The sequence below is a fragment of the Actinomycetes bacterium genome (assembly GCA_024222295.1).
Classification (GTDB): Bacteria; Actinomycetota; Acidimicrobiia; order Acidimicrobiales; family Microtrichaceae; genus JAAEPF01.
This window is the reverse complement of record JAAEPF010000091.1, coordinates 1-57421: the sequence shown is the minus strand read 5'-3', so window position 1 is coordinate 57421 and position 57421 is coordinate 1. Positions and strand designations below refer to the sequence as shown.

Annotated in this window: 52 protein-coding genes, 4 tRNA genes and 2 rRNA genes (1 of these 58 cut by a window edge); 13 read left to right on the top strand and 45 right to left on the bottom strand. The window is 68.5% G+C overall.

The window, feature by feature from the left end; translation table 11 throughout:
* Positions 1–1407 carry the 3' portion of an aconitate hydratase gene (locus GY812_17265; protein ID MCP4437230.1) on the top strand. Its footprint begins 867 nt before the window's first position, so 1407 of the gene's 2274 nt are visible here — the last part of the coding sequence; the start codon falls outside the window, past its left edge; it ends in the stop codon at positions 1405–1407.
* A 77-nt stretch (positions 1408–1484) separates the two neighbouring features.
* Here GY812_17265 and GY812_17260 read toward each other — a convergent pair whose 3' ends face one another.
* Entirely contained in the window at positions 1485–2972 is a 1488-nt protein-coding gene (locus GY812_17260) for an HAD-IB family hydrolase (GenBank protein MCP4437229.1), read from the bottom strand.
* A gap of 243 nt (positions 2973–3215) precedes the next feature.
* Between GY812_17260 and GY812_17255 the strand changes: the two genes are divergently transcribed.
* From GY812_17255 to GY812_17245, 3 genes are all read left to right on the top strand, one after another.
* The gene (locus GY812_17255; GenBank protein MCP4437228.1) at positions 3216–4142 is read left to right on the top strand and encodes a LysR family transcriptional regulator; all 927 of its coding nucleotides are present in this window, start codon (positions 3216–3218) and stop codon (positions 4140–4142) included.
* Positions 4143–4268: 126 nt separating this feature from the next.
* The gene (locus tag GY812_17250) at positions 4269–5567 is read left to right on the top strand and encodes a citrate synthase (GenBank protein ID MCP4437227.1); all 1299 of its coding nucleotides are present in this window, start codon (positions 4269–4271) and stop codon (positions 5565–5567) included.
* 83 nt (positions 5568–5650) lie between these two features.
* A complete protein-coding gene (locus GY812_17245) occupies positions 5651–5863 on the top strand; it encodes an antibiotic biosynthesis monooxygenase (GenBank protein MCP4437226.1) in 213 nt (70 codons plus the stop codon).
* A 15-nt stretch (positions 5864–5878) separates the two neighbouring features.
* Here the strand turns inward: GY812_17245 and GY812_17240 are convergent, their stop codons facing one another.
* Positions 5879–6853: an NAD(P)H-quinone oxidoreductase gene (locus GY812_17240; GenBank protein MCP4437225.1), complete on the bottom strand. Its 975-nt coding sequence runs from the start codon at positions 6851–6853 to the stop codon at positions 5879–5881.
* A 35-nt stretch (positions 6854–6888) separates the two neighbouring features.
* Between GY812_17240 and GY812_17235 the strand changes: the two genes are divergently transcribed.
* Entirely contained in the window at positions 6889–8025 is a 1137-nt protein-coding gene (locus GY812_17235; protein ID MCP4437224.1) for an acyl-CoA dehydrogenase, read from the top strand.
* Positions 8026–8084: 59 nt separating this feature from the next.
* On the opposite strand, the gene GY812_17230 is transcribed toward GY812_17235, so the two are convergent.
* Both GY812_17230 and GY812_17225 read right to left on the bottom strand, forming a co-directional pair.
* Positions 8085–10763: a GNAT family N-acetyltransferase gene (locus GY812_17230; protein MCP4437223.1), complete on the bottom strand. Its 2679-nt coding sequence runs from the start codon at positions 10761–10763 to the stop codon at positions 8085–8087.
* Between the two features lie 9 nt (positions 10764–10772).
* On the bottom strand, positions 10773–11735 hold the full coding sequence (locus GY812_17225) for an alpha/beta hydrolase (protein MCP4437222.1): 963 nt from the start codon (positions 11733–11735) through the stop codon (positions 10773–10775).
* A 149-nt stretch (positions 11736–11884) separates the two neighbouring features.
* Between GY812_17225 and GY812_17220 the strand changes: the two genes are divergently transcribed.
* Entirely contained in the window at positions 11885–14236 is a 2352-nt protein-coding gene (locus tag GY812_17220) for a CocE/NonD family hydrolase (protein MCP4437221.1), read from the top strand.
* Here the strand turns inward: GY812_17220 and GY812_17215 are convergent.
* Positions 14212–15672 (bottom strand): hypothetical protein, encoded by a 1461-nt coding sequence (locus tag GY812_17215; protein MCP4437220.1) that lies wholly within the window; start codon positions 15670–15672, stop codon positions 14212–14214. The genes GY812_17220 and GY812_17215 overlap by 25 nt on opposite strands.
* 154 nt (positions 15673–15826) lie before the next feature.
* Between GY812_17215 and GY812_17210 the strand changes: the two genes are divergently transcribed.
* Positions 15827–16249, top strand: coding sequence for a PPOX class F420-dependent oxidoreductase (locus tag GY812_17210; GenBank protein ID MCP4437219.1), 423 nt, complete (start codon positions 15827–15829; stop codon positions 16247–16249).
* Here GY812_17210 and GY812_17205 read toward each other — a convergent pair whose 3' ends face one another.
* The 10 genes from GY812_17205 to GY812_17160 form a co-directional block, all read right to left on the bottom strand.
* Positions 16250–16852, bottom strand: a complete 603-nt coding sequence (locus tag GY812_17205) for a hypothetical protein (GenBank protein ID MCP4437218.1) — start codon at positions 16850–16852, stop codon at positions 16250–16252.
* Between the two features lie 31 nt (positions 16853–16883).
* Positions 16884–16960 (bottom strand) — tRNA-Val (locus tag GY812_17200).
* A gap of 59 nt (positions 16961–17019) precedes the next feature.
* Positions 17020–17568, bottom strand: a complete 549-nt coding sequence (locus GY812_17195) for a hypothetical protein (GenBank protein ID MCP4437217.1) — start codon at positions 17566–17568, stop codon at positions 17020–17022.
* A 120-nt stretch (positions 17569–17688) separates the two neighbouring features.
* Positions 17689–17759, bottom strand: a tRNA-Cys gene (locus GY812_17190).
* A 96-nt stretch (positions 17760–17855) separates the two neighbouring features.
* Positions 17856–17931, bottom strand: a tRNA-Gly gene (locus GY812_17185).
* 57 nt (positions 17932–17988) lie between these two features.
* Positions 17989–19071: a hypothetical protein gene (locus GY812_17180; GenBank protein MCP4437216.1), complete on the bottom strand. Its 1083-nt coding sequence runs from the start codon at positions 19069–19071 to the stop codon at positions 17989–17991.
* A gap of 31 nt (positions 19072–19102) precedes the next feature.
* Positions 19103–19747 (bottom strand): DUF4202 domain-containing protein, encoded by a 645-nt coding sequence (locus GY812_17175; GenBank protein MCP4437215.1) that lies wholly within the window; start codon positions 19745–19747, stop codon positions 19103–19105.
* Positions 19740–19970 (bottom strand): hypothetical protein, encoded by a 231-nt coding sequence (locus GY812_17170; GenBank protein MCP4437214.1) that lies wholly within the window; start codon positions 19968–19970, stop codon positions 19740–19742. Before GY812_17170 ends, GY812_17175 begins: the two co-directional genes overlap by 8 nt.
* Before the next feature lie 54 nt (positions 19971–20024).
* Positions 20025–21017 (bottom strand): hypothetical protein, encoded by a 993-nt coding sequence (locus GY812_17165; GenBank protein MCP4437213.1) that lies wholly within the window; start codon positions 21015–21017, stop codon positions 20025–20027.
* A 155-nt stretch (positions 21018–21172) separates the two neighbouring features.
* Positions 21173–21247: transfer RNA gene (locus GY812_17160), tRNA-Pro, on the bottom strand.
* A gap of 93 nt (positions 21248–21340) precedes the next feature.
* Here GY812_17160 and GY812_17155 point away from each other — a divergent pair.
* Positions 21341–22198, top strand: a complete 858-nt coding sequence (locus tag GY812_17155) for a class I SAM-dependent methyltransferase (protein ID MCP4437212.1) — start codon at positions 21341–21343, stop codon at positions 22196–22198.
* 36 nt (positions 22199–22234) lie between these two features.
* Here the strand turns inward: GY812_17155 and GY812_17150 are convergent, their stop codons facing one another.
* The 5 genes from GY812_17150 to GY812_17130 form a co-directional block, all read right to left on the bottom strand.
* Complete coding sequence (locus GY812_17150; protein ID MCP4437211.1) at positions 22235–22486, bottom strand: hypothetical protein; 252 nt, start codon at positions 22484–22486, stop codon at positions 22235–22237.
* 11 nt (positions 22487–22497) lie between these two features.
* Positions 22498–24024, bottom strand: a complete 1527-nt coding sequence (locus GY812_17145) for an acyl-CoA carboxylase subunit beta (protein MCP4437210.1) — start codon at positions 24022–24024, stop codon at positions 22498–22500.
* 14 nt (positions 24025–24038) lie between these two features.
* Positions 24039–25031: a hypothetical protein gene (locus GY812_17140; protein MCP4437209.1), complete on the bottom strand. Its 993-nt coding sequence runs from the start codon at positions 25029–25031 to the stop codon at positions 24039–24041.
* Positions 25032–25102: 71 nt separating this feature from the next.
* Positions 25103–26536: a ribosome biogenesis GTPase Der gene (gene der, locus GY812_17135; protein ID MCP4437208.1), complete on the bottom strand. Its 1434-nt coding sequence runs from the start codon at positions 26534–26536 to the stop codon at positions 25103–25105.
* Positions 26460–27869 carry a DUF512 domain-containing protein gene (locus GY812_17130; protein MCP4437207.1) on the bottom strand — a complete coding sequence of 470 codons (1410 nt, stop codon included), beginning with the start codon at positions 27867–27869 and terminating at the stop codon, positions 26460–26462. The genes der and GY812_17130 overlap by 77 nt, the downstream gene beginning before the upstream one ends.
* 35 nt (positions 27870–27904) lie before the next feature.
* Here GY812_17130 and GY812_17125 point away from each other — a divergent pair, with 35 nt between their 5' ends.
* The 3 genes from GY812_17125 (at position 27905) to GY812_17115 (ending at position 30673) form a co-directional block, all read left to right on the top strand.
* Positions 27905–29074 carry a hypothetical protein gene (locus GY812_17125; protein MCP4437206.1) on the top strand — a complete coding sequence of 390 codons (1170 nt, stop codon included), beginning with the start codon at positions 27905–27907 and terminating at the stop codon, positions 29072–29074.
* Positions 29075–29272: 198 nt separating this feature from the next.
* On the top strand, positions 29273–30244 hold the full coding sequence (gene ispH / locus GY812_17120; protein ID MCP4437205.1) for a 4-hydroxy-3-methylbut-2-enyl diphosphate reductase: 972 nt from the start codon (positions 29273–29275) through the stop codon (positions 30242–30244).
* Between the two features lie 30 nt (positions 30245–30274).
* Complete coding sequence (locus tag GY812_17115; GenBank protein MCP4437204.1) at positions 30275–30673, top strand: hypothetical protein; 399 nt, start codon at positions 30275–30277, stop codon at positions 30671–30673.
* A gap of 45 nt (positions 30674–30718) precedes the next feature.
* Here GY812_17115 and GY812_17110 read toward each other — a convergent pair whose 3' ends face one another.
* From GY812_17110 to GY812_17075, 8 genes are all read right to left on the bottom strand, one after another.
* The gene (locus GY812_17110) at positions 30719–31405 is read right to left on the bottom strand and encodes a 1-acyl-sn-glycerol-3-phosphate acyltransferase (protein ID MCP4437203.1); all 687 of its coding nucleotides are present in this window, start codon (positions 31403–31405) and stop codon (positions 30719–30721) included.
* Positions 31398–32066: a (d)CMP kinase gene (locus GY812_17105; GenBank protein MCP4437202.1), complete on the bottom strand. Its 669-nt coding sequence runs from the start codon at positions 32064–32066 to the stop codon at positions 31398–31400. Before GY812_17105 ends, GY812_17110 begins: the two co-directional genes overlap by 8 nt.
* Before the next feature lie 52 nt (positions 32067–32118).
* Positions 32119–33360 (bottom strand): 3-phosphoshikimate 1-carboxyvinyltransferase, encoded by a 1242-nt coding sequence (gene aroA, locus GY812_17100; protein MCP4437201.1) that lies wholly within the window; start codon positions 33358–33360, stop codon positions 32119–32121.
* A 77-nt stretch (positions 33361–33437) separates the two neighbouring features.
* Positions 33438–34529, bottom strand: a complete 1092-nt coding sequence (locus tag GY812_17095; protein MCP4437200.1) for a prephenate dehydrogenase/arogenate dehydrogenase family protein — start codon at positions 34527–34529, stop codon at positions 33438–33440.
* Positions 34530–34533: 4 nt separating this feature from the next.
* On the bottom strand, positions 34534–34902 hold the full coding sequence (gene aroH, locus GY812_17090; GenBank protein ID MCP4437199.1) for a chorismate mutase: 369 nt from the start codon (positions 34900–34902) through the stop codon (positions 34534–34536).
* Between the two features lie 10 nt (positions 34903–34912).
* Positions 34913–35734 (bottom strand): rRNA pseudouridine synthase, encoded by an 822-nt coding sequence (locus GY812_17085; GenBank protein ID MCP4437198.1) that lies wholly within the window; start codon positions 35732–35734, stop codon positions 34913–34915.
* Positions 35685–36362 carry an SMC-Scp complex subunit ScpB gene (gene scpB / locus GY812_17080; protein ID MCP4437197.1) on the bottom strand — a complete coding sequence of 226 codons (678 nt, stop codon included), beginning with the start codon at positions 36360–36362 and terminating at the stop codon, positions 35685–35687. The genes GY812_17085 and scpB overlap by 50 nt, the downstream gene beginning before the upstream one ends.
* Positions 36346–37125, bottom strand: coding sequence for a segregation/condensation protein A (locus GY812_17075; GenBank protein ID MCP4437196.1), 780 nt, complete (start codon positions 37123–37125; stop codon positions 36346–36348). Before GY812_17075 ends, scpB begins: the two co-directional genes overlap by 17 nt.
* A gap of 96 nt (positions 37126–37221) precedes the next feature.
* Here GY812_17075 and trpS point away from each other — a divergent pair, with 96 nt between their 5' ends.
* The gene (trpS, locus tag GY812_17070) at positions 37222–38199 is read left to right on the top strand and encodes a tryptophan--tRNA ligase (protein MCP4437195.1); all 978 of its coding nucleotides are present in this window, start codon (positions 37222–37224) and stop codon (positions 38197–38199) included.
* Positions 38200–38230: 31 nt separating this feature from the next.
* Here trpS and GY812_17065 read toward each other — a convergent pair whose 3' ends face one another.
* The 14 genes from GY812_17065 to GY812_17000 all read right to left on the bottom strand — a co-directional run bounded on the left by GY812_17065 (position 38231) and on the right by GY812_17000 (position 54275).
* Positions 38231–38770: an HD domain-containing protein gene (locus tag GY812_17065; protein MCP4437194.1), complete on the bottom strand. Its 540-nt coding sequence runs from the start codon at positions 38768–38770 to the stop codon at positions 38231–38233.
* A complete protein-coding gene (locus tag GY812_17060; protein MCP4437193.1) occupies positions 38767–39735 on the bottom strand; it encodes a tyrosine recombinase in 969 nt (322 codons plus the stop codon). The genes GY812_17065 and GY812_17060 overlap by 4 nt, the downstream gene beginning before the upstream one ends.
* Entirely contained in the window at positions 39735–40280 is a 546-nt protein-coding gene (locus tag GY812_17055; protein ID MCP4437192.1) for an NUDIX hydrolase, read from the bottom strand. The genes GY812_17060 and GY812_17055 overlap by 1 nt, the downstream gene beginning before the upstream one ends.
* Positions 40281–40283: 3 nt before the next feature.
* Positions 40284–41957 (bottom strand): CTP synthase, encoded by a 1674-nt coding sequence (locus GY812_17050; GenBank protein ID MCP4437191.1) that lies wholly within the window; start codon positions 41955–41957, stop codon positions 40284–40286.
* Positions 41958–42038: 81 nt separating this feature from the next.
* On the bottom strand, positions 42039–42887 hold the full coding sequence (locus GY812_17045; protein ID MCP4437190.1) for a hypothetical protein: 849 nt from the start codon (positions 42885–42887) through the stop codon (positions 42039–42041).
* Positions 42884–45130 (bottom strand): hypothetical protein, encoded by a 2247-nt coding sequence (locus tag GY812_17040; protein ID MCP4437189.1) that lies wholly within the window; start codon positions 45128–45130, stop codon positions 42884–42886. Before GY812_17040 ends, GY812_17045 begins: the two co-directional genes overlap by 4 nt.
* The gene (locus GY812_17035) at positions 45127–46221 is read right to left on the bottom strand and encodes a glycosyltransferase family 4 protein (protein ID MCP4437188.1); all 1095 of its coding nucleotides are present in this window, start codon (positions 46219–46221) and stop codon (positions 45127–45129) included. The genes GY812_17040 and GY812_17035 overlap by 4 nt, the downstream gene beginning before the upstream one ends.
* A complete protein-coding gene (gene murJ / locus GY812_17030) occupies positions 46218–47870 on the bottom strand; it encodes a murein biosynthesis integral membrane protein MurJ (protein MCP4437187.1) in 1653 nt (550 codons plus the stop codon). The genes GY812_17035 and murJ overlap by 4 nt, the downstream gene beginning before the upstream one ends.
* The gene (locus GY812_17025; GenBank protein ID MCP4437186.1) at positions 47867–48886 is read right to left on the bottom strand and encodes a copper transporter; all 1020 of its coding nucleotides are present in this window, start codon (positions 48884–48886) and stop codon (positions 47867–47869) included. Before GY812_17025 ends, murJ begins: the two co-directional genes overlap by 4 nt.
* Positions 48886–50076 (bottom strand): hypothetical protein, encoded by a 1191-nt coding sequence (locus GY812_17020; protein MCP4437185.1) that lies wholly within the window; start codon positions 50074–50076, stop codon positions 48886–48888. Before GY812_17020 ends, GY812_17025 begins: the two co-directional genes overlap by 1 nt.
* Complete coding sequence (recN, locus tag GY812_17015; GenBank protein MCP4437184.1) at positions 50076–51662, bottom strand: DNA repair protein RecN; 1587 nt, start codon at positions 51660–51662, stop codon at positions 50076–50078. Before recN ends, GY812_17020 begins: the two co-directional genes overlap by 1 nt.
* 40 nt (positions 51663–51702) lie before the next feature.
* Positions 51703–52551, bottom strand: coding sequence for an NAD(+)/NADH kinase (locus tag GY812_17010; GenBank protein MCP4437183.1), 849 nt, complete (start codon positions 52549–52551; stop codon positions 51703–51705).
* Positions 52548–53420: a TlyA family RNA methyltransferase gene (locus tag GY812_17005; GenBank protein ID MCP4437182.1), complete on the bottom strand. Its 873-nt coding sequence runs from the start codon at positions 53418–53420 to the stop codon at positions 52548–52550. The genes GY812_17010 and GY812_17005 overlap by 4 nt, the downstream gene beginning before the upstream one ends.
* Positions 53421–54275 carry an HAD-IIA family hydrolase gene (locus GY812_17000; GenBank protein MCP4437181.1) on the bottom strand — a complete coding sequence of 285 codons (855 nt, stop codon included), beginning with the start codon at positions 54273–54275 and terminating at the stop codon, positions 53421–53423.
* A gap of 107 nt (positions 54276–54382) precedes the next feature.
* Here GY812_17000 and GY812_16995 point away from each other — a divergent pair, with 107 nt between their 5' ends.
* Positions 54383–55270, top strand: a complete 888-nt coding sequence (locus tag GY812_16995) for a fructose bisphosphate aldolase (GenBank protein MCP4437180.1) — start codon at positions 54383–54385, stop codon at positions 55268–55270.
* A 94-nt stretch (positions 55271–55364) separates the two neighbouring features.
* Here the strand turns inward: GY812_16995 and GY812_16990 are convergent, their stop codons facing one another.
* From GY812_16990 to GY812_16980, 3 genes are all read right to left on the bottom strand, one after another.
* Positions 55365–55967, bottom strand: a complete 603-nt coding sequence (locus GY812_16990) for a type I 3-dehydroquinate dehydratase (GenBank protein MCP4437179.1) — start codon at positions 55965–55967, stop codon at positions 55365–55367.
* 657 nt (positions 55968–56624) lie between these two features.
* Positions 56625–56741: ribosomal RNA gene (gene rrf, locus GY812_16985) — 5S ribosomal RNA — on the bottom strand.
* A 77-nt stretch (positions 56742–56818) separates the two neighbouring features.
* Positions 56819–57421 (bottom strand): 23S ribosomal RNA (locus GY812_16980); the annotation flags it as partial.

The following is a 57421-nucleotide window of genomic DNA, read 5'->3' as shown; positions in this document are numbered from 1 at the left end:
GACGCCGTGGCGCACCACCTGCGCTCCGACGACGCCGTGATGGAGGCACCCGAGAAGCACTACGACCAGGTCATCACGATCGACCTCTCCACACTCGAGCCGCACATCAACGGCCCGGCAACGCCCGACCTGGCCCGCCCGGTGGGCGCTCTCGGCGCAGAGGCCGCCGAGAACGGCTGGCCGATGGAGCCGTCGGCCGCGTTGGTCGGCTCGTGTACCAACTCGTCATACGAGGACATCTCCCGTGCGGCGTCGATCCTGCGCAACGCGGCCGACGCCGGACTGAAGGTGAAGACTCCCCTGCTCATCACCCCGGGCTCCGAGCAGGTGCGCGCCACCATCGCGCGCGACGGCCTGCTCGAGGTGTTCGAGGCGGCCGGCGCCACGGTGCTGGCCAACGCTTGCGGGCCTTGCATCGGCCAGTGGTCGCGCCCCGAGTCGGTCACGTCCGAGCCAAACACGATCGTCACCTCCTACAACCGCAACTTCCCGAAGCGCAACGACGGATCCGCCAACACGCTCGCTTTCGTCACCTCACCGGAGACGGTCGTGGCGCTGGCGCTCGCCGGCACGCTCGACTTCAATCCGCTCACCGACACGCTGACCAACGATGCAGGCAACGAGGTCAGCCTCGTGGTGCCCGTGGGTGACGAACTGCCCTCCGCCGGATTCACCCCCGGCGAGTCGGGCTTCATCGCTCCCCCGGCCGATGGCTCCGGCGTGGACGTCGTGGTCAGCCCCACCTCGGAGCGACTCCAGCTGCTGACGCCCTTCGAGGCCTGGGACGGCCAGGACTACCTGGACCTCCCGATCCTGCTGAAGGCCAAGGGCAAGTGCACCACCGACCACATCTCGATGGCCGGACCCTGGCTCAAGTACCGAGGCCACCTCGAGAACATCTCGGGCAACCTGTTCCTCGGTGCTGTCAACGCGTTCACCGATGCGGTCGGTGAGGGCAAGGACCAACTGGACGGCGAGACGAAGTCGTTCCCCGACATCGCGCGCCACTACCACGAGGCCGGCCAGCCCTGGGTCGCCGTGGGTGACGAGAACTGGGGCGAGGGCTCGAGCCGCGAGCACGCCGCCATGGAGCCACGCTTCCGTGACGCCAAGGCCATCATCGTGCGCTCGTTCGCCCGCATCCACGAGACCAACCTCAAGAAGCAGGGAGTACTCGGACTCACCTTCGCCGAGCCGGGCACCCACGACGCGATCGACCAGGACGACCGGATCAGCATCACCGGCCTGACCGAGCTGGCCCCGGGCAAGCCGGTGCGCTGCGAGCTGACCAAGCCCGACGGTTCGACGCTCGAGTTCCACTGCAACCACACGATGAGCCAGGAGCACATCGACTGGTTCCGCGCCGGCAGCGCCCTCAACATCATCCGCCAGCGCACCCAGTCCTGACCCGCCGGCGCCACACGACTGTTCGATCAACTCCAGCAACGCAGCTGCCCCGGACGCGCCACGCGACCGGGTGCGGTTCAGTCGGTGCCGGGGCGCCGGTCGGACTCGTGGCCGGCGGCTTCGTCGACGTCGGCGGGCACCTTGCCGTCTGGGTAGGTGGCCGCGAGTTCCTCCTCGGTGGGCTCGCGCTGCTCGCGGGCTTCTGCGGGCAACAGATCGACGATTGCCGCCATCATCGCGGCCGTGTCCTCGTCGAGGTCATCACCCTTGATGTCCACCGGCTCGCCCACCCGGATGCGCACCGTGGGCGGAGCCAGCACGTTGGCCACGTTGGGAACCTTCGAGCTGCGCGGCCACACACGCTCGGTACCCCAGATACCCACCGGGACGATCGGCGCACCCGTGGCGTGCGCGAGCTTCACTGCACCCCACCGCCCCTTCAGCTCGGGGTCGAAGAAGGCGGGCCCGCGCGGGATGGTCCCCTGAGGCATCACGGCCACCATCTCCCCCGCGGCCAGAGCCTCCTCGGCGGCGTGCAGCGGCTCGTCGGAGCCGGTTCCGCGGTCCACCCGGATGCCGCCCATTGCCGCAGCGATGTCGCCCACCACCGGCGCGTCGAACACTTCCTTCTTGCCCAGGAAGCGGACCGTACGCCCACGGCGGGCGAGCGTGAAGCCAACCGCCAGCGGGTCGAAGTAGCTGCGGTGATTGGCCACGAGGATGGACTTACCGTGCAGCGGAATGCGCTCGAGTCCCTCGATGTCGAAGCGCACGTACGGGAAGGCCTGCGGTTGGGCGAGGTACTGCATTGCCTGCTGGGGCTCGACCCCGAGGAACTTGGGCACTCCGTCGGGCACGTCGAGGTGCATCACCGGCCAGCGCCGCAGGGTGGCCATCGCCAACATGCGCGGGTCGGGGTTGACCGCCGTGGGGTGCCCGACCACCGAGAGCAGCGGCACGTCGTAGAAGGAATCGGAATAGGCGTAGCTCGCGTCGAGGTCGATCCCGTTGGCCTCGGCGTACTCGGCGACTGCCTTCGCCTTGTCTCGGCCCCAGATGAACATGCCGTCGATGGTGCCGTCGTAGCGCCCTTCCTGTTGGCCGTAGCGGGTGGCGATCACGTCATCGAAGCCGAGGGCGTCGGCCAGCGGCTTCACGAGGTCGACCGGCGTGGTGGTGGCGATCACGAGTCTGCGACCCGCCGCCCGGTGCTCCTCGAAGATCGGCTTGGCATAGGGAACCACGGCCTCGGCGAGTGGCTCGGCGGCCATGTCCGCCGCGGCACGGACCAGATCGAGGCTCCAGCCCTTGGCCAGCCGGGCACCCTGGCGGGTGATCAGCATGGCCGGCCTGGTCTCGCCGATCGTGTTGAAGACCTTGAACACGAGTGATTCAAGCGGGTTGGACCCGCCGGACAAGAGGCCCACGTGGCGCAGTGCCTCGCTGATGTATGGCCCGGAGGCGCCGATCAACAGCGTGCGGTCAAGGTCGAAGAACGCCGCCCCCTGCGGCGCGCCGGACGTGGGCTCGGCAGAAGGATCTGAATCGGTGCGGTCGTCGGTCATCGCATTGGACGCTACAGGCAGCCCCGGACGATGTCCGCCCTAAAACGGGCTGAAGGACTGGCGGGGGGGCACCAGTCCTTCAGCAATGCGTCCCGGTTGGGGGGAAACCAGGGACGCTGCGCCAAGGGGGTCGGTTGGGGGGAACCGTCCGCGCCCTCAGGCGTTTTGTTGTGATCATCAAGTTAGCCAGTAGCAAGCAATCGGTCAACGCAATATGGTCGATATCTGTTATCGTTCTCAGCGATGGATCGTAAGCAGCTCCGAGCCCTGCTCGCCGTGTCCGAGCACAAGTCCTTCTCTGCTGCCGCCAAGGCGCTCGGAACCGTGCAATCCAACGTGTCCGCCCACATCAGCCGCCTCGAGTCCGATCTCGGCGTGACACTCATCGACCGGGCGACGACCGAGCCCACACCGGAGGGCCTCGCTGCACTCGAACGGGCCCGGCGGATCGAAGGCGAGTTCAACGCGCTCGACTCCGACCTCGCCTACCTGCGCGACGTGGTGGTCGGTGCTGTGAGCCTGGGTGTGATCGGCACCACCGCCCGCTGGCTGGTCGCCCCCCTGCTGCAACGACTGTGGGACAAGTACCCCGAGGTCCGCGTGGTCGTGCTGGATGCGCCTTCGAGTGCGCTCCTGCTCGGCACCACGAGCGGCACCGTGGACCTAGCCGTGATCAACCTCCCGGTCGAACACCCCGATGTGGACGTGCAGCCGCTGTTCACCGAGGACCGCGTGGTCATAGCCCCCGAGGGCCATCCACTGCACGACCGCGAGGAGGTCACGCTCACCGACCTCGCCGAGCACGAGCTGCTGCTCGAAGCTCCCGGCACCGCATTCCGCGATGTGCTCGACAGGGCGGCCACCGAGGCCGGCGTGGAGCTCCGGGCCCGTGCCGAGTTCGACGGCATGCGGCTGTTGGCCTCGCTCGCCTTCGGAGGCTTCGGCGCGGGGGTGGTGCCGGCATCCGCCACGAGCATGGGCCTCGCCAACGTAGGCCTGCAGGGACCGTGGCGCGCAATCCCGATCACAGGCGTGCCCCGCCGGTCGGTAGGCATGATCCGCCGACGCAGGGGCCTGCCATCGGCCGCAGCGAGGGTTGTGGCGGAGACGATCGGCGAGGTGATCCTCGAGGAACACGCAAAGGTGCCGGGCATCGATCCCGACGAGTGAGGTCGTCCACGCTGCGGCCCGAATGGAAACACTGTTCCGTTGTGCGCGCAGCCAGACGCTGTTGCGCCACAGCACTGATGTGCAGTGCATCCGCGGCGATTAGGGAATCCCCTGGGAGCGCCTAGGATGGGTGGGTACGCCCCTCAGGAGAATCCAGTGCCCGAAACCATCACGATCACCGACAACCGCACTGGCGACAGCATCGAGGTTCCCATCGACCAGGGTGGTGCGGCTGCCACGGAATGGAGCAAGCTGCTTCCCGGTGTGTGGTTCCATGACCCGTCCTTCGGAGCCACGTCGGCCGCTGCATCCGCCGTCACCGAGCTCGACGGCGCCGAAGGCATCCTCCGCTACCGCGGCTACCCCATCGAGCAGCTCGCTGAGCACTCCAGCTACCTCGAGGTCGCCTACCTGCTGATCTTCGGGGACCTCCCCAGCGCCGAGGAGTTCGAGGCCTGGCGCTACGAGATCACACACCACACGTTCATCCACGAGAACGTGCGCAAGCGGTTCATGGAGGGCTTCCACCACGACGCCCACCCGATGGGGATCCTCGTGTCCACCGTCGCGGCGCTGTCGACCTTCTACCCCGAGGCAAAGGACATCGAGAACCGCGAAGTGCTCATGAAGCAGGTCGTTCGGCTGATCGCCAAGATGCCCACCCTCGCAGCCGGCGCCTACCGCCACAGCGTCGGCATGCCGTTCGTCTATCCCGACAACAGCCTCGACTTCGCGGCCAACTTCCTGTCGATGATGTGGAAGACCGCCGAACCCCGCTACGACGCCAACCCGGTGTTGGCCAGGGCACTCGACGTGCTGTTCATCCTGCACGCGGACCACGAGCAGAATTGCTCCACCACCGCCATGCGCACGGTCGGCTCCGCACACGCGGATCCCTACATCTCCACCGCGGCTGCTGCCTCGGCCCTGTACGGCCCCCGCCACGGTGGCGCCAACGAGGCCGTGATCCGCATGCTCAACGAGATCGGCAGCGCCGACAACGTCGCCCGTTACGTCGAAGAGGTGAAGCGGGGCGAGAAGCTGCTGCAGGGATTCGGGCACCGCGTCTACAAGAACTACGACCCCCGCGCCACGATCATCAAGCGCACCGCTGATGAGGTGTTCGAGGTCACGGGCAAGAACCCGCTGCTCGACATCGCGCTGGCGCTCGAAGAGGTCGCCCTGAGCGATGACTACTTCATCAGTCGCAAGCTGTACCCCAACGTCGACTTCTACTCCGGGTTGATCTACCAGGCCATGGGCTTCCCGATGGACATGTTCACGGTTCTCTTCGCGATCCCGCGCACAGCGGGCTGGCTGTCGCACTACATCGAGTTGCTCGACCAGAACAGCCGCATCTACCGCCCGCGGCAGGTCTACACGGGTTCCGAGCAACGCGACTACGTGAACATCGTCGACCGCTGAGCGGACACCCCTAGTTGTACGCGGTCATCTTCACCTCCAAGCTGCGCGATCCTGCGCCCGGCTACGACGAGACCTCGGCCCGCATGGAGGAACTCTGCCGCGAGCAGCCCGGGTTCGTGTCGATCGAATCGGTGCGCGGCGCCGACGGGGTGGGCATCACTGTGTGCAGGTGGGAGTCACTCGACGCGATCGCTGCTTGGAGTGCGAACCCCGAGCACGCCGAGGCACAACGCCGCGGCGCACAGGAGTGGTACGAGACCTACGAGACCACCGTGTGCGAAGTGGCCGTGCGCTGAGCCGGAGCGGACCACTCAGGGCTGCAGGACCACCTTGCCGACCGTGGCGTTCGCTGCGACCAGTTCATGTGCCTCTGCCACCTCCCACAGCGACATGCGGCGGTCGATGACCGGGCGGAGCGTTCCCGCGTCGAAAAGCGGCAGGAGGTCGTGCTCACAGCGCCGGGAGACCGCGATCTTCTCCTCGACCGGGCGGCCCCGCAGCACCGTGCCTGTGAGTGACAGGCGCTTCGGCAACAGGTCTCCGACGTTGACCTCGGCCTTTCCGCCGCCCATCACGCCGACCTGGATGATGTGACCGCCAACCGCGGACACCCTCACGTTGCGCTGCACGTAGTCGCCGCCGATCACATCGAGCACCACGTCGACCCCGTGGCCATAGGTGGCCTGGCCGACCTCTGCCACGAAGTCCTGCGACGTGTAGTCGACCACGAGGTCTGCACCCAGCTCGCGGCAGGCCTCGACCTTGCCCGCCGAGCACGTCACCGCCACCCGGGCGCCGACTGCCCTGCAGATCTGTATGGCGGCCGTTCCCACACCCGATGCTCCGGCGTGAACCAGCGCCCAACCACCGGCGCCGAGTCCGCCCTGCAGCACGAGCGCGTCGTACGCCGTGATGAAGACCTCAGGGATGGCACCGGCGTCGGGCAGGCCGACAACGGTTGGAACCGGCATCAGCTGGCGCTCGTGCACAGCCACCTTCTCCGCATAGGCACCGCCGCCGACGATGGCCATGACCTCATCGCCCTCTGACCACCTGGTCACGCGCTCACCGACTGCGGCCACCCGGCCCGCGAGTTCCATGCCGGGGATCTCGTGTTCCATCGGCGGCCCCGGGTAGAGGCCCATGCGCTGCAGGAGGTCGGCACGGTTGACCGCCGTGGCGGCGATGTCGACCAGCACCTCGTCGGCAGCGGGTGTGGGGTCGGGCACCTCCATCGGGGTGAGGACTTCGGGGCCGCCATATGACTCGAGAACAATCGCTCGCATGGCCCGGAACAGTAGCGGCGCGCAAGGATTGGCAGATGGGCACCCCAGACAGCCTCGACTTCCACCTACCTGCGGAGCTCGTGGAACTCGCCGCACAAGCCCGTGAGGTGGGCGCCGCCGCCACAGCAGACCTGGAAGTGACCGAGGACTCCTGGCTCATCGGAACGTCGCGCGAGTTCTCCCTCCAACTCGCAGAGCTGGGCTGGTTGGGCATGACATGGCCCGTCGAGTGGGGCGGCCATGGTCGTAGTGCCCTGGAACGCTTCGTGGTGTTCGAAGAGCTGATCTCAGCAGGCGCACCGATCGCCACCTCGTGGTTCGCGGACCGCCAGATCGGCCCGACGCTGCTGCAGTTCGGCAACGACGACCAACGGCGTCGTTGGCTCGGGGACATCGTGGCGGGCACCTCGGCCTGGTGCATCGGCATGAGCGAGCCCGACGCCGGCTCCGACGTGGCCTCCATCCGCACCCGAGCGGTGCACCGCCACGGCCCCGCCGGCGGCGAGTGGGAGGTCGACGGGGCGAAGGTCTGGACCTCGGGTGCCGCAGAGGCCGACTGGTGCTACCTCATCGCCCGCACCGACCCCGACGCCCCACCCCACGCCGGGCTGTCGGAGTTCGTGGTGGACATGTCGTCGCCCGGCATCGAGGTGCGGCGCATCACCGACGCCACGGGCAACGAGCACTTCTGCGAGGTGCTGCTCGACTCCGTGGCCGTACCTGACGCCAACCTCGTCGGGGAGCCCAATGGAAGCTTCCGCCAGGTGATGCGCCAGATGGAACATGAGCGCGGCGGCATCGACCGGCTGGTGTCCAACCGGCGGCTCTACCTGGACGCGCTGGAAGCTGCCGACCGGACGGATCCCCGGGTACGACAGAGGATCGCTGCCCTGGAGTCGGGCTACCTGATCGGGCGCAACATGGTGCTTCGCGAGGTGATGGGACAGGCCCCCGTGGGTTGGTCGTCGGTGACCAAGACCATGTGCACCGAGTTCGAGCAGCGCGTGGCCGAGTTCTGCGTGGACGTGGCGGGCCCCGCAGCCATGGGTTGGAACCGGGTCTCGAGGGGCGTCTGCTACTCCCCCGCCTACACCCTCATGGGCGGCACCACGCAGATACTGCGCAACATCGTCGGCGAACGGATGCTGGGGCTGGCCCGCGAACCTCGCTGACCCCGCGCGACCCCACCACTTCTGAAGTGGCTGCGGGCACGTTCACGTCCAGTCGGCCGCTAGTCGAGCTTGCGCACGGGGAGGGACTTCTCGGGCGGACACACCTCGACGGTCACGTCGGCCACCCATGCGCCATCAACCGATGCGATCACGGGATCGGCCTCGATGAAACAGATCTCCTCCACCTGCTCCATCAGCTCGGCCAGTCGTTGCACCACACCGACGAGCGCCACCCGGTCGAGCGGGTCGGACAGGGCCCTGCCCACCGAGCTGGACGACACGAGCGACTGAGCGTCGTGGAGACTGAGCGGCAGCAGACCGAACTGGCGGTCGTCGAGCGCCGCCACGGGTCCGCCCAGGCCGACCTCGATCGTGCCACCGCCCGGAGTGCGACGCAGCACCACAGAGGCGTCGACGCCGCGTTCGATGTAGCGCTGCACGGCGGCTGGGTGCATGTCGGCGCCCAGCACGCTTTCCATCCGTTCCCATGTGGCCCGAAGGTCGGCTTCATCGGCAAGGTCGACGGCCACGCCGCTGGCCGCTGTGCGGGTACGCCGGTCACGCCGGTGCGCCTTGATCGCGACCGGCCAGCCGATCCGCTCCACGGCCGCCATGGCCGCGTCGGCATCCGCCACCACGTCGCGCGCTGCGATCGGCACTGCGAACGCCGAGAGCAGCCTCTCCTGCTCCTCGAGGGTGAGCTGCACCGACTCGTCGCGATCCTGTCGCGCCAGCGCAACGGCGGTGACCTCCCTCGCAGCGTCGATGTCGCACCCGAGCGGCGTCCCGGTCGGGACCTCGCGGTTGGATTCGCTCCACTGCCGATATCGGGCCAGGCGGCCGAGCGCCAGGGCTGCGTGCTCGGGAAACGAGTACACCGGCACCGAGTTGCCGTCGTCGCCGATCCTGGGGGTGCCGGCAGCGCCGAGCATCGTGGCAGCAAAGGTCACATCCGGGTGTCGCTGCGAGACCGCAACGACGGCATCGGCGATCTCCTGTGAGCGCTTCATCCGGGGCGGCGTGTGCACCAGCAGCACGCTGTGCACTTCAGGGTGCTGCGCAACCGCATCGAGGGCAGCGACGAAGTCACTTGTTCGAGCCTTGAAGGTGAGGTTCACGGGGTTCTGGTAGTCCGCGGCATTTCCCGGTCCCCCGCCGTTGCTGCCGTCAGCAGCAAGGTCGACCAGCTGCAGTCCGCTGCCTGCACATGCGTCAGCGGCCATGGCCACGGCGCCGTCGGAGTTGCCGACCACGGCCACCCCGGCACCGGCAGGTACCGGCTGATCGGCCATGAGGCGGCCCAGGTCGAACAACTGCTCGAGCGATCCGACGCTGATCACCCCGGTCTGGCGGGTCAGGGCCTCGACGCGCCGGAGGGCCTGTTGGGAATCGGACGCGCCGAGGAACACACTGCCGAGGGTTGCGACCGGCTTGCGCAACGCTGCCGCCCGGGCGGCGCGCACCAGCCGGGCGGGCAGTCCCGACGACCGCATGTAGAGCAGCACGGCATCGCTCGCCGCGTCGTCGGTCCAGTAGCTGAGCATGTCGGCAACACCAACGTCGGCCGGGTTCCCGGCCGCGACGAAGGTCGACACGCCCAGTTCCCGCCGCTGGGCCTCATCGAGGATCGCCGCGGCGAGCGTTCCCGACTCGGCGAACACTGCGACGTGCCCGCTCGGGGGCCAGCCGGTCGCCACGGTGGCGTGCAGACTCACGTCCGGGTCGGTGTTGACCAGCCCCAAACAGTTGGGGCCGAGCACCCGCACACCATTGCGACGGGCCACCTCGACCACACGATCCTGCAACGCAGCGCCCTGAGGGCCGGACTCCGCGAAGCCGGCCGAGTGGATCAGGATCGCACCCACCCCCGCATCGGCACAGCGCTCCACGATGGCGGGGACCCGTTCCGCCTCAACGGCCACGATCGCCAGGTCGGTGCCCCGTGGGATCTCGTCGAGTGCCGCAACGCCCTGCGGAGGATCACTCTCGGCCTGCCCGGTCGCTGCGGCGCCGGTGCGAACCATGCAGAGTTCGCCGCGATATCCGCCCCACACGATCGCCTCCACTGCTGCTGCCCCGAGACCTCCGGGGGCCCAACTGCCCAGTACGGCGACCGACTCGGGACGGAGCAGCCGCTGGACAGTGGCGGCCTCGGCCTGTCGTTCCCTGCGGTCAGCCGCCGCGGTCGACTCGTCAGTCGGGTCGATCGCGAACGACAGGGCCACGACTCCGTCCTCGATGCGTGATGACACATCGAAACCGGCCCTCGCGAACACGCTGAGCATCTTGCGGTTGTTGGGCAGCGTGGAGGCGCTGAACCTGTGCAGCCCGTTGTGGCGCGCTGCCGCCGCCAGGTACTCGAGCATCACCGTTGCGAGGCCGCGGCCGTTGTGGTCGTCGTCGACCAGGAACGCGACTTCTGCGGTGTCGGTTCCGTCATACCGTTCGTAGCGGGCGACCGCGATGATCTTGTCGCCGAGCACCCCCACGAACGCCATCCGGTCCTCGTAGTCGAGCTGCGTGAAGCGGGCCAGCTCCTTGTCCGAGAGGGTGGGGCGCGGCGACAGGAACCGGAAGTAGATGGACTCCGCCGACTGCCGTTGGTGGAACGCTCCGAGTTCCTCGGCGTCGGTGGGATGGATCGGCCGCACCCTCACGGTGTGGCCGTCGCGGAGTGCCACGTCGGCCTCCCACGAAGCTGGGTACTCGGGGGCGCCGGAGGCAGCTGCTTCGGCCACGGGGCGCGCTCAGGCGTCCAGTTCCGCAGACAGCATCCCGGCCAGCACGACCGGCTGGTCGCCCTGGATGCTGTGGCCTGCGGCCTCGACCATCTCGACACGCGCCGCAGGGCGCTGGCGCCTCAACTCCGCCACATCGTCGTCGTCGACAACGGGGCTGTCCGCTCCGCGGGTGAGCAGATAGGGCATCTTCGTGGCCGCGACGTCGGCCCAGAGATCGTCGCGCTCGGGGAACGGGGTGCCGCCGTCGGGCTGCGCCCGGTCGTAGTTCCACTCCCAGGATCCGTCATCCAGGCGGTGCGCGTTGTGCAGGATGCCACGGCGAAGCGAGGTCTTCGATCGAGTCGGGTTGAACTCCACCGTGCGCTCGAAGATCTCGCTGAAGCTGGCGAAGGTCTGCGGCCCAGCGATGAAGTCGTGGATCTCCTTGGCCTTGTCGCGCGTGACGCCCGGGGTGATGTCCACCACGACCTGGCGGGTCACGAGGTCCGAGTTCAGCTTGGAGACGCGGTTCGCGGTGAGTCCACCGAGCGACATCCCGACGAGCAACACCGGCTGTTCGAGCACCGACTCGAGCGCCGCCAGCACGGTGTCGGCGTTGCTGTGCGGGTCATAGCGGCCGTCCTTTCGCCACAGCGAGCGGCCGTGACCCGGCAGGTCCACGGCCAGCGCGGGAGGCTGGCCCATCGCCAGCGCGACCGTGTCCCAGGTGTGCGCGTTCTGTGCGCTGCCGTGCAGGAACACGACCTCCGGGTGACCGCTGCCCCAGCGCAGCATCGACAAATCTCCCAGGTCGCCCGCGGGCACTTGCACGCGTTCCACTTCCGCCTGACCGTCCCACGCCAGGTCGTACTCGGCGCAGTTCTCGGAAAACCACGCGAACTCGTCGTACAGGAAGTCCTCGGCATCGGGATCGATCCCGTCACCCAGGTCGGCCGCGTTGGCGCCCGGTGGGGCGTCGTTGTCACTCATGGCCAACATCATTCCATGGGCGGGCACACCGATCCGGGGGCGCTGCTCGGTGATTTGCCATGACCCGGTGAACCCGATTCACTTTGGATCGGTACACGCACCTGTAACGGGGCGGGATCCGAGGGTTCCAAGGGCACCGAGGGGAAACGATGTCACGATCGATCACAAAGCTTGGGCTGTGCGCACTGGCAACCACCGCGTTGTTGGCATCCGCCTGCACCACCTCCGACGAGGCGGCAGAGCCATCGGTGCTCGGGGCCGATACCGCCCGGGCGACATTCTCCACCAATGCGAGCGTTGGCCAGTTGACGGTCACGGGGGCCGAACCAGGTGTGGAGCTCACCCTCTACTCCGACGCAGAGGAAGTCGTCTCCGGCAATGCCGACGACGAGGGCGCCCTTATCTTCCGCGAGCTTGATGCAGGCGAGTACCGCGTCGCAGCCGAAGCCACCGACGACAACGAGGAGCAGGTCACCGGGACCGTCGAGTTGCCGACCCTCGAGGAGTCACTCCCCGAGCGTGACTTCTACGCGGGCCAGACCCTGGAACCCGGCTACACCTACATCGAGACCCGCGACGGCACCCAGCTGTCGGCCTCGGTTTACCTGCCAGGGCCGGCCGAGGACGGCCCCTACCCCACCGTGGTCGAGTACTCCGGGTACGACCCGGCCAAGCCCGGGGGCAACCTGCTCGAGTCCAACGCGGAGAAGCTGGAGGAGCTCGGCATCGACGCGGAGTCGCTGTGCGAGACCGTCGAGTTCCTCTGCAACGCGCCGGCACAGCCCAGCTCGATCATCGCGCTGGGGATGGGTTACGCAGTTGTGGCGGTCAACGTGCGCGGCACCGGCTGCTCCGGCGGCGCCTACGACTACAACGAACCGCTGCAGACCCTCGACGGCTACGACGTGATCGAGACCGTCGCCTCCCAGGACTGGGTCTACGACAACAAGGTCGGCATGGTGGGGCTGTCCTACCCGGGCATCACGCAACTGTTCGTGGCCCGCGCCCAGCCTCCGAGCCTCGCGGCGATCACGCCCCTGTCGGTGATGGACGACACGGTTCGTGGCCTCCTCGCCCCCGGCGGCATCCACAACGAGGGCTTCGCCCTCTCATGGGCCGAGCAGGTGCTGGAGAAGGCCGAGCCACTGGGCCAGGGCTGGGAGGAGGAGCTCATCGAGGACGGCGATGCCCAGTGCGCAGAGAACCAGAAGCTCCGCGGCCAGAACGTCGACGTCACCGAGGTGGCGCTTTCCTACGACCACTACCCGCCGGAGCTGGGCGACTGGTACAACCCGAGCGTCTTCGGTGAGGACATCGAGGTGCCGATCTTCCTGTCGGGCTCCTTCCAGGACGAGCAGACCGGTGGCCGGTTCCCGCTCCTGTGGGACAAGTTCCCCAACTCGCCGCTGGTGCGCTTCAGCATGTGGAACGGCGCCCACGCCGACGGCTTCGCGCCGATGAACCTGTCGGAGTGGAAGGCATTCCTCGATCTCTACGTGGCCGACCAGGTGCCCACGATCCCACCGATCATGAACCTGCTTGCCCCGATCCTCATGGAGGACGTGTTCGGCGCCACCCTCGAGCTCGAGGCGGTGCCCTACTCGGAGTTCGACACCGTCGAGGAGGCACGAGCGGCCTACGAGGCCGAGAAGCCCGTGAGGCTCATCCTCGAGAACGGCGCCTCGGACCCCGAGCAACCGGGCGCACCCGGCGGCACTGCCGAGTACCGCTTCGACCAGTGGCCGCCCGCCGATGTGTCGGCCCTCCCGTTCTACCTCAACGCGGATGGCACGCTCACCGAGGCCGAACCGCTCGATGACGGCGGCGCGTCGCGCTACGACGTCGACGGCGAGCTCGCCGAGACAGTCACCCTGCCGGGTGGCAGCGGCGACGCCTTCAAGGCATTGCCGGACTACGAGTGGGCCCAGGAGCCTGCTGGCAGCGCCGCTGTGTTCGTGTCCGAGCCGCTGACCGAGGACCTCGCCCTCGCCGGGTCGGCCTCTGCCGACCTGTTCATCCGCTCGTCGGCTCCCGAAGCCGACATCGGGGTGACCCTGTCCGAGGTCCGCCCCGATGGCCAGGAGGTCTACATCCAGTCCGGCGTGCTGCGCGGCTCGATGCGGGCCACCGAGGACAACTCGACAGAGCTCTGGCCCAACCACAGCGGCTACGAGGAAGACGCCTCCCCGATGCCGGTCGACGAATTCACAGAGGCGCGGGTCGAGATCTTCCCGTTCGCACACGTTGTGCGTGCCGGATCGAGGATCCGCCTGTCCGTGCACACACCTGGCGGAGACCGTGTGCGCTGGGCCTACATCCTCGCCGACGGGCAAGAGGGCGCCAGCTTCGATGTGGCGCACAACGCCGAGATGGCGTCACGGCTCGTGCTGCCCGTCACGTCGTCGATCACCGGCTACCCGGCGGAACTGCCACCGTGCCCCGGCTTGCGTGCCCAGCCGTGCCGGGAGTTCGCCGACTACCTGAACACGCCTGCCAGCTGACGCAACCCCGAGCGCACCGTTCGCTGCGTGCGCTCGGTCACATCCCAGGCCGCTTCGACCACTGCGCCGACTGCCGCGCCCACAGCATTGCCGACTGGCTCGGCGGTCGCTTCGACAGCCCCGGCGACACCTTCGGGCTCGCGGTCCTCAAGCAGCTCGTCCTTGAGCAGCGTGAAGTTGTCCCAGTCCTTGAACACGGTGAGCTTGTAGTCGCACCCGGGTGGGAACACGTTGCCCTCGAGGTACACCGGGCCATGCTCGGTGAGCAGCACGTCCCAGCTGATCTCCACGTGTGCGGGCAGCTCGTTGTGCATGGCGATGCAAGCCTCGATCACCTCGTCGAGTTCCGGCACCGCGATTCCTTCCCACCTGCCGTCGCTGTCGGCCCGGATCGGACGGCCGACGCTGCTGGTCTCGTAGTCGACGAGGTGCGTGTCGAGGTCGAAGTAGGCGGTCGAGTTGGACCCATCGGGTGCAGGCAGGAACACCGCTGCGATCAGTTCGGCCTCCTTGTCGACGTTGAGGGTCATCACGCGGAACGACCCCGTAGGGAATGGCTCGCGCATGCGCTCGAAACGCTCGATCACTGCTTCGCCGTAGGTGTCTTCCAGCCACGCGACCATCTCGTCGCGGGTCCACTGGTCGGGTTCCTCGTCCGACTTCTCCGGATCGTCGCAGCGGTAGAGCTGGTCGTCCGCGTCCCACATGATCGTGCGCAGCATCTGGCCGGCACCGCCCTTGGTGGGCTTCACCACGAAGTCACCGAAGGGCACCTCGCCCTTGATGACACCGTTGGCGATCACTCCGTGCTGCAGCGTCGACTGGTGGCCCTCGGGCAGGTTGCGCTCGAAGAAGTCGTGCCAGAACACCTTGGAGCTGTGCCGCAGCGCCTGGGCGGGGCTCCAGCCCATCTGGTGTTGCTTGTAGCTGTGCATCGTGAACATGGTGACGAGCATCACGTTGTAGTTGGCCCAGCCCATGAACGTAAACGGCTCGAACAACGGCGGAATCTCCGCCCCGCGCACCTTGCTCAGGTACGGGGGCATCGTTGCCACCGCTGCGAGCGACACGAATGGGGTCACCGCCATGCCCACCGGGGTGAGCGCAGACATCCACGGTGCGGCGTGGTCGCCGGTCTCCTCGTTGGTGACCCGGTAGATGAGGCTCTGGTAGAAGTGCTTCATGCCGTGGTACGCGACCACGGGATGGCCGGCGACGAGGGTGTAGTAGGCACGCCAGACCCGCCCGGTGTCCGACGGATAGCCCTGGTACTGCCAGTTGGCGGCATCGGGCTGGCCGCGGCGGGCGAAGTAGTCGGGCCACAGCGGATCACGGCTGATGGGCGCCACGACCTCGACTTGCTCCCCGGCGGGTTCCGGCTCAGCGGGTTCCTGTGCGACCGGCTGACCGGTTCGCTCTCGGTCCGTGATGCTCATCGCATTCCCTTTCAGCAATGCAACGACTGCCCCGGCTGCCCGCCGCCGCCACAGCGATCGTTGCGCCTCCCACATTTTTACCGATTGAAGGATCTCGCCGCTGCAGCGGTGCAACCGGCGCCCTGACAGCGACGACATCGGCAAGACTGAGGTGGTGGAGCTTGCCGAAGCACTGGAATGGGCCGCCGGGAGGGGTACCGGCACACTGATCACACTGCGCTCGGACGGGCGGGCGCAGTCCTCTGACATCGCGTATGTGGTCGACAGCGACTCGATGCTGATCTCGGTCACCGCGGACCGGGCCAAGACCGCAAACATGCGTCGCGATCCGAGGATCGTCGTGCACGTTTCCCATCCGACATCGTGGTCGTACGTCTCGTTCGACGCCCTGGCCGAGTTGTCACCTGTCGCCGCTTCCACCGACGACGAGACCGTCGACCGCCTCGTCGCCTACTACGAGACGATGCGCGGTGAACCACATCCCGACTGGGACGAGTACCGCCAGGCAATGGTCGATGACAAGCGGCTGCTCGTGACCGTGCGGCCGCAGTCGGTCGTGGGGATGATCAACGGCTGATCAACCGTTGCCGCACACATCGGTGTCGTACTGCTCGAGCACCGTGAAGGCATTGGCCACGTCAGGTCGGTTGTAGAGCTCGTCCATGTCGACGCTGTCGTCGTCGACCAACTGCTTCATCACATCAGCCCAGATGGCCACCTCTGCGGCGACTTGGGGTGGAGCCACCGCCGCGATCCTGTCGACAGTGTCGGTGAACTGCTCAGAGGAGGTGTTGGGGTCTGCGAGCCTCGCGGTCACCTCGGTGACCTGCTCACAGAACTCGCTGGGACTCAGCGCAGGGCCGTCCGGTCCCCCGCCACCGCTACCGGAGCCCGAGTCGCCGGCTCCATCATCGCCATTGCCGGCACCCTCGCTGCCGGAGCCCTTCGATGCGCTCCCGTCGGAACCGGCCGAGGAGCTGCCATCGCCACCTTCTGGGTCATCGGCTTCGACCGTGGCCTCGCCACCGCTGGACCCATCGCCGCTCGAGGACTGATCCCCGGATGCCTCGCGTTGGTCGGAGGTGGCCGAGTCCGCGGCCTTGTCAGAGCTGCAACCGGCCGACACTCCCATGGCCAGGAGCACCACGCCCACGACCGACAGCAATCTGTGCGACCTCACCACGCCCTCCCGGGTTGCCGCCGTACTTGAGTGGTGGGCGTAACAGGACTTGAACCTGTGACCTCTTCCGTGTCGAGGAAGCGCTCTAGCCAACTGAGCTATACGCCCGGGGAGATGTGAGAGTAGCAGCAGCCCGTCGCGATGCCGGAACCGGCATCGGTGCACGCTCAGCGCGCAGCGTCGTCGGGGTCGTTCTGGGGCAGCACCGTGCCCAGCAGGACCATCAGCACGATGCCTGCCATGGTGAGCACCCAGATCCCCATTCCGGGGCCCGTACGACTGTTGGTGTCGCCAAGCGCCCACTCCAGCACGGGCAGCACGATCAACGCTGCTGATCCGACCCGTGCCCACCGTCGGCCGAGCTTGCGTCGACCCATCACCAGCAGCACCCCGCCGACCGCGAGGCACACGGCGATCAGGATCGCCACCCACCCGCGCCCGAAGGACCCGTCTGCATAACGCCAGCCGTTCTCGTCGGGGTTGAGGCCGGGGCCGAAGTCGCGCCACGACATGAGCGAGGCGAGAGCCGTGACCACAGAGGCGACGAGCAGCACGGCAGCCACCACGAGGTCGCGGGCCATCGACTGCTTGGGCGGTTGCTCCGCTACCGCTGGGGTGCCGCCCAGCGGAGAAGACGACACGAACCGACCCGACGGTGGAACCTGGGGCACCACGGGCGCATCCGGAGGCGCCCACTGTTGGCCCGGCTGTTCCATTGGTCCAGCATGCCAGAGCAGCGCACCTGGCCCACCGAGGCAGACTCCCTCTGCCAAGCGGATACTCAAGAACGCCCGTCGCGACAGGGCGAGCCCCGCCACGACGGGCGTTCCAGATCGAGGCGACGACGGGAATCGAACCCGTGTACACGGCTTTGCAGGCCGCTGCCTAACCACTCGGCCACGTCGCCAACGGCCCAAGGTTAGCGGCCGGCCGACTCCGTCCCCTCACCGCAAACAGCCCCACAACGCAAACGGCTCCCGGTGATGCCCGGGAGCCGTTTCGATGGAGCGGACGACGAGATTCGAACCCGCGACCTCAACCTTGGCAAGGTTGCGCTCTACCAACTGAGCTACGTCCGCAAGGCGACCGACTGTACCAGCCCGGATGCCGTCCCGGACAAACCGCGAAGGACCGTTCTAGGCGCCCTGTGTGCCGGTCGAGCGGGTGGCCGTGGCCCGGATTCGCTCGGCCAGGTCGACCGCGGCGGTCACGTCTGTGATGTCGTCCACACCGGTGAGGCGGTCACCCTGCACGAAGGTGATCGAGGCGACGTCACGGTCGTGGCGAAGGTGCACGAGCAGGTCGGGGCCGGGGATGAACTGATCGACCAGCGGCTTCCAGCGCCTCGCATTGGCCACCAGCACACGTGTGCTGGTGAGGGCGATGACCGCCGGATGACCCAGCAGGTGGCCGGCCACCAAGCCGAGCACGACTTCCTGCTCACCAAGCAGCGCGCCACAGACGGCGATCGGTGTGTCGCAGCGCTCGCGGTCCTCGGCGGCGAGTGACTCAACCGCTATCGACAGGCCGTGCTCGTCGGGCGTCGGCCGGTGGGCATGATCCGCCGGCTGGCCGGCGACGGGCTCGGCCGAAGTCGCCGTGGGCGGTGGCTGTTGAGGCGGAGGCTGTGGCGCAGCACCCGCGGGTCCGAACGGGCCGCCGGCATCCGGCGCAGCTGCGGGTTCAGCCGGCACGCCGGGCACAACAGGAGCGGTTGCCGCAAACGGAGAAGCAGCGTCCTCACCCTGGCGATGGCTGGTGCTCGGCGCATTGGCGCTGAACGGGCCACTCGAGCCATTGGCGGCGGGCTCGCCAGCCGGTGCGCCCGGGAGCGGCACGTCCGCAACGGGTGGAGGCGCCGGCTGTGGCTCTGCAGCGTAGGGGCCCGAGCCCATCGGGGGCGGAGCCTGGACCGGGCCCGGTTGGGCCGGCGGGTACTGCGGGGCCGCAGGCTGGGAGACGTCGACCACTTCCTCGGCTACGAGCTCCTCGGGAGGTGCCTCCGTGCTCCAGAGCGACTCCTTCACCCGGGGGGCGTTGGGGTCGACCATCTGGGCGTTGTCCGTGGCGACCGTGGTGAAGAGGTCGTCCTCCTGTGGGTCGCGCAGCTGCGCACCGCAGCCCACGCAAACCGAGGCTTCGAGCGCGTTGGATGTACGGCAGTAGGGGCAGGGCCACGCCCATGCGTCCTCGCCATGCATCTGCTCCGTGCTCGCCACTCATCCACTCCTTGCGGGTCTACCCTCAAGGCTATTGGGATTGAGGCCCATTCACTGCATCAATCGCACACGACAGGGTAGATCGACCCATCTCGCTCAACTCGATGGTACCGGCAGCGGCAACACCCGCCGGGGTCATCTTGCGCAGGGTCGAACCGAGCACTTCGGTGGCCCGCTGCTCCCCCAGCGACTCGACGAGGTCGTCGAGCTGGGTCTCGAGGAACACGAGGCAGAGTGCGTCCTCGTGGAGCTGCACTGACGGGTCGGCGCCGAGGCCGTCCTTGCGGATCGTGCGCTGGACCCGGTCGATGAAGCCGGCCGGTGCCCCGTGGGCCTCGAGGATCCCCGCGACCGCCTCAGCGTGAGCCTTCTTGGCGGCCGCCCGCCAACGTCGGTAGCCGGCGCGCCCCTCGTCATAGTCGGCACGCGGATGCTCCCAGCGACACAAATGGTGTGCCCTGGCAGCCACGAGCTGGGCCTGGTCGGGAGCGTCCGAGAGTCTGTGGACCCACTCGGTCATCATCTCGGCGTGCACGAGTTCCTTGGGCCCTCTGCGAGCGCCGTGTGTGAGCACGTTGGGGTCGGCCGAGTTGGCCTCGTCGATGGCAGCGATCACGGCGTCGAACTGCTCCGACGTCAGTTCGCCGGCCGCAGGCTGCGGCACCGGCTCAGCCATCGCCGGGGTCGGGGCGCAGGTCGATCCGCAGGGTGAGCACGCCGTCCTCGAGGCTGGCTTCGGCATCGCCGATGATGGCGAAGTCCTGGTGGTCGAGCTTCGCCTGGCGGATGAAGTCCTTGCGGGCCTCGCCCTCCACCGGCGGAAGCTGCCTGCGGCGCACGGCCTCCGCACGCTCGGCGAAGCGCTGCACCATCTCCTGGGGGTCGAAGGTGTCACTCATCGTTTCCTCACTATGACTCGGTACTGTGACTCGGTTGCGGTGCCGTGCCGGGGCTCAGGCGCCCAGGCCGCACCCATCGAAGTTGTTGGGCTGGGGACCGTACCCGGCCGCCTCCGCCCTCTGGCGGAACTCGACCAGGCCCGGCCGCTGTTCCATGAAGGAGTATCGCTCCTGTTGACCCGCAGTTGTGGCCGGCACCCGCAGCACCCAGGCCGAGAAGGACTCCGCGAAGTCCTCCTCGGGATTGCTCGCCGCATAGGCGCCGAAGAAGCCGGCGTCACCGTCACAGCGCTCCTGGCCGGCCGCAGCCGTTGCCTCGGCGGTCGGGTCGAACTCGCCCAGTTCGTCACCCCAGAACTGCTGGGCCCAGGCATTCATCACCGAGTCGGGCAGGTAGCAGCCCTCACCGTTGTCATAGGTGAAGCAGTCCTCCGGCATCATCGTTCGGTCGATCTGGGTGGGCAACGCGGTGAACACGTGGGCGAACTCGTGCACCATCGTGAGGGTGAACTCGTCGGGCAGCGCTTCGGCCTCGTCGAGGTTCACCGACATCTGGAACTCGTCGACGTCCTCACGCCCGTTGACGAAGGCCAGGGTGACCTCGTCGCCCTCATCGGTCCCGGCGAACCCGCCGAACAGGGCGAGGTCGCGAAGCTGGCCGCCGGGCACGATCGCGCTAAGGATCTCCCACGCCTGGGTCAGTGTCGGATCGTCGCCACCGAAGCAGGTGGCGCCGAGGTTGCCGTCCACCACATAGTGGGCGGCAACGAACTGGAACTCGCCTGTGTCATCGAGTCCCTCGACGCTGCAGTCCACGTCGTCGCGGGTGAGTGTGGGGTCGACACCTCCCCCGGTGAGCGACCCGGGCTCATCCTCGGGCTCTCCCCCACCTTCGTCGGGGTAGGGCAAGCCGTCCGAGGAATCCACCTCGGCTTCCGGAGCGGGGCTGGACGTGTCGCCCGGCTCCTCGGGGTCCGCACATGCGCTCGCGATCAACCCGGGCGCCGCCAGCAACGCAACTGCGAGTCTCCACCTCGTGGCTCCCATCTTCGACCCTCCGCTGACCGCTCCTGGCCAACCGGGGCCGGACCGACCGGACCGACCCGTTTCGTTGGTGCTGAATCACGCTAGCGGTGATTCAGCACCAACAAAGCGACCGGAAGACGCGGCGAAACCCGCTCCGAAGAGCGGGTTTCGTTCCGTCGGGCTGGGGAGATTCGAACTCCCGACCTCTTGACCCCCAGTCAAGCGCGCTAACCAAGCTGCGCCACAGCCCGGGGAGCAGCCATCGTAGCCCGACGCGCACGGCCCCACTGAACCCGCGATCCGCGGCTTCTGGCACGCGAGGCCCCGCTGTTACCCTGCGATGCGTGGAACCCATCGACTGCCCGCTGTGCGGTGCGAGCGGCGCCGAGACGGTGTGGCATGAGGACGGCTATGACCTGGTTCGCTGTGGCACCTGTGACCTCGTCTACGTGGGCAACCCACCCGATGAGGCCGAGATCGCCCAGCTCTACTCCTTCGACGGCGGATTCCACACCCAGTTGGCCGACGACTCCGACAGCGCCAGCTCGGCCACCGACGCCAACGCCCGGCACCACCTCGACGTGATCGAGGCCACCCAGAGCCCTGGACGCCTGCTCGACGTGGGCTGTGCGACCGGTCGCTTCCTCGACGTTGCCCGCAAGCGCGGCTGGACGGTCGAGGGCGTGGAGCTCAACGACGACACGGCCGAGATCGCCCGTGGCAGCGGCCTGAGCGTCACGACAGGCACGCTTGACAGCCTCGACGCCGGCGCCGCATTCGACGCCATCACCATGTGGGACGTCATCGAACACGTCCCCGACCCTCTCAGCCTCCTTCGCGACGCCCACAGGCTGCTCGCACCCGGCGGCCGGCTGTGGCTCGCCACCCCCAACGTGGACGGCCTTTTCCCAACCGCGGCACTGAAGGTGGCGCCGCGCGTCGGCAAGTGGCCCCACCCCGAGCCGCCCTACCACCTGTGCCAGTTCTCCGAGCGCACGCTGCGCCAGGCCCTCGGCCGCGCGGGCTTCGGACGCGTCGACGTGACCCATGAACGCATACCGCTCGGCTACACCTTCGGGTCGCGCCAGCAGCTTCTCTCCCAACCGAAGCGGCTGGCCTACAGCGCCGTGTTCGCTCCGCTGGCCCTGGCCGGGCCGAAGATCCGCCGTGGCGACACGATGATCGTGTCCGCCCGCGCCTGAACCGGCACATCCCGCCGCCCGGCGGACCCACCGCTGTCAGATCAGCCAGTCGATGCCCTGGATCAGCCGCCATCCCAGGTAGGCGACCACCGCCGCAACCAGCACCCAGAAGTGCCACGGGGCCTTGACCCGCTGGTCGGGCCCGGTCTCGTCGCGGCCAGCCGCGGACGACTGCACGATCGCAGGGGCATCACCGGGTTCGGCCACGTGGTGACCTGACGGGCAATCACCGTCGGTCGTGAGCGTGGAGGGCGTGTAGAAGCGGTTGCACTGCTCGCACCAGGGCATGGCGACGATCCTCAGACGGGCGGCACGCCGTGTCGTCGGTGCGAGAACGTGCGGTCCTTGCCCGAGGCACGGGTGAGTCGCTGGTTGACCTCGTCGCGTAGGTCCTCCCACTCCACGAGCCCGTCGATCACCAGCTCGGAGGCCAGGCGGAGCAGGTCGACGTCTTCTTCGTAGATGCGCCGCTGCTCTGCCACGAAGGCTTCGCGCTCGGCCTCGTCCTCGATCGCGGCGATCTTGTTGGCGAACACGGCGTTGACCGCAGCCTCGGGGCCCATCACGGCGATCTTCGCCGGCGGCAGGGCGATCGTGGCGACCGGGTCGAACGCCGGGCCACACATCGCGTAGAGCCCGGCGCCGTAGGCCTTGCGCACGATCACCGACACCTTCGGCACGGTTGCCTCGGTCACGGCGGTGATCATCTTGGCGCCGTGGCGGATGATGCCCTGGCGCTCAACCTGGGTGCCGATCATGAAACCGGGCACATCGGCCAGGAACACGAGAGGGATCCCGAAGGCGTCACACAGCCAGATGAAACGTGCCGCCTTGTCGGCGGAGTCGACGAAGAGGACCCCGCCCTTGTGCATCGGGTTGTTGGCGAGCACGCCGACGGGACGGCCTTCGAGCAGGCCGAGGCCGACGATCAACTCGGGGGCGAACTGCGGCTTGATCTCGAAGAACGAATCCGCGTCGACCAGACCGTCGATCACGTCGTGCATGTCGTAGCCGGCGGTCTCCTCCTCCGGCACGATCGAGTCATCCAGATCACGGCCCGGAGGGTGCGGTGCGTAGCTCGGCAGGTCCTCGGTCCAGCGCTGGGGCACGTACGACAGGTACTCCCGCGCCTGCTCGATCGCATCCTCGTCGTCGACCGCGAGGTTGTCACCACATCCGGACACGGTGGCGTGCATGCGGGCGCCGCCGGTCTCCTCGAGTGTGGCCTGCTCACCGATCACCATCTCGGCCATGCGGGGCGAACCGAGGTACATCGAGGCGTTGCCCTCGACCATGATCACGATGTCGCAGAAGCTCGGGATGTAGGCGCCACCGGCCGCTGACGGACCGAACAGACAGCACACCTGGGGCACCATGCCCGACAGGCGGATCTGGTTGGCGAAGATGCGCCCGGCACCACGGCGACCCGGGAACAACTCCACCTGGTCGGTGATGCGGGCTCCGGCAGAGTCGACCAGCCACACCACGGGCAGCTCGTCGCGCAGCGCGGTCTCGGTGAGCCGCACGATCTTCTCAACCGTGCGGGCACCCCACGAACCGGCCTTCACCGTGGGGTCGTTGGCCATCACACACACCGGGCGGCCATCGACCTCGCCGACTCCTGTGATCACACCGTCGGCCGGGAGGTTGGGGTCGTGGTTCTCGGTGTAGGGAGCGTTGGCGAGCAGCTGGTCCTCGACGAACGAGCCGGGATCACAGAGCAGGTCGATGCGGGCGCGGACCCACAGCTTGTTCTGCGCAGCCAACTTCTCGGCGCCCCGCTCCAGGTTGCCTGCGCGCGCACGGGCCACGGCGGCCCGCAGCATGTCAGCGTGGGTGCTCACCCGACCCCGACGAGGTCGACGGTGAAGACCAACACGCCCTCAGGCTGGCCAGGCTCGTTGTCGTAGGCCTGTTGGGTTGGTATCACGAGCGTTCTGCGGCCGCCGACCTTCATGCCCACGAGGCCGTCGGACCAGCCCTGGATGACGCCGTCGAGGCTGAAGTCGATGGGAGCTCCGCGGTCCCACGATGAGTCGAACTGCTCCGAGTCGACCGCTGTGACCCCGGTGTAGTGGGCCACGACGGTGTCGCCCGGGCACACGATCTGGCCGTCTCCGACGACGTCGTCGATCACGACGAGTTCCTCGGTCTCGACCGTGCCCTCGGGAGCTGCAACGTCTGGGGCCCCGCGCTCCTCGGCAGCAGCAAGCGCGTCCGGGTCGGTCTCGGCGGTACTGGACTCGACCTCGTCGGACACCGACACGAGGTCGACCACGAACACCAGGTCGTCGTCGGCGCCTATGCCGGTCTCCTCCGGCGGAGCACCACCGGCTGCATCCGACGCCGAGACCGTGAAGGCGCGACGGCCACCGACCTTCATGCCCTCGAGCGCCTGGCCGAACCGCTCGAAGGTCTGGTTTACCGGCACGGGGACCGTCTGGCCCCTGGCCCAGCTCGACTCGAGCTCGGAACCATCGGCGGGGTTGATGATCACGTAGTGGATCTCGGCGGTGCCGCCGGGATTCACCTCGTCGCCCTCTCCCTCGATCAGGTCGACGGGATCGTCGCCGCTGACCTCTTCGGCCACGGACGGGTCGGGCGCGCCGCGGTCCTCGACCTCGGCGGCAGCACTGTCGCCTTCGCCCTCATCCACTTCGCACTCTGCGGGCACGCCGGCCGCCGACTCACCGTCGCCGCCATCGTTCGCCTCACCTTCAGAGTCGGCCTGCTCCGTGTCATCGGAGTTGCCGCCTTCGTCACTGCTGCAGGCGCCTGCAACGAGCACCGCTGCCAGCAGCAGGGCGAGTAGTCGGAGAATGGTTGACTTCATGTTCCTGGTCACCCGCACAGTCTGGCCGAAGGTCGCTGACGCCGCCGCACCCGCAAGGCGTCAGCGGGCGCTCACCCGCGGCGCCTCACGCGCAGCTTCAGCGGGGTGCCGCCCAGGTCGAACGCCTCACGGAGACTCCGCTCCAGGTAGCGCAGGTAGCTGGCCGGCAGCTCCTTGTTGGTGAACAGTGTGAACGTTGGCGGATCGGTGGCGCCCTGGGTGGCATACAGCACCCTGCCTCCATGGGGTGCAGGCTGGGCCTGCTGCGCGCGGCGAAGCGCATCGTTCACGTCCCGGGTGGGGATCCGCGTTCGGTAGGCATCGATCGAGCCAGACAGCGCCGGCAGCAGTCGGTGCACCCCCTTGCCCGACAGCGCCGAGATCTTGAGCACTGAGGGTTCTCCAAGGAAATGGAGCTTGCGGGTGACCTGGGTGTCCACGTCGGCGCGCGCCTCGGCGTCGAGCAGCTCCCACTTGTTGAGCACCACCAGCACGGGGCAGCCGGCCCCGTCGACCCGCTCGGCGAGCCGCTGGTCCTGGTGGGTGACCCCTTCGGTGGCGTCGATCACGAGCATGGCCACATCTGCGGTGTCGACAGAACGCAACGCGCGCACCATCGAGAAGTACTCGGTGCCCTCATCGATGCGCGACTTGCGGCGCATCCCGGCGGTGTCGACGAAGCGGATCGGCCCGGCATCGGTGTCGACCACGGTGTCCACCGAGTCGCGGGTCGTTCCCGGCATGTCGTGCACGACGGCCCGGTCCTCGCCGGTGAGCCGATTGAACAGGGTCGACTTGCCCACATTCGGCCTACCCACGAGCGACACCGAGACGATCGGCTCGGGCACTCCCTCCGATCCGCCGCTCAGCGCGGAGTCGTTGTCGCCGTGCCCGCCCTCGTCGGCCGGGGGCTCGAGCCCGTCGAGCACATCGACGACCTGGTCGAGCAGGTCGCCCGTGCCCCGGCCGTGCAGTGCGGACACCGCCACCGGTTCGCCGAGACCAAGCGCCAGCAGGTCCCAAACCGCAGCTTCGTGCACCTCGTCGTCGACCTTGTTGGCTGCGAGCAGCACTGGTTTGCCCATGCCGCGCAGCAACGTGGCGACCCGGTCGTCCTCGTCGGTCACGCCGACTGTCGAGTCGACCAGCATCACGACCACATCAGCATCGGCCAGGGCCGCCTCCGACTGGGCCGACACCTTCTTGTCGAGCGAGCTGCCGCCGGCGAGCCAGCCACCGGTGTCGACGAGGGTGAACTCGCGACCGCGCCAGTCGGCGGCGACCGCGAGCCGGTCGCGGGTGACCCCCGGCTTTTCCTCCACGATCGCGAGGCGCCGCCCCACTATGCGGTTGAGCAGCGTGGACTTGCCCACATTCGGGCGCCCCACGATCGCAACGGTGGGCACGGAGGGGTCGATGAGGCGGTCGTCAGCCACCTGCGCTCCCCTCGGCCGCCACGCCGGCTTCCCGCCTGCCGCCCAGCGCCTCGCGAAGGGCGACACCATCGGTCGCCACCACCTCCACCGGCCGCGGCAGGTCGTCCGGTGACATGCCGTCGAGGAACACGCCACGTGACAGGCACACGTCCGGCAACAGGTAGCGGTCGCCCTCGGGCTGGTCGGCCAACACCCGTGCAACGTCCTCGCCGACCATCAGGCCGGTGACTCCGATGTTGCCGCCGAAGTAGTCGTTGCCCACGGCAACCACCCGGACGTCGTCACGATCGAGGGTGGCCACCAGCGGTTCCAGCACCGCGGCACCGTAGGTGCCGGTGAGAACTGCGGTTGCACCACGCCGTGGCGAGCCGATCTGCACGGGGGTGGTGGTCGCCTCAGCGGCGCGTGGAGCGCGGTAGCCGGCGGCAGGTGCGCCATCCACCCAATCGAAGAATCCCGGCTGCGTGCCGATGCCGCGGTCGACCGCGCCGGCGAACTCCAGCTCGAAGGCACGGGCCATGCCGATGCCGTCCTCGTGCATGCCGAAGTCGCCGTACTCCTCAGCAGCGGGGAACGGCATGCCGGCCAGCAGGTAGTACTCGTCGGCTGCGTGCACCATCGGCCGTCCGATCGCCTCGCGGAACATCGCCCGAGCCGCCTCGACCTGGGCCACGACCTCCTTCGCCTCGGCCTCGGTGTGGGCCCGCATCGCGGGCTCGGTGCTGTGCCGACTCACCCCGAGGGGCACCACCGCCACGTCGGCCAACTCCGGGTACTCGTCCAGGATGCCGAGGAACGTGGCGTCCAGGGCCTCGCCGTCGTTGCGGCCGGGGCAAACCACCACCTGGCCGTGCACCTCCACACCGGCTTCGAGCAGTGCCCGCAGCCACCGGAGGCTCATCGCACCGCGGCGGTTGCGCAGCATCTCCGAGCGCAGGTCGGGGTCCGTGCTGTGGATCGATACGTACAGCGGCGACAGCCCCTCTGTGACGACCCGTTCAAGGTCTGCCTCGGTGAAGCGGGTGAGTGTGGTGAAGTTCCCGTAGAGGAACGAAAGGCGGTAGTCGTCGTCCTTGAGGTACAGGCTGCGGCGCATGTCGGGCGGCAGCTGGTAGATGAAGCAGAACTCGCAGTGGTTGTCACACGTGCGCACCTCGTCGAACACCGGTGAGTCGATCTCGACACCCAACGGCGTGCCCGGCTCCTTGTGGACCTCGAAGTCGAGCTCGATGCCCCCGCGTCGCACCTCGAGGTCGACTTCGGGCTCGTCGGTCAGCCACCGGTACTCGATCACGTCGCGCACGGGCCGGCCACTGACCGACAGAAGTTCGTCGCCCGGCTCCAGGCCTGCGGCTGCGGCGGGAGAACCGGGCGCGACCGAGGAGACGAGGGCGTTGCGCACTGCGGCAATCGTATCGGTCTGCAAGAATGCAGCCCATGGCAGGGCGAACCATCAGATCCGTAGCAGTGTGCGTCGCCGCGTTGGCAGTGGTGGCGGTGGCGTGTGTTCCAGCGCCACCCGAACCCGCGACCGGACCATCGCCCAATGACGCTCCGCGTGCTGCCGAGGCCGCATATGTGGGCTCGGGGCCCTACGCCGCAGGGGTCACGACCCTGAGCCTCGGCGACCGCGAGATGGAGGTCTGGTACCCGGCGGATCCGGCGGACGTCGTCGGGGTGCCCCGCGACGTCTACTTCGTGCGCGACTTCATCAACCAGGCCTTCGACGACCTGCTCGACCCGTCGGTCGACCCGCCTTTCGAGACCGACGCCCACCGCGACGTACCCGCTGCGTCGGCCGGCGGCCCGTACCCGCTGGTTCTGTTCAGCCACGGCTTCGCCGGGTTCCGCCTCACCAGCACCTTCCTCACCACCCACCTGGCCAGCTGGGGCTTCGTGGTCATCTCACCTGAGTACCTCGAGCGCGGCCTCAAGTCGGTGCTCGGCGACCCGGTGCCCAACCGGCGCAGCGACCGCGTGGTGGCTGATGAAGCGATCACGGCCGCCGCGGATGCCTCCGCAGCACCGGACGGATTGCTCGAAGGGATCGTCGACTCCTCCGAGGTGTTCCCGATCGGCCACTCGGCCGGTGGCGGCACCTCACTGCGGCTGCTGACCCGCGCCGACGTCAACGCAGTGATACCGATGGCGTCGGGCATCTCCGAGCTGAGCCTGATCCAGGGCAACGCTCCCGTGCTGCCGCCTGGCAAGTCGATCAGCTGGATCGCCGGGCGCCGCGACGGCATTGCGTCGGTGGCCAACGCCCGCACGGGCTTCACCTACACACCCGGCCAACGCCGGCTCGTCGAACTGGATCGCTCCGGTCACAACAACGCGTTCACCGACCTGTGCGAGATCGGCGACGGCGGCGTGGCCGCCCTGGCCCTGGCCAGCGGCCTGCCCATACCGCCGAGCCTGCTGGCGCTCGGCAACGACGGCTGCCCCACCCCCGCCTTCGCACCCTCGCCCGAGGTGTGGGCGGAGGTGCGGCACTTCGTGACGGCCGAGCTGCGCTTCCGCTCCGGACTCGACCCTGACCCGGTAGGCCTTGGCGACGGTGTCGTGGGCGCCCTCGACGACGTGCTCGTGTACCGCCACGACCCCTGAGGAGCCAAGCGGACGAGCGAGACGACCAATGAGCCAGCAGCGGTGTCTCGGGGGGTGCGCCGAGCAAGGAAGAAGCGGCCACCTGCTTGGGGCCCATGCCCCCGGGGCTCCTCGGTACCCTTGTCGGTCGTGACCGAAGCCCCCGGAGTCGACCGCGTACTGCTCGCCGCACCCCGAGGCTTCTGCGCGGGCGTGGAGATGGCCATCAAGGCACTGGCCTGGATGGTGCGCGCCTTCGAGCCGCCGGTGTACTGCTACCACGAGATCGTGCACAACCAGATTGTCGTGCGACGCTTCGAGGACCTGGGCGTGGTGTTCGTGGACGACATCGCCGTTGTCCCACCAGGCCGCCCGATCATGCTCTCAGCGCACGGGTCGGCCCCCGAGGTTGTCGAAGCTGCCCGGGACACCGGCGGTTTCGTGGTCGACGCCGTCTGCCCTCTGGTCACCAAGGTGCACCACGAGGTGAAGGTGCGCGCCCGCAAGGGATACGACATCGTGTACGTCGGCCATGAAGGCCACGAAGAAGCCGTGGGCACGATGGCGGTGGCTCCCGACGCGATCCACCGGGTCGAGTCGATCGAGGAGGTCAAGGCGCTGCCCGAGCTCGAGACCCCGGTGGCGCTGCTGGCCCAGACGACCCTGTCGCACCGCGACTGGGCTGAGGTGGCCGACGCCACCAAGGACCGGTTCCCGGACACATGGATGCCGGGTCGCAGCGACCTCTGCTTCGCCACCACCAACCGCCAGACCGCCCTGCTCGAGATCGCTTCGCGCTGCGACGCCGTTGTGGTGATCGGGTCGGCCAACTCCTCCAACACGCGGGCGCTCGAGAAGTTGGCCGTCGAAGCCGGCTGCCCCCAGGTGCTCCGTGTCAACTCGACCGAGGAGCTGCCGGAGCTGTCCGGCACGGTCGGTGTGACCGCAGGCGCGTCGGCGCCCGAGGAGCTCGTGGAGAGCGTCATTGCCCGCCTGGCGCCGCGCAACGGCACCGAGGAGGTGCGGGTGACCGACGAGGAGGAGTACTTCCCTCCCCCGCGCTCACTGCGTGACCTGCTCGCTGCGATCGACACCGTCGGCTCCATCGGCCTCGGCGGCGATCCGAATGCGACACCGGCGGTCAACGACCGCGACCGGCCGGCGTCCGACGTGCTTGCCGAACTCGCCTGATCCTGCCCGCTTCGGGCAGGATCGTCGGTCGTGGACACCCTCGACACCTTCAGACTGTTCCTGCACGTCCTCGCCGCCTCGGTCTGGGTCGGCGGCCAGATCGTGCTCGCCGGGCTCGTACCCACAGTGCGTTCCCTCGACCCCGAGGGCCCGAAGAAGGCCGCCCGGGCCTTCAACCGACTGGCCTGGCCCGCCTACGGGGTGGCGGTCGTTACGGGACTGTGGAACATCCTGGCGGTCGACCTCAACTCGATCCCGCACCCGGAGGTGGAGATCAAGGTCCTGGTGGTGCTGCTATCGGGCGTGGGTGCCGTGATCCACCAGATGGCGCGCGGCAACAAGGCGATGCTGGCGATCGGCGGCGCCATGAGCTCCCTGTTCGGCGCCGCCGCCCTGTGGGTTGGCATCGCCATGTCACCCGTCGTCTGACCCATGCACAACCGCCCCGCCGCCCGCGGTCTCGGCTCTGGCAGATCAGCGCACGTCGTCGTAGAGGTCCTGGATCGACTCGCGGAGCTTCGCCGTGGTCTCTGCGACCACTCGGCGCGGGACTCGACCGGTGAGGGGCACGTCGGGATAGATCGGCTCGCCGATGACAACCTTCACCTTGGCGAAGCGGATCATCTTCGAGCCGATCGGCATCGCCTTGTCGGAGCCCCCGATGCCCACCGGAACGATCGGCACCCGTGCACGGCAGGCCACGAAGGCCGGGCCGGCGTGCAGGTCCTCCACCACCGGGCCTTCGCGGCGTTGGCCCTCGGGGAACATCACGATCGGCTCACCAGCAGCAACCGACTCCTCTGCCTTGCGCAACGCCGTGCGGTCAGCGCCTTCGCGATCCACCGGGAACGCTCCCATCATTTCGAGGAACCTGCCGAAGCGTGGCGCCTTCCACAGCGAGTCCTTGGCCATGAACCGCACTCGCTGCTTCACAGTCATCCCGGCAAGCAGGAAGTCCACGTAAGAGCGGTGCACCGGGCTCAACACGAACGGTCCGACTGTCGGCAAACGGTCCCTGCCCACCACCTCGAAGCGCCAGATGAGCGTGGCCAGGAACACCCCGAGTCCCCGAAGGAACCGGTAGATGAAGTCGCCCAGCGGCGTCACCGGCTTCAGGTGCTCGTCGGGGTCGGGGTGCGGGTCGGTTCCGGACTCAGCCATGTTCGCCCTGCGCACGCTTCGCCAGCCGCTCCTCGACCATCTGCACGATCACGTCCACGACCCCATCGATCTCCAGGTCGGATGTGTCGACCGTGACGGCGTCACCGGCAGTGGCGAGCGGGCTGTCATCGCGACCCGAATCGGCTGCGTCACGGCGTGCGATGTCGGCGGCGACCTCGTCGTAGTCGAGGTCGGTCATCTCCTTGGCGCGGCGCCGGGCCCGCACCTCCGCCGATGCTGTCAGGTACACCTTGAGCAGGGCGTCGGGGAACACCACCGTGCCAATGTCGCGCCCCTCGATCACGCCTCCGCCACGTTCCAGCGCCCAGGCCCGCTGGCGTGCGCGCAACTCCTCGCGCACCTCGCTGTTGGCGGCCACCATCGACACCGCCCGGGTGACCTCGGGGCCACGGATCTCCAGCGTCGCGTCTATGTCGTCGACGCGCACGCCTGCATTATCGACCTCGATGTCGATCGCACGTGCCAGCGCGGCGACCGCCTCCGGCTCATCGGGATCGATGCCCTGGCGGATCGATGCAAAGGCGACAGCGCGGTACATCGCCCCGGTGTCGAGGTAGGTCAGGTCCAGCCGGTCCGCGAGCAGCCTGCCGACGGTGGACTTGCCCGAGCCTGCTGGCCCATCGATGGCGATCACGAGCATCCGGCCATCCTAAGCACCCACGGATCGCCAGCGGCCAACCCCACGGCGCGGATCACCTCAGCGAGTCGACCGTGCCCCAGAAGCGGGGGAACGTCTTGGCCACACATGCCGGATCCGCGATCGACAGGCCGCCGGCGGCGAGGCCGAGCACGGCGAAGCTCATGGCCATCCGGTGATCGTCGTAGGTCTTCACGACAGCCGGTGATGGCGTGCCGGGCTGCACGGTGAAACCGTCGGGGTCCTCGGTGGCATCCACCCCGAGCCGTCCGAGCTCTGTCACCACCGCTGCGATGCGATCGGTCTCCTTGCCGCGGATGAAGCCGATGCCGTCGACCGTGGTGGGGCCATCAGCGAGCGGTGCGATCGCGCCGAGGGTCTGGGCCGTGTCAGAGATCTGTGACATGTCCACGTTCACGCCGTGCAGCTGCCCCGTGCCGACCACCTGCGTGGTCGATCCGGTCTGGGTGACCGACGCCCCCATCTGGGCCAGCACGTCCACGAAGCCCACGTCGCCCTGCAGCGACTCGGACCCGAGCCCCTCGATGGTGAGGTCACCTCCGGTGACTGCAGCCAATGCCAGGAAGTAGGAGGCGGCCGACGCGTCGGGCTCGACGGTGTAGTTGCGGCCCTCGTAGCCGCCGGGTTGCACCTCGATCGTCCGCAACCCGTCGCCTCGCTCGACGCGGGCACCGAACGCCTCCATCACCCGCAGCGTCATCTCCACATAGGGCTGTGACACCAGCTCGGTGGTGACGGTGACACGGAGCCCCCTGCGCATCACCGGAGCGGCGAGCAGCAGACCCGAGAGGAACTGGCTCGAAGCATCCCCGCGCACTTCGACCGATCCGCCGCGCACGCCGCGATCGCCACCTGACAGCTCAACGGGCAGCTTTCCTTCCTCGCCGAGTGGCTCGACGGTCGCTCCCAGCGCCCGAAGCGCTTCCCAGAGGTCACCCATGGGCCGGGCGCGCAGCTGCGCGGCACCGTCGAGCACGACCGTTGCAGACCCGAGCACGCTCAGCGGCGCGATGAACCGTGATGTGGTGCCCGACATGCGGGCGTCCAGAACTCCGCCGGACACGGGTGCGGGGCCGTCGGCCCCCTCGACCATGATCGTGGGCGAGTCGCTGGCCGCTCCCTGAACCGAGCTACGGACGCCGAGCGAAGCCAGGCAGCCGAGCATCGCCTCGGTGTCGTCCGACAGCAGCGCCCCGTTGATCATCGAGGTGCCCTCGGCCAGCGCGGCACAGATCAGCGCACGGTTGGTGATCGACTTGGAACCGGGCAACGCCACTGTTCCGGTCGGCGGCTCGTCGAGCGGAATGACCACGAGCGGATCGGGAAGGCTGCCCGGACCAGGGGCTGCTGTGCTCACGTGAGGTCGCCCAGGGGGTGCACCGAGCCGTGCCGGCCACCGGCCTCGAGGGCCTCCACGAAGCCTGCGGCGGATTCCTCGGCCACCACCAGGATCAGCAGGCCGCCGGGAAGCTCGGCTGCGTGTGCGACCTCGATGTCGTAGACGTTGACACCCAGGTCGGTCGCAAGCGCCGTTATGGCCGCCAACTCACCGGGACGGTCCGGAACGGGAATGCGAACCTCGGCCAGCAGGTCGGGAGCCGGTGCACCCACCGGCAGGCTGATGCGGGCGGCCTGGGCCTCGGCGAGGCGTTCACGCAACTCCTCGGCCCTTCCATCGGCCACGATTCCCCGCATGATGCCCAGCGAGTCGAGCAGGCCGTCCATCACCTCGATGATCGCATCGCGGTTGTCGCGGCAGATGTCGATCCAGATGCCGGGGTCACCACCTGCAATGCGCGTCATGTCACGGAACCCGCCGGCGGCAAGTCGCAGCAATGCTGCGTGTTCCACCGATCGCTCGTTGGCCACACCCATCAACGTGGCGGCGGTGAGGTGCGGCACGTGTGAAACGGTGGCCACCAGGCGGTCGTGCTGCGCCGGGGCGAGGGTCACCACATCGGCACCCAATGCCCGCACGGTCTGGTGCACCAGTGTGAGCGCAGCCGGGTCCGTGTTGTCAGTGGGGGTCAACGCCCATGTCGCCCCCTCGAACAGGTCGGGACGGGCCCCGCCAACACCCAGCGCCTCGGAACCGGCCATCGGGTGGCCGCCCACGAACCGTGGGTGGTCGACCGCCGCCACTACCGGCGCCTTGACGCTTCCGACGTCGGTGACGACCCCGCCGCGCTCGAGTGCGGTGTGAGCCGCAGCGGGCACGGCACCCACGGGTACGGCGACAACGGTCAGCTCGGCATCGGGGTCGTCGCCCACTGCGTCGATCACGCCCATCTCGACCGCGAGGGCGAGTGTCGCCTCGTCGGCATCAGTGCCGCTCACATGCCAGCCACGCGACCGAAGCGCAGCTGCGACCGAACCTCCGATCAGGCCGGTGCCCACCACCGCGGCGCGACGCTGGGCGGGCTCCGCTGGCGCGGCAGGGCTCATGAGGTCACTCCGGCAGGTCGTCGCGCAGTCCGCGGGCACCTTCCAGGTACACGTGGCGCATCTCGGAACGCTTCTTGTCGGAGTTGAGGTGCATCATCACCCGCACACAACGCGGCGTGCTGCCGTCGACCTCCAGCTCCCGAGCGCACAGCAGTGGGACGTCTCCAAGGCCCATGCGCCGCGCTGCCAGCGCAGGAAACCCGCAGTGGAGGTCGTCGGTAGCGGTGAAGATGATCGAGACGAGGTCGTCGTGGTCGACGGCGTTGCGCCCGAGCATCTCTGTGAGCAGCTCGGTGACGCGCTCCACCATGTGTGGCTCATCGTCGATGTCGAGTGTTGTGGCGCCCCGCAGCGCAAGGATTGATCCGGGCATCGCAGCGAGGTTACCCGTCGCGCCCCGGCCCGCCTTCACCGTTTGCAGCGGCCCCGAACGCGGCGCGCTCCAGTTCCCGCAGCTCCTCGGTGCTGAGGTCCCGCCACTGCCCCGGATCGAGCGCCGGGTCCCGCAGCGGGCCAATGCGCGTGCGAACCAGGCGCACCACCGGATGACCCACCGCCTCGCACATGCGGCGCACCTGGCGGTTGCGGCCCTCGTGGATCGTGAGCTCCACCATCGAGGGCCCGGGGTGAGCCACCTTCGCCGGCGCCGTGCGCCCGTCGTCGAGCTCCACGCCCTCTCGCAGGCGGCGCAACGCACCCCGGCTGGGATCGCCCTCCACCTGTGCCAGGTACTCCTTGGGCACCCCGTATCGGGGATGGGTGAGCCGGTGGGTGAGCGACCCGTCGTTGGTGAGCAGCAGGAGGCCCTCTGTGTCCATGTCGAGTCGGCCCACCGGGTGCACCTGTGGTTCAGCGGGCACCAGTTCGATCACGGTGCGGCGCCCGTGGGTGTCCGACGCGGTCGTCACCACGCCGGCCGGCTTGTTGAGCAGCCAATGCACCAACGCCGGGTTGACCGCCACTTGCACGCCATCCACGCGGACCGCGTCGACGGCGGTGTCCACCCGTCGGCCCAGCTGGGCGACCTCGTCGTTGACGGTCACGCGACCCGACGAGATCAGGTCTTCGGAGGTGCGGCGCGAGCCGAACCCGGCGCGGGCGAGGACCTTCTGGAGTCGTTCGCCGCCCTCGGGCAGCGGTCGTTGCGGATCGGGGTCAGTCACCGGAATCGGCGACCGCCACCTCCGCCGCAGCGACCTCGGCATCATCGTCTTCGATGCGAAGGCCCCGCTCGAGCTGCTCGACGACGTCGGCTTCGGGGATGAAGTCACCGAGCGACGGCAACTCGTCGACGCTGTTGAGGCCGAGGCGCTCCAGGAACATGGAGGTTGTGCCGAACAACGACGCCTGGCCCGGTCCGGGATCCTGGCCGATCTCGGCGATATATCCCCGCTGGGTGAGCGTGCGGATCACGCCGTCGACGTTGACGCCGCGGATCGCGGCCACCTGCGCCCTTGAGATCGGCTGCTTGTAGGCCACGATGGCGAGTGTCTCCAGCGCGGCTGCCGAAAGCCGGGCCGACTGGCCCGTGAGCACGAAGCGCTCCACGTAGGCGTTCTGAGACTCGTGGCTCTGGAACCGCCACCCACCGGCGACGTTGACCAGTGCAAAGCCCCTGCCCTCGCTCTCATAGGTGGCGGCCATGGAGGCGAGCACCTGCTCCACGATCGCCGGCTTCACCTCGCACAGCTCGCCGAGCAACCGGGCCTCGGTCGGCTCCTCGGCCACCATCAGCACAGCTTCAAGAGTGCGGCGCAGCTCGGTGTGGTCGCCGCCCTCCACGGCGGAGTGGTCGCCGCCCTCGGGAGCGGAATCGTCAGCCGTCGTAGACATCCACAGCCTCCAGCTCTGCAGCGCCCATCGCCTCGGGACCACACCAGACGACCTCGATGTCACCGAAGGTTTCCGGCTGGCGCAGGTCTATCAGGCCCTGCTTGAACAGCTCGAGGATCGCCAGGAAGTTCACGATCACCTCCATGCGCTCCACCATCTGTGAGGTGAGGTCACGGAAGGTGGCACGACGCCGGGCGGGAAGCTCGCGGCACAGGTCGGCAACGGCGTCCATCACCGACACCTTGATGGGTGCCACGTGGAACAGGTCGATCCGGGGCTGCGCCTTGGGCTGCATCGCCCTCAGGAACGCCTTGCGAACCTGCTCAGGCTTCACACCCTCGAGCAGGTCGGGGGTGAGCTCCACGAAGCGCTCGTCGGGGCCGACAACACGGGGCACCGACCTCGAGGCCACGTTGTGAAGCGCCGAAATGACCTGTGCTGCGTCCTTGAAGGTCTTGCACTCCAGCAGGCGTGACAGCAGGAGATCGCGCTCTTCCCACAGCGCCAGCTCGTCATCCAGATCCAGGTCGGGATCATCGGGGAGCAGCCGCTTGGTCTTCAGCTCGACCAGTGTGGAGGCAATCAGCAGGAACTCGGTGGCGATCTCGAGGTCGAAGTCTTCCATCTGTGCGAGATGGGCGAGGTAGCCGTCAACGATCGTGGAGAGCGACACCTCGTAGAGGTCCACCTGCTCGCGCAGGATCAGGTGCAACAACAGATCGAAGGGCCCCTCGAACACAGGGGTCTGCACGTCGTACGGCACCAAAACATCGTAGTTCGCGCGCGCCGCGACTGCTTACACGCATGTCATTTGCCCGGCCGGCTCCGGCGCTGGTTACGATTCTGCGCCGTGACCCGTGTGTTTTCAGGCATCCAACCAACTGGCGACCTCCACCTCGGCAACCTGTTGGGCGCCGTGCGCCACTGGGTGAACGACCAGCACGTTGACGACAGCGTGTTCTGTGTTGTCGACCTGCATGCCCTCACCGTGCCCAAGCAGCCCGGCGAGGTGGGCTCACGCACCCTGGAGCTGGCCCAGGTGCTCATCGCCTGCGGGCTCGACCCCGAGGTCTGCGTGCTCTTCGCACAGAGCCACGTGCCCCAGCACGCGGAGCTCGGCTGGATCCTGCAGTGCAGCACCAGCTTCGGTGAGCTCAACCGCATGACGCAGTTCAAGGACAAGTCCTCGAAGCAGAAGGACTTCGTATCCGCCGGGCTGTTCGCGTACCCGTCGCTGCAGGCCGCCGACATCCTGCTCTACGACACCGACCGGGTGCCTGTTGGTGAGGACCAGCGCCAGCACATCGAACTCACCCGCGACGTCGCTGAGCGATTCAACGGCCAGTACGGCGAGACCTTCGTGCTGCCCGAGGCCGTGCTCCCGCCTGCGGCGGCCCGCGTGATGGACCTGCAGGAACCGGCGAACAAGATGTCCAAGTCGGCCGAGTCCGACGCCGGCACGATCCTGCTCACCGACGAGCTCGCCCGTACCGCCAAGAAGATCAAGCGTGCGGTAACCGACTCGGACAACGAGGTGCGCTGGGACCCTGTGGACAAGCCCGGCGTTTCCAACCTGCTGGGGATCCTCGGTGCCACCACCGGACGCGACCCTGAGGCCCTCGCGGATGAGTACGACCAGTACGGTCCCCTCAAGGGCGACACCGCCGATGCCGTGACGGCGATGCTCGAGCCGATTCAGGCACGCTTCGCCGAACTCACCGCCGATCCCGGCGAAACAGCCCGCCTGATGGCTCTCGGAGCAGCCAAGGCGTCCGAGATTGCTGTTCCCGTACTGGATCGCGTGATGGAGCGCCTCGGCCTGCTCCCCCGCGGCTAGCTCAGTCGAGCTTGCAGCCACACCGACAAGCTCAGTCGAGCTTGCCGCCGTCCGCGGCGGCGAGGATCCGACCCTGCTCGACCGGCACGGTCCAGTCTTCCTCGAGCAGGTGGTGCTCAGCCGCCCACGCCACGACCCGCGAGTCGCTCCCGGCGACGCTCAGCAGGTCGGCACCCAGCCGTGGGTACTGCATGTAGAGGCCGACCTTGCGCGTGAACCCGGTGGTGTCCGCCCATTGCTCGGACATGTCGGCGCCGCCCACCCAGCCCGACAGTGTGGCCACCGTGCGGCCATAGACCCCGAGGTCGGGCACCGACTTGCCCACGTCGTGCATCAGCGCCGCAGCCATCATCCACTCTGGTGGATCCTCGCCGAGAGCGGCGAAATGGCGCTCCACCGCCCGGGCCACTGCCACGGAGTGGCCACGGTCCGAGGCGCGCATCCGCGCAAAGAGCGTAGCCTCGCGTTCGGTGAGCCAACCCGCCGCCCACTCGAGATCGGCCGCATCCGGTCCACCACCGAAAGCGGTCGAGAAGAACCGACCTGCGCGGTGCAGCGGCTGGAGCTTCACCTGCGCCTGCCGGCTGTGGCCCGCGGGTGCGCCGCCCGGTACGCCTCGAACAGTCGGTCGGTGGCAACCCGCGTGTACACCTGGGTGGTGCTGACCGAAGCGTGCCCCAGCATCTCGGCCACCGTTCGGATGTCGGCGCCGCCCTCCAGCATGTGGGTGGCACACGAGTGCCGCAACACGTGTGGGCTGATGTCGCCCTTCACGCCTGCCTGTGTCGCTCGTTGGCGAATCGCCGTCCACGCGGCCTGGCGGGACAGCCGGCGACCCCTGACCCCGAGGAACACCGCATCGAGCGAATCGCGGTCGGCCTTGGCGTTGATCACCGCTGGACGGCCGTCGTCGAGCCAGACCGCCAGTGCCCGCACGGCGGGTCGGCCGATGGGCACCACACGCTCCTTGTCGCGCTTGCCGAGCAAGCGGGCGAGACCGGCGTCCATGTCGAGGTCACCGAAACGAAGCCCGCAGGCCTCGCTCACCCGCGCGCCCGTGCCATACAGGAACTCGAGCAGCGCCGAGTCACGAATGCCCATCAGATCGCCGCTGGCGGCAGCCGTGGCTGCGGCATCCAGGATGGACTCCACGGCGGCTGTCGAGAGTGCCTTGGGCAGGGCGTCCGGCTGGCCCGGCAGCTCCACATCCTGGGTGGGGTCAGTGACCAGGATTCCCTCTGCGACGACGTGGCGAAACAGGCCTCTGACCGACACCAGCATCCGGGTGACCGACGAGGCGGCAAGGCCTGAGGAACGAAGTCGCGCTGACCATGCCACGACGTCGTCCTCGGTGGCTTGCAGCGGCGGCACTCCCCTGTCGGCCATGAATCCGCAGAACCGACGCAGGTCGGCCCGATAGGCCGAGACGGTGCGTTCCGAGCGGCCCCGTTCCACCGTGAGGTGGGTCAGGAACCCCTCCGCCTCGATCGGCAGCTCCGCAACCGTTGGAGCCCGGGTGGCCGACCGCGCGGCCATCAGCGCGCCGACAGCCGCTCGCGTGCCATCAACAGTCCGATCACGGTCTTCGCGTCAGTGATCTCCCCGGCCTGCATCGCGGCCGGTGTATCCGCCAGGGGCATGCGCACCTCGTCCATGTGCTGCTCCTCCGGACCCTGGCGGTCACGCCCCACCTCCTTGAGGCCCGTGGCCACGAACACATGGCTCTCCTCGTCGGAGAACCCGACCGAGTTGTGGAACGTGGCCAGCTTCTCGAGGTTCTCAGCGACCAGCCCCACCTCTTCGGCAAGCTCGCGCTGCGCCGCATCCTCGAGGTCCTCGCCCTCCACGTCGAGCTTGCCGGCGGGGATCTCGAGCATCCTGCGATTGAGCGGGGCCCGGAACTGGCGCACGAGTACCACCTCACCGGAGTCGAGCACGGGTACCACCGAGACGGCCCCGGGGTGGCGCACCACGTCGCGCACGATCTCGGATCCATCGGGCGTCTCGAAGCGCGACCGGTACAGGTCGATCACGTGGCCCGAGTGGAGCTGCTCCTCGCCAAGCGGGCGGAACTCACCCACGCGTCAGCCGCGCAGGTCGGCAGTGTCGCCCGTTGGCTCCCCGTCGCCGGCCTTGAGGTCGAGAAGATGCGGGTTGCGACCCTCGGCACGACCCTTGGAAGCGGCCATGAAGGCGTCGAACAGCGGCGCGGGGCGCGTGGGTCGGCTCTTGAACTCCGGGTGGGCCTGGGTGGCAACCCAGAACGGATGGTCCGCGAGCTCGATGAACTCCACCAGGCGGCCATCGGGTGACGTGCCCGAGCAGCGAAGCCCGGAGCCCTCGAAACGCCGGCGGTAGATCGGGTTGAATTCGTAGCGGTGGCGGTGACGCTCTGACACCACCGTGGTGCCGTAGGCCTTTGCCACCACGGAGTTGTCGTCGAGCTGGGCGATGCACGCGCCCAGGCGCATGGTGCCGCCCTTGTCGACGATGTCGCGCTGGGAGTCCATCAGGTCGATGACCGGATGCGGCGTCTGGGGGTCGAACTCGGTGGAGTTGGCGTTGTCGAGGCCCAAACCATTGCGGGCCCACTCGATCGTCATCACCTGCATGCCCAGACATAGCCCCAGGCAGGGCACGTCGTTCTCGCGGGCGTAGGTGGCTGCGGCGACCTTGCCCTCCACTCCGCGCTCACCGAAGCCTCCGGGAATCACGATCCCGTCGAGGTCACGCAGACGGCCTTCGGCGAGCAGCCCCTCCACGTCCTCGGCCTGGATCCACTCGATCTGCACGTCACATCCATGCGCGAACGACGCATGGTTGAGCGACTCCACGACCGAGAGGTAGGCATCCGGCAGGCTCACGTACTTGCCGATGATCCCGATTCGGGTCGGGAAGTCGGCCGAGTTGACGCTGTCGACCAGCTCACGCCATTCGGTCAGGTCCGGCTGCACCTCCGGCAGTCGGAGAATGTCGCAGACCACCGAGTCGAGCCCCTCGTCGTGCACGACCAGCGGGATGTCGTAGAGGCTGTCGGCGTCGGCCGCGTTGACGACCGCTTCGGGCGGCACGTCGCAAAGCGAGGAGATCTTGCGCTTCAGGTCGCCGGAGATCTCCTCCTCCGAGCGGCACACGATGGCATCGGGCTGGATTCCACGGCTGCGCAGCTCGGTGACCGAGTGCTGTGTGGGCTTGGTCTTCTGCTCGCCCGACGGCCCTATGAACGGGATCAGCGTGACGTGCACGTAGCAGACGTTCTCGCGACCCACATCGAGGCGGAACTGCCTGATGGCCTCGAGGAACGGAAGAATCTCGATGTCACCGACCGTGCCACCGATCTCGGTGATCACCACGTCGGTGCCGTCGATCGCGAGGCGCGAGATGCGGTCCTTGATCTCGTTGGTGATGTGCGGGATCACCTGCACCGTCTTGCCGAGGTACTCGCCCCGCCGCTCCTTGGCGAGCACCGCGGAGTAGATCGACCCGGTGGTGGCATTGGAGTCACGCGTGAGGTTCTCGTCGATGAACCGCTCGTAGTGGCCCAGGTCGAGGTCGGTCTCGCCGCCGTCTTCGGTGACGTACACCTCACCGTGCTCGAACGGGTTCATCGTGCCGGGGTCGACGTTTATGTAGGGGTCGAGCTTCTGCATCGTCACTTGCAGGCCCCGGGCCTTGAGGAGTCGGCCAAGGGAGGAGGCGGTGAGCCCCTTGCCGAGGCTTGATGCGACTCCGCCGGTGACGAAGATGTGCTTGGCCACAACCACTCCAGACGTCGGTTCGTTCGAGGGTAGCGCGCGCACCGGGACGGTCCGCGCACGGCGGAGAACCCTTGGCAGGACTCAGGTCCTCAGCGACCCCAGTCGGTCGAACCAGCGCAGTGGAGCCACGCGGTCGATCACGGCCGAGTAGCTCACGGCCTCACTCGCGGCATTGGCGAGGACCAGCACGCCGAGCAGTCCCCATCGCCAGCCCGGTGCGGGGATCGCGATGAGCCACGCGAAGCCGACGAGCGCCCCGAGCGGATTGGCACCCGCGTCGCCCAGCATCATGCGCTCGCGGAGGTCGGGCCACAGCAGGCCGATGCCGGCACCGATGCCAACAGCCGGGCCGGCGAGCTCCGGACGGCGTGCCACCGCAGCGGCAACGAGGAAGAACAGGGTCGAGAACTTCGTGCTGCGCCCGGGTGCACGGTCGAACAGGTTGGCGAGGTTGGCCGCGAGTGCGACCGTGGCACCGTCTCGCAACGCGGCCAGCACTCCGACATCCGCCGCGGGAGCCGCTGACGCGACGAGGATGCCCGCAGCGGCGCCTCCCACGAGCTTCACGGCGCCCGTGGACAGCTCTCCGCGCAGCAGGGAGCGGACATGCTGGCGGAACCCGCCGGACTGCCCCACCCCGGCCACGTCATCGAGCAGGCCGAGCAGCGAGAAGACCGCCGTGGCCAGCAAGGCGGTACGGCCCTGCTCGTACCAGATCGCCCCCCGGCGCGCGCTCAACAACGCCAGGTGGCCCGCAGCCACGAGCACCACCACGCTCAACGGCACCAGCACCCCCACCCCGGTCGGGATCGGCCGGCCCGCATAGTTTTCGCGCATCAGGGGCTCAGCGGTGAAGAGGCCCCCGCAGGTCACCCACAGACCGGCGCCGATGAGTGCCCCCGCCACCAGTGCCAGCAGCGTCGCGGTCACGGATCCGAGCCCCGCAGCCCGATGGCCAGCACAGCCGTGTACGGCAACGCCACGGCAAGCATCATCGCAGGCATCGACACACCGGAATCGTTGAGCGCCCACGCCACGAGCCCGAGCGTGATCGCGGAGATGCCGAAGGTCCGAAACGTCGGGTGCGCCGCGTTGATCTGGCGCAGCACGTTGTTGGGCCGCCAGGTGAGGTACACGAAGAACAGCAGCGCGGCGGGGATCACCCACGTCCACACCGTGGTCGTGAGCACCGACAGGTTGGCGTTGAGCTTCCGCTCGAGGATCAGCAGACCCTCGCCGTCGATGAGCCGCTCCGCGAAGCGCCCGAGGTGGGTCCGCGACTCGGGCGGCCTCGACAGGTCGATCGCTGCGAACAGGGCCAGCACCGCCACGGTCCCCACCGCTATCAGCGCAGCTGTCCCCCACCGGATCCTCCTGCCCGTCAGCAACAGCACGCAGACCGCGAATGCCGGCACCGAGGCCAGGACGCCACCGACATCGCTGCCGAGGGTGGGTGCGCCCACCAGCACCACGACCACGGCAAACAGGGCCAGCACCAGCGGCAGGCGGCCCCGCTCGCGGCCCCGGTCGGCCATCGCGGACCACAGCCCGCACGCCACGAGCAACGACGACACGGAAATGAGGCTGAACGCCTGGTTGCCGAACCCGGCGAACCGACCGGCCACGATCGGCGAGTAGCCGAAGATCGTGTCGAGCTGCAGATGGCCACCCGTGAGGATGTCGATGGCCAGCACGGCGATCGTGGCCGCTGCCACCAGCACGGGGGCGAGGCCGTGATCACCCCGCGATGCTGCGAGGCACAGCCAGGAGACGACTGCAGCCATGGCCAGCAGGGCCAGGCCGTAGGTGACCACCCCGAACGACGAGTACGGCAGGAGCCCGCCCAGGTAGGTGCACGCCGGCACCGCCATCACCAACAGCGCCAGGTAACGCAACCACGGCGACCACGACGGTCCGCGCACCGAGCCGATGGCCACGAGCACCAACATGACCACCAGCAGCACGATGAACGACACGGTGAGCGGCCCCACGACGTCGTCGCGGAACACCGCCCGGTCATTCGAGCGGATCAGGAGGCTGACCTTGTCGTCCAGACCGGTGGAGTCGGCCGAGGTGGTCACCGGCGTGTCGCTCATGCCGTCACCCGTCTCGACGCCGAGGTGCCCGAGCGCGGTCGAAGCCAGGTCGGCCAGCGACACGTAGCCGTCGCGACGAGTGGTCGAAGACCTCGCCCATCCCGCCTCGGTGTCGGGGCCGCTCAATGCGTACACCGTGAGTTCCTCGCCCGACAGCGGCGCTGTGGGTGCCACGAGCATCACCATGTCGGAGTCGGGGTCGGGGTCGACTTGCGCCAGGAGTCCGCCGAGCAGCTGGTCGGCACGCTCCAACGCCAGGTCGTAGGCATCGTCGGCCGCCTGCGAGGTGGACACAGCACGAGCCTGTTCGGCCCGCTCCAGGTCTGACATCTCCACGAGCAGCAGTCCGGCTCCCGCATCGAGCGCGGCGCCTGATGCCGCCAGGGTCACCAACGGGTCCATGCGGATGCCGCCCGGTGCGGCCGGGTCCGCCACGAGCAAGGTCTGCGCCACTTCACCCAGGGGGGCCTGGCCATCGTCATCAAGCACGGCCAGTGCACCGTCGCGCCGCGGCTCCGCCCCGAAACCCTCATCAGCGTTGGCGACTCCTGCGACCGCGATTCCAGCCTCACGCAGCGCTGCGCCCATCGACCCGGGTGTGCTGCCGTACAGCAGCTCATCGTTGCGGTCGATCACACTGGCGAAGTCGATGCCCAACAGCTGCCCGGTGGCTGCGACGCCGAGGCGTCGTTCGAACACCTCTGCGGCCGACCCGGTCTCGGTGGACTCGGCCGGGTTGAGAACCCCTCCGACGTCTCCCGAGCTGGGTGCAGTGGTTCGGTTGCCCGCGCCGATCGTGAGGTAGGCCTTGGCCGGGGTCGTCCGCGCCCCCACGGTGCGGGTGCTCATGGAAGCAAGTGCAGCCGAGCCGAGCAACTCGTCGATCACCGGGGTGTCGACCTCGTCCAGCCGCTCCCAGGTGAGCCGCGGGAAGCTGAAGATGAAGACCTTGCCGTCCTGCTCGCCACCCGACTGCGCGGCCGATGACTGCGCCGGCACAACGGTCATGGCCACCGACAACGCGACCAGCAGCAACAGGACTGGGCGCGGTGCGGAGATCCGGAGGTTCGATGTCACTCGACGAGCTCCAGATAGGTGGCCATGATCTCCTCGACGGCGCGGGCGGGTTCGAAGACCTGCCGGGCCCGGTCTCGGCCGAGCGCACCCATGGCGGCTGAGGCCTCCGGATCGTCCAACATACGGCAGAGGGCCTCGGCGACCGCGGCATCGTCTCCGAAGGGCACGATCGTGCCGCCGACGGTGCCGTCGAGCACCTCGGGCGCCAGGCCGGTGGGGGTGGAGACCATCGGGACGCCGAGTTGTGTCGTCTCGGCCAGCACGAGCGCCGCCCCTTCCCAAATCGACGTCATCACGGCCACATCGGCCGCCGCGATCTCGTCCACGGCGTGGGGCCGTGCCCCCACGAGCCGGGCGGAGTCGCCCAGGCCGAGCGAGTCGTGCAGGGCGTCCAGCTCGGAGCGCAAGGGACCATCGCCCACCACCAGCAGCACGGCCTCGGGGTGGGTGCGGTGCACCGACTGCCATGCCCGAAGCAAGGTCGGCAGGTCCTTCTGGGGGTGCAGCCGGGCCACGCACACCACGAGCGCAGTGGCATCGTCGATACCGAGCCCGGCCCGCACGGCCGAGCGGTCCTGGCGGACGACCGGTGGCGGCGAGGCCGGCAAGGCCACGCGGATCCGCTTGGCAGGCACGAACTGCGAGAGCTGCTCGGCCATCTGCGAGGTGAGCGCAATCACACGGTCGGCCCGGGCGAGCACCTGGCGCTCGAGGGACCGCTGCACCGCGGCGGACCTGCCGGCGGACTCGTCGAGCACGATGTTGTGCACGGTCACCACCAGTGGCCGCGACGGCCGCCCCGCAAGCGCCGTCCAGGCAGCCTTCAGGCCGTGCGCATGCACGAGCTGTGTGCCGCCCCGCCACTGGCGCAGCTGGCGCCGCGCGGCCACCAGCCCCCGTGGATCGAGGGATTCCGGCACAGCGACCACCCCGGCCTGCCCCCCGAGTCCCTCCATGACACCGGCCGGACCCACAACAGGGGCACTGACACCCCTGTCTGCCAGCCCCCTGGAGAGCTGGGCGACGTGGCCGCGGATGCCGCCCGTCGACGGACCCAGCAGCTGGAGGGCGGAGTGGAGTGCTCCCGTCACGACCGGGCCCCCAGGCTGGCAACTCGTCCCTCGGCCGCCCCTAGCGAGCGCACCGCCGCGGCCGGTCCCGGCCCGCCGAGCAGCCACTGGACCGCGAGCGTCACCAGCGCCAGCACCACGGCACCCACGGCGACTGCTGTCGCCGCCATCACAACCCCGACCGGCGATCCGCCGGCTGCGTCGAGCAGGGCGTCCGCGACCAACCATCCGACAACCGCGCCGACCGCCGACGCCACCATCGAGCGCAGCAGGGGAAGCAGCACCGCTGTGACGCGCACCTCGTGGCGGTGCATGCGCGTACGCACCACGGCCGCAAGGGTCAGTGCACCGAGCACCTGTGCCACCGAGAACCCGACGCCGATGGCCGTCACCGTGTGAGCCTCGTCAGCCATCTCGACGAAGCTCCACATGGCCACGGCGCCCACGACAGCGACACCGAGGTTCACCAACGTGGGCGACGGAGTGTCCCGGTATGCGTAGCTGACCCGAGTGAGGAACAACAGCATCGAATAGGCGGGCAAGCCGATCGCGAACGCCGCGATGGCCCCGGCGATCTCGTCCACCTGCGCGCTTGCGTTGCCACGCGCCACCAGTTCCGCCAGGGGCAGCGACAGCGCCACCAGCGCCGCGGCCGAAGCAATCGTGAGGAACGTGATCGACCGGGTCGCACGCCCCACCTCGGTCGCGAACGACTCGTAGTCACCGGCGCGCTCGTCGCGGGTGAGGGTGGGAAACACAGTGGTGAAAACGGGTACTGCGAACAGCGAGTTGGGCAGCATGAACAGGACGAAGGCGAGCTGGTACACCACGACGCCGCCCTCCGCCCGGTTCGACAGCACCAGCACGACCACGAGCAGCACCTGGGTCAGAGCGAGGAACCCGGCGGCCCAGCTCCCCTCGCGGGCCAGCCTGCCCAACACGGGGTGGCGGACTTCGAGGCGCGGCCGCAGGTGGAACCCCGAACGCCAGAGGCCGGCGAGTGGTACGAGGCAGAACGCCACCACGCCGGCCGTGGTGCCCAGCGCCAGCACCAACTTCTCGGCCAATGTGAGCTCGAGCGATGGTGCCTGGCCGCCCCGCATCAACCCGAACACCACGTACACACCGATGACCACGACGTTGTTCACAGTCGGGGCGAACACCGGCAGGGCGAACGAGTTGCGCGCATTGAGTACGGCCGTGGAAACCAGGTTGAGGCCGTAGAAGACGATCTGGGGCAGGAAGAACCACAGCATGAACGTGCCGAGTTCGACCTGCGCCTCGCGGATCGCCGGATCCTGCACGCCTGACACGAGAATCGACATGATCCACGGAGCGGCGACCATTCCTGCCGCGACGATCGCGGCCAGCAGCGACACCATCGCGCCGAGCACCACACCCGCGGTGTGCTCGGCGTCCTCCTGGCGGTGCCGGTCGATGGCGTCGACCATGATCGGCACCAGCACCGACTGCAGGGCCCCGGCGGCGAACAGCTCGAACAGGATGTTCGGAATGGCATTGGACGACTGGTAGACGTTGCCGAGGTACGACGTGCCGAGCACGGCGGCCACGACCACCACACGGGCGAAGCCTGTGATCCGGCTGAGCAGCGTGAGGCCGCTCATGCGCACCGCCGCGCGGTTGCGCACCTCCAGCTGGTTGGCGCTCACTCCTGGGCCGTCGGCGGGTAGGGGACGCTGACTCCCTCGCCGAGGCCGTAGTGGCCGACGATGCCCTCCACCAGGGCCTGCATTCCGTAGACGACCGAGAGACGGGCCAACGGTTCGGTGGCGAACTGCACCGAACTCACCTCGTTGGATGCCGCACCGCTGCGGATCGGTTCGAGCACGGCCGGCAGCTCCTCTCCCTGCTCGGGCGAAGCCGGAGTGTCGCCGGGTTCGCGGGCCTCCTCCACGCCTGCCACCAGCATCGTGGTGCCCGACTCCGACCCGTAGTCCTCGACGAAGGGAATCATCCAGTCGGTGGCCGATGGCTCCGCCGCGGCCGCCACGACCACGAGGTATCGCACTCCTGTCGTCTCGGGAAACGCCACCTCGGCGGGCTGTCCCGCGGCGTCGAGCCCGATCAGGCCGGCCTCGGAGAACCCCTCGATTGTGTCGCGCGCGGCGGCCTCATTGACAAGCACCGGATCCACCGGTGGTGCCGCTGGGTCCACCGGCGCCGGGGGCGCCTCGACATCGGGTGGCTCGGCTGACAGCACGGCCAGCGCCGCTGCGAGTTCATTGGCGCGCTGAGCAGGCGAGTCCGCTTGCACCCCGGCGCCGCCCCCGCTCGGGGTCTCAGCGATGGCCGGTTGGATCACCACTCGGCCGAGCACCGAGGCGCCGGCATTCTCGAGCACGGCGGTGAGGTCATCGACCGAGCCATCAGGCAGGCCCGATGCGGGAACAACGAGCACCACGCCGTTGTCCGTCAACGTGGCTGCCGATGCCCTGCTCCCCTGCTCGGTGAGAGCCTGTGCCGCCTCGTCGTTCGCCTTCAGGAAGTCCCTGTACTCATCGAGCCGGCCGCCACGCTCGCGAAAGCCGGTCTCGAGGTCATCGACGCGGCCGCGCATCGAGTCGACCGTCGCCCGGTCGATGAAGGACGCGCCCATGGCCACACCGACACCGAGCGCCAGGAACACGGCCACGAGGCTCACCACGTGGAAACGGATGTTGATCATCAGGCACCCCCGCCCGCGAGGAGCCCGGCGATGGGCGGCGCCGCGCCGGTCAGCAACACCCAGTTGGTGCGTATCAGCAGCCGGATCGGCTCGCTGATCACGATCACGACCGCCATGGCGAACACAGCGGCGAGTACGAGCAGCACCAGGTCACGCTTGCGGACCCGACCGCCGTACAGGCGGCTCACTCCTTTGGCATCGACAAGGATCGGGCCGACCTTCATGCGGGTGAGCACCGTGGAGGCCATGCCGGCACGCCCCTTGTCGAGGAAGTCGACCATCGACGAGTGCGTGCCGACGGCCACGATCAGCTCGGCGCCAAGGTCCCAGGCCATCAGCATCGCGATGTCCTCGCTGGTGCCGGAAGCCTGGAACGTGTGGTGCTCGAGTCCGAGCTCGTCCAGGCGGTCGGAACCGGGTGCCCGCCCGTCGCGGTAGGCGTGCACGACGAGTTCGGCGCCGCAGCTCAGCCCGGCTTCGGACACCGAGTCCATGTCGCCAATGATCACATCGGGAGTGACGCCGTTCTCGAGCAGCGCGTCCGCGCCGCCGTCGACTGCGACCACAAGTGGGGACATCTCGCGCAGGTACCCCGAGCCGCGCAGGTGGGCCAGGTCTTCCTTGTAGGAATGGCCGCGTACAACGATCAGCACCTGGCGGCCGGTCCAATCCCCCAACTGCGGAACGGCGAGGTCGTCGGCAAGAAGGTCCTGGTTGTCCTCCACGTAGTCAACGGTGTTCTGCGCGAACCGGCTCAGCTCTGCCCCGAGACGGGACCGGCTGTGGTCGTGCACCGACTGGATGCTTTCCTCGTCCTGGCGGATGCCCGCGGCCACCAGCAGCTCGCCGTCGAGCACCTTGTGCCCTTCGATCGTGACAGTGTCGCCCTCGGAGACGTCTTCCATCAGTGCGGATCCGAGGTCGTCGACCAACACGATTCCGGCGCGCAGCAGCAACATCGGACCTTCGTTGGCGTAGCGGCCCGAACTCGACCGTGCGACGTTGAGCACCGCGGCCGGCCGGGCCTCCACGAGGCTCTCGGCCGCGACCCGGTCGAGGTCCTCGTGATCGATCACCGCGATGTCGCCGGGCCTGAGGCGCGTGACCAGCCGCTTGGTGCGGTAATCGACCTTCGCAGGGCCGCTCAGCGAGGAGTCATCGGCAGCGGCGGAGCGCCGCCCACGCGCCATCACCGCGTCGCTCCGGCCAGGAGCTCTTCGGCGTGTCGGCGTGCCGTGTCCGAGTCGGGCGAGCCGGACAGCATCCGCGAGATCTCCACGATCCGCTCGTCGTCGGCCACCGGGCGGACGTCGGTCACGGTGGTCGACCCGTCGGTGCGCTTGTCCACCGCAACCTGTGATCCCGATGCGGCAGCGACCTGCGCGAGGTGGGTGACCACCAGCACCTGGCGTGATTCCCCCAGGCTGGCGAGCGCTGAGCCCACGGCGTTGGCGGCCGAACCTCCGACCCCGGCGTCGACCTCGTCGAACACCATCGTGGGCGGTCCGCCGCTCAGCACGAGGCGGAGGGCGAGCATCACCCTCGACAGCTCTCCGCCCGATGCGGCCTTGGTCAGCGGTGCGGGGGTCGCGCCGGCATTGGCCCCCAGGCGGAACTCGACCGCCTCGCCGGCACCGGGGAGTGCATCGGTGTCAGTCACGCAAACCTCGACGACGGCGCCGCCAAGTGCGAGGTCACCGAGCAGTGCACTCACTGCCGCGGCCAGATCGGGGGCGGCCTCGCGGCGAGCGCTGCCAAGGGCATCGGACGCCTTCGCCAGCCTCTCGCCGGCGGCGGAGATCAACTCGCCGAGTTGGGCGCGGCGCTCATCCAGCCCCTCGAGCACGGCCAACTCGGAGTTTGCGCGATCCAGGTACGCGAGCACCTCGTCGACGGTGTCGCCGTACTTGCGGCGCAACTCCACGAGAGACTGCCGACGCTGGCGCACCTCGGCGAGGCGCTGCTCGTCTGGCTCGATCGACTCGCCCCTGTCGCGGACCTCCGCCGCGACGTCGCCCAACTCGGCCAGCAGCCCATCGAGGCGACCGGCCTGCTCTGCGAAGGGCCCGCCGTCACCGAGGCGGGCACGGGCCCTGGCGATCAGGTCCTGGGCCGCGCCGTCGCCCGAGAGCAGGTCCGCCACGCCGGCGGCCGAATCGCGCCACTCGAGCGCTCCGGCGAGCAGTTCCTCCTCGGCATCGAGCGCTTCGTCCTCGCCCACTCGCGGCGACACGCCCTCGATCTCGGCGATCTCGTATCGAAGCAGGTCGAGTTGGCGCTCGCGGGACCGGTCGTCGCCACCCAGTGACTCGAGTTGGCTCCGCAGGTCTGCGAGCTCGGCGCGGGCCTCGGACACCGGCGAGGTGTCTATGGCTGCGAAATGGTCGAGTGCGTCGCGTTGGCGCCGCGGGTCGAGAAGCTGCTGCTGGGCATGCTGGCCGTGGATCTCGAGCAGTTCGCCGGACACCTCGGAGAGCTTGGCTGCCGGCACGAGTTCCCCGTTCAGGTAGCACCGCGACCGTCCACCCGCCGGCACGATCCGACGCAGCACCCACTCGGTCTCGCCGACGGCGAAGAGACCTTCCACGACGGCTTCGTCCGCGCCGGCTCGTACCCGCGACGGATCGGCCTTCTCGCCGGCCAGCAGCCTGAGTGCCTCCACCAGCAGCGTCTTGCCTGCGCCCGTCTCGCCGGTGAGTGCCGTCATCGACCCTGAAAAGGGGATGCGCGCATCGGCAATCACGCCGAGGTCCCGGACCGCCAGCTCGACCAACATCTGGCACAGAGCGTAGGCGAGCGCCCCTGTCAGGCCGCGACTAGCGGTCCCACAAGCCCAGCTTCTCGCGCAACACCGAATGGAAGTCGTGGCCGCCGAAGGTCACGAACAACGAGGGCCGGTCAGCAGCGGTGCAGGTGATCGACTCCCCCGGCTCCAGTGGCGTGAACGGGCGGCCGTCCACCGACAGTCCGCCATCGCGGGTGCCACGAACCGTGACGCGGACCTCACAGTCCGGGCGCAGCACCATGGAGCGGTCGAACAGCATGTGCGGGGCCACGGGGGCGAGGATCATCCCGTTGTGCTCGGGATCCACGATCGGCCCGCCAACGGAGAACGAGTAGGCGGTCGACCCGGTCGGCGTGGCCGCAATCAGGCCGTCGGCCACCCATGTGGTGAAGCCGCGGCCATCGAGCTCGACCTCCAGGCGCACCGTGCGTCCGGGCTCGGACTTCTCGACCACAGCCTCGTTGAGCGCACTCGTGGTCTCGGTGGACCCATCGAGGCGCTGCACACTGATGCCCAGGCGCATCCTCTCCTCCACCCGGTATGCACCCGACAGGAATCGCTTCAGGGCCATCGCCACGCCATCGCTGTCGACCTCGGTGAGGTAGCCGAGGGTGCCCAGGTTGGCGCCCAGCACCGGCACATGCTCACGAACAGCGAGGTCGGCCGCCCGCAGCATCGTGCCGTCGCCGCCCATGCTCACGACAAGGTCGAGCCCCACCGAGAACTCGTCCTCTGCGACGCCGAGGTCCTCGCGGCCGAGCCGCTTCGCGTCGTCGACCGGCAGACGCACCTCGTGGCCTCGGCTCTCCAGCCAGTCGACCGCGCCGATCACATCGTCGGCCGACAGCCCGTCGTGCAGCACGAACCCGAAGGCGCTCACTTCGCGGCCTCCACCGCGGCAGCCACCGCCGCGTCGATCAACGCGGCCGACTCCCCCGGGTCCGCATCAGCACGGTCGCCATGGGCACGGTCGCCATGGGCACGGTCCACATAAGGGGGTCCGCCGGCTGCGCGGGAGTTCACAAGGTGGATGCAGAACTCGACGTTGCCCTCGGCACCTCGCAGCGGGGAGACCATGGCATCCATCATGGCGGCTCCGAGCCCCTCCGCGGTCGAGACCACCCCGGAAAGGGCCTCGCGCCAGACTTCCGGGTCGCTGATCACACCGCCGCCCCGAGCCGCTGCCTGTCGGCCGGCCTCGAACTGGGGTTTCACGAGCAGCACCATCCATCCACCCGGTTCGACCTGTTCCACCAGAACCGGCAACACCACCGTCAGCGATATGAACGACAGGTCACCTACCGCGGCGTCGATTCGCCCCAGTTGTCCCCGTTCCACATGGCGAAGGTTGGTCCTCTCGAGCACGACCACCCGCTCATCGGAGCGCAGCCGCTCATGCAGTTGGCCGCGGCCCACGTCGAGCGCCACCACCTCGGCCGCCCCGGCCTGCAGCAGGCAGTCGGTGAAGCCACCGGTGGACGCCCCGGCATCAAGCACACGCAGCCCGGTCGGGTCGACGCCGAAGCGATCCAGGGCACCCGCCAGCTTCTCGCCGCCACGGCCCACGAAGCGCGGCGGGTCGCCGGTGATGTGCACCGACTCGGCTCCGTCGACCATTCGGGCGGGCTTCGTAGCCACCGAACCGCCCACGAGCACGCGCCCCTCCTGCACCAGCGTCCGCGCCGCCGCCCGGCTGTCGACCAGGCCCCGACGGACCAGTTCTGCATCGAGGCGACGACGGGTTGCCACTCAGCGGTCCTCGGTGTGCCCCGTCACGATCGCGGCCAGGTCGTCGCCAACGAGCGCTGTGGGCACCTCCACTGGCAGGTCTGCCTGCGAGGTGACCCCCGAGAGCACGAGCGCGAACCGCACACCCAGGTTCTCCGCCAGCCTGCCGTCGGTGCCGGGGCGGTCGCCCACCACGATCACGCCGCCTCGGCCGTCTGAGGCGCCACCCCGCTCGCCGAGGCCGAGCATGTCGATTATCAGGTCACACATCGGCCCCAGCGGCTTGCCCGCAACCTCTGCTCGCACCCCTGCGCCCGTCTCGACGGCCGCCAGGAGCGATCCGCAGCCCGGGTGGATCCCGTCCGCGCCCGGGAAGGTGGCGTCGTCGTTGGTCGCGAGCAGCCGCGCTCCGGCACGCACGGCCGCCTGAGCGGCGTCGATCTGGCGGTAGCCGAAATCGCGGGTGAGACCCACCACCACTGCGTCATAGGGCCGGCCCGAGGCGGCGGGATCGGACGCGCGGGCGGTCGCCGCGGCCACGATCGGAGCCGGATCGGCCTCGGCGGCAGCTGTGGGGCGGGCGCCATGCTCGGCCAGCGCGTCAAGGAGGCCGGGGCCCCCGATCACGAGTACCGACTCGCCGGGCTCCACCAGCGCACACACCGCATCAGCGGAGGTCACGACCTTGCAGCCATCGGGGATCCCCTGCTCGGACAGGCGCGCAGCACGCGCTTCGCCGGACTCGGCGGAGTTGTTGGTGCAGAACAGCACCCGGTCGCCCCGTGCCAGCAGCTCGCCGATCGCCTCCGCGGACCCCTCTATGGGAACCTTGCCGCGCCACATCACTCCGTCGAGGTCGACCACCCAGTCGGTCATGGGCCCACCCTCGCACACCACCGCGAGCTGGCTGCCGATCCATGCGCTGTGCAAACATGACGCTGCCCAGCCCGAACGGGCCCAATCGGAAGCGGGAGGCGCCCGAAATGAACAACGAGCAGCTCACCAAGGTCCGCGAAGCGCACGGCTTCGTGGCGGCACTCGACCAGTCCGGCGGCAGCACGCCCAAGGCCCTGCGCCTCTACGGCATCGAGGAGGACGCATACTCGGGCGAGGACGAGATGTTCGACCTCATCCACCAGATGCGCAGCCGGATCATGACGAGTCCCGCGTTCGGCGGCGACCGGATCGTGGCCGCCATCCTCTTCGAGATGACCATGGACCGGCAGGTGGCCGGCAAGGACACCGCCGCATACCTGTGGGACGTCAAGAACGTCGTTCCGGTACTCAAGGTCGACAAGGGCCTTGCCGACGAAGCCGACGGCGCCCAAGTCATGAAGCCCATCCCGGGCCTCGACGAGCTGCTGGAGCGGGCCAAGGCGAAGGGCATCTTCGGCACCAAGATGCGTTCGGTGATCAAGGTCGCCGACGAGACCGGGGTCAACGCAGTGGTGGACCAGCAGTTCGAGATCGGTCGCCAGATCGTCGATGCCGGCCTCGTGCCGATCATCGAGCCCGAGATCGACATCAACAGTCCCTCCAAGGCGGAGGCCGAGGAACTGATGCGGGCCGCCATCCTCGCCCAGCTGGACGCCCTCGGCTCCGAGCAGCTCGTGATGCTGAAGCTCACGCTGCCCGAGACCGACGACTTCTACCGCCCGCTCATCGAGCACGACCGTGTCGTCCGGGTGGTTGCCCTGTCCGGGGGCTACAGCCGCGAGGAGGCCAATGCCCGACTTTCGCGCCAACACGGCATGATCGCCAGCTTCTCGCGGGCACTGACCGAGGGACTGTCGGCCCAGCAGAGCGACGACGAGTTCAACGCCATGCTGGACTCCTCGATCGGCAGCATCGCAGAGGCCTCCGCCACCTGACATGCCCGGGCCAGCCCCGTTCGTTTCGTTGGCCCCTCTTGTTCGAGCTGGATCACGCACAGCGTGATCCAGCGCCAACAAGGCGCGTGACCACTCAGCCCAGGGAGTCGAGCCGCTCAGCCACGTCCACGAAGTCCGGCTGCGCCCGCGCCAACCGACCAAACAGCTGGCGGGCCTGAGGCAGGTCGCCGCTGCGCTCGTAGAGGTCCGCGAGCGCATATGCGCGCCGCAGGTGGAACTCGGCGGGCTTCTTGGGGAACTTGAATCCCTTGGCGAGCAACGCAATCGCCTTGGACAACTCGCCACGGTCGGCCAGGGACCCTGCGGTCACGATCCGCCCCTCGGTGACCAGGTCCGCCGACGGCGAGACCTCGCGCAGTTCTGTCCAAAGCTCATCCACCCTCTTGTGCCGGCCGAGGGCCCGCTGGCAGTCTGCCAGCACCGGGTGCTGCTCCACCGAGCCGTTGGTGAGCGACACGAACTCCTCGAGGTGCTTGGCTGCATCCTTCCAACGGCCCAGGCGGTACAGGCTCAAGCCGTACAGCTCCTGCACTTCCGGAACCGCCGGCACCTCCTCGACGATGGGCCGCAAGGTGGCTCGGGCCTCCGGGAACCGGTCCAGTGAAAACGCACGGGCGGCCTCTTCGAACCTCTTCTCGAGGCGCTCGGCGCGCTGGCGGCCCACGAACTCAGCCATGGACGGGACCTGCACCGCGGGCCCGCGCTGTCGACGTTTCTTGCCGGCACCGCCCTTGCCGCGATCGGAGCCGGGTCGCCTCGTCTCGGATACCGGCCCCTCGTCGATCCACTCTTCTTGTGGTTCCGGTGGCTGGGGCTCGGGCTTGGGCGGCTTCGACTCCCGCCTGCCCCCGTCGTCACGGCCATCCCGGTACTGATCGCGGCCGCCGCGGCCTCGATCGGCGCCGCCAGGCCCCCGGTTGTCGCGTCCACGGTCGTCGCGACCGCGTGTGTCACGCCCCCGGGTGTCCCGATCCCTGCCTCCGCCGGTGCGGCTGCCACGGCCGGAAGAGCCTCCGCTACGACCCTGGCCCTTACCGGAGCCGGGGCGACGAGAACCGCCACCGGATCCAGGCTTGCGGGGGCCACCGCTGGAGCCCTTGCCGCGCGACTCGCCATCCGAGCGAGGCTTGCCGGAGCCCCCAGACTGGCGCTCTGAACCGGATCCGCCGCGACCGGGCTTGCCCGAGGGGCGGGACTTGGGGCTGGATCGGCGGTCGTCAGGCATGATGATGCAATCGAAGAGAGGCGGGGGGACCCAACCTAGGCCCGGTGGGGCGTGACCAGGGCCCAAAACGAAATCGGGGGGAGCCCGCGGGCTCCCCCCAAGTAAGAAATCCGGCGGCGTCCTACTCTCCCGGGGACACTCGTCCCAAGTACCATCGGCGCTGGAGGGCTTAACTTCCGTGTTCGGAATGGGAACGGGTGTGACCCCTCCGCTATGGCCACCGAAAGATCAATTGTCACGATGCGCCGACACGGCGCTTCTCGAGTACTTCATAGCGAGCACGAACGTCTGGGTAAGACGAAAACTCAAGCCCTCGGCCGATTAGTACCGGTCAGCTCAACACATTGCTGTGCTTACACAGCCGGCCTATCAACGTGGTCGTCTACCACGGGCCTTACCAGGTTAACCCTGTGGGTGGACTCATCTTGAAAAGGGCTTCCCGCTTAGATGCTTTCAGCGGTTATCCCTTCCGCAGGTCGCTAACCAGCCATGCCCTTGGCAGGACAACTGGCACACGAGAGCTGCGTCCGTCCCGGTCCTCTCGTACTAGGGACAGCTTTTCTCAATCCACCTTCGGCTGCAGAGGATAGGGACCGAACTGTCTCACGACGTTCTAAACCCAGCTCGCGTACCGCTTTAATGGGCGAACAGCCCAACCCTTGGGACGTGCTACCGCCCCAGGATGCGATGAGCCGACATCGAGGTGCCAAACCTTCCCGTCGATATGGACTCTTGGGGAAGATAAGCCTGTTATCCCCGGGGTACCTTTTATCCGTTGAGCGACGGCGCTTCCACACGCTACCGCCGGATCACTATGCCCAGCTTTCGCTCCTGCTCGACTTGTAGGTCTCGCAGTCAAGCTCCCTTTTGCCATTGCACTCGTCGCCTGATTGCCAACCAGGCTG

What these genes read in the sequence shown, in the direction of transcription:
- GY812_17260 (MCP4437229.1), bottom strand. Translation starts at nt 2,972, where the DNA reads ATGACCGACGACCGCACCGATTCAGATCCTTCTGCCGAGCCCACGTCC.
- GY812_17255 (MCP4437228.1), top strand. Translation starts at nt 3,216, where the DNA reads ATGGATCGTAAGCAGCTCCGAGCCCTGCTCGCCGTGTCCGAGCACAAG.
- GY812_17250 (MCP4437227.1), top strand. Translation starts at nt 4,269, where the DNA reads ATGGGTGGGTACGCCCCTCAGGAGAATCCAGTGCCCGAAACCATCACG.
- GY812_17245 (MCP4437226.1), top strand. Translation starts at nt 5,651, where the DNA reads ATGGAGGAACTCTGCCGCGAGCAGCCCGGGTTCGTGTCGATCGAATCG.
- GY812_17240 (MCP4437225.1), bottom strand. Translation starts at nt 6,853, where the DNA reads ATGCGAGCGATTGTTCTCGAGTCATATGGCGGCCCCGAAGTCCTCACC.
- GY812_17235 (MCP4437224.1), top strand. Translation starts at nt 6,889, where the DNA reads ATGGGCACCCCAGACAGCCTCGACTTCCACCTACCTGCGGAGCTCGTG.
- GY812_17225 (MCP4437222.1), bottom strand. Translation starts at nt 11,735, where the DNA reads ATGAGTGACAACGACGCCCCACCGGGCGCCAACGCGGCCGACCTGGGT.
- GY812_17220 (MCP4437221.1), top strand. Translation starts at nt 11,885, where the DNA reads ATGTCACGATCGATCACAAAGCTTGGGCTGTGCGCACTGGCAACCACC.
- GY812_17215 (MCP4437220.1), bottom strand. Translation starts at nt 15,672, where the DNA reads ATGAGCATCACGGACCGAGAGCGAACCGGTCAGCCGGTCGCACAGGAA.
- GY812_17195 (MCP4437217.1), bottom strand. Translation starts at nt 17,568, where the DNA reads ATGGAACAGCCGGGCCAACAGTGGGCGCCTCCGGATGCGCCCGTGGTG.
- GY812_17175 (MCP4437215.1), bottom strand. Translation starts at nt 19,747, where the DNA reads ATGGCTGAGCCGGTGCCGCAGCCTGCGGCCGGCGAACTGACGTCGGAG.
- GY812_17170 (MCP4437214.1), bottom strand. Translation starts at nt 19,970, where the DNA reads ATGAGTGACACCTTCGACCCCCAGGAGATGGTGCAGCGCTTCGCCGAG.
- GY812_17165 (MCP4437213.1), bottom strand. Translation starts at nt 21,017, where the DNA reads ATGGGAGCCACGAGGTGGAGACTCGCAGTTGCGTTGCTGGCGGCGCCC.
- GY812_17150 (MCP4437211.1), bottom strand. Translation starts at nt 22,486, where the DNA reads ATGCCCTGGTGCGAGCAGTGCAACCGCTTCTACACGCCCTCCACGCTC.
- GY812_17145 (MCP4437210.1), bottom strand. Translation starts at nt 24,024, where the DNA reads ATGCTGCGGGCCGCCGTGGCCCGTGCGCGCGCAGGCAACCTGGAGCGG.
- GY812_17140 (MCP4437209.1), bottom strand. Translation starts at nt 25,031, where the DNA reads ATGAAGTCAACCATTCTCCGACTACTCGCCCTGCTGCTGGCAGCGGTG.
- der (MCP4437208.1), bottom strand. Translation starts at nt 26,536, where the DNA reads ATGGTGTCGCCCTTCGCGAGGCGCTGGGCGGCAGGCGGGAAGCCGGCG.
- GY812_17125 (MCP4437206.1), top strand. Translation starts at nt 27,905, where the DNA reads ATGGCAGGGCGAACCATCAGATCCGTAGCAGTGTGCGTCGCCGCGTTG.
- ispH (MCP4437205.1), top strand. Translation starts at nt 29,273, where the DNA reads ATGGCCATCAAGGCACTGGCCTGGATGGTGCGCGCCTTCGAGCCGCCG.
- GY812_17110 (MCP4437203.1), bottom strand. Translation starts at nt 31,405, where the DNA reads ATGGCTGAGTCCGGAACCGACCCGCACCCCGACCCCGACGAGCACCTG.
- GY812_17105 (MCP4437202.1), bottom strand. Translation starts at nt 32,066, where the DNA reads ATGCTCGTGATCGCCATCGATGGGCCAGCAGGCTCGGGCAAGTCCACC.
- GY812_17095 (MCP4437200.1), bottom strand. Translation starts at nt 34,529, where the DNA reads ATGAGCCCTGCCGCGCCAGCGGAGCCCGCCCAGCGTCGCGCCGCGGTG.
- aroH (MCP4437199.1), bottom strand. Translation starts at nt 34,902, where the DNA reads ATGCCCGGATCAATCCTTGCGCTGCGGGGCGCCACAACACTCGACATC.
- GY812_17085 (MCP4437198.1), bottom strand. Translation starts at nt 35,734, where the DNA reads ATGCCGAGGTCGCTGCGGCGGAGGTGGCGGTCGCCGATTCCGGTGACT.
- scpB (MCP4437197.1), bottom strand. Translation starts at nt 36,362, where the DNA reads ATGTCTACGACGGCTGACGATTCCGCTCCCGAGGGCGGCGACCACTCC.
- GY812_17060 (MCP4437193.1), bottom strand. Translation starts at nt 39,735, where the DNA reads ATGGCCGCGCGGTCGGCCACCCGGGCTCCAACGGTTGCGGAGCTGCCG.
- GY812_17025 (MCP4437186.1), bottom strand. Translation starts at nt 48,886, where the DNA reads ATGATCAACATCCGTTTCCACGTGGTGAGCCTCGTGGCCGTGTTCCTG.
- GY812_17020 (MCP4437185.1), bottom strand. Translation starts at nt 50,076, where the DNA reads ATGGCGCGTGGGCGGCGCTCCGCCGCTGCCGATGACTCCTCGCTGAGC.
- recN (MCP4437184.1), bottom strand. Translation starts at nt 51,662, where the DNA reads ATGTTGGTCGAGCTGGCGGTCCGGGACCTCGGCGTGATTGCCGATGCG.
- GY812_17000 (MCP4437181.1), bottom strand. Translation starts at nt 54,275, where the DNA reads ATGACCGACTGGGTGGTCGACCTCGACGGAGTGATGTGGCGCGGCAAG.
- GY812_16995 (MCP4437180.1), top strand. Translation starts at nt 54,383, where the DNA reads ATGAACAACGAGCAGCTCACCAAGGTCCGCGAAGCGCACGGCTTCGTG.
- GY812_16990 (MCP4437179.1), bottom strand. Translation starts at nt 55,967, where the DNA reads ATGGCTGAGTTCGTGGGCCGCCAGCGCGCCGAGCGCCTCGAGAAGAGG.